Below are 57,671 nucleotides of genomic sequence, written 5' to 3'. Positions count from 1 at the left end.
CCTTTTTTGCTTCTCATTTAAAACGTCGGGTAACTTATCTAACAATAATTTATCAAAATCTTTTTTTGTTCCTACAGAAAATTTATCTAAATAGTCCAAAATCATCTTCTGACAATATTCATCATCAATTCCCCTTTGTTTCATATAATCAGCCTTTTCACCAGTAATTGCTGCTACCTTTGATGAGATATGATAACTAGGCTTACGACCCTCTATTAATTTTTTATTCTTTAATGTTTTTGCTTCTTCATCTGAAATGTTTTTTTGCTTTGCGACTTTATCTAAAATAATTATATCTTCCAATGATAAACTAGGCATTTCTGCAACTTTTCGAGCATAATTCAAATCAACAACTTTTCCATAAATTGTTACTTTTACCTTATCCTCTCTTAAATCATATTCAGGCAAAGGGAAGAACTTTCTTCTTTGAATATTATACATTCTCTTAATCCCGCTTCCAATAGTATCAATCATATTCAAATTAACCATTGCCCCTACTAAAAAAGTATTTCTATATCGTGGTTCAGGTGATTCAGAGGTTACGACCTCTTCAACACTATTGGGTATAAACTTTCCTGAATTTATAAATGATAGCAGTCCATCCTCATTCTCTACAACTATAATTTTCCCCCCCAAGGTATAATCTTGATGTGCTATACAATTGTTCAATGCCTCTCTTATTATATATGGGTCATATTGATCTACCTCCTCAGGAAATAGGGAATCAGATTTAATATAACGATACTTTAGATTTCTAATCTTAGCACTGACATCTATAACTGTCAGAATAAAAGGACTATAGAAATGTTCATAGTCCTTTTCAATATTATCTTTATCCTTTAATATCCAAGTAATCCTAGAAGTCGCAGGATTTATAAAATGTTCTGACTCAGGGTTACCCAACAATAAAATAGTTGTATTGGTTATTTTTCCCTTAATTGTTATTTTTGCTTTATCTAAGAAAACTTGATCTGTCCAAGTATCTACTTCATCTCTAAGCCTAGAATTTTTCTCTTTAAATTGAATACGAGCAAAAGCTATTGCTTCTGGAGATAAATCATCAATTGTTGCGCTTTCAATTATTGACGCGCTCCAGTCTACTTGTTTTGATTGTGAACGAATTGTATCTAGCTCTATTTGGTTAAGAGCTCCTAAACTCTCACCATCTCTTCCATACCAATGACCCTTCCAAGCAATTGGCTGTCCTTTTGGTGATGCTGGTATCTCAAATAATAAGACATTTTTCCCATCCTTTATTATCCTATGAACCTCTACAAAACTACATTTAGGGGAAGTAGAGTTACTCATCTCCAATTTGTATTCATTGATCTCCCTGTCATTAATTGAGGTCCCCGTAATTGATTTATCGTCCTTTACCCCCATCACAAACCAAGCTCTACTTTTGCCTTGGAGATTAGCTTCATTTGCTAAGGCGGAAAAGTATTTCCCTAACTTATCTTTATCATAACGATTATTAGCTTCTTTAAACTCTACAATCTCATTTTCTGTAGACAAAGTAAGTAAACTATCTAAAATTTCTTCCATCATTTTACTATGATACTCCCGTTTAGTTAAACAAATATTTTCAAACTTAATATATAATATCCAATTTTTGATTGCACTTCTTGATATTTTTCCTTTTCAAATCCCATCCCCAAAGGGATCGAGGGTGTTCGAAAAAGAGGGAAATATTTCATTCAGCACCGGCTAAATTTATTGCACCAGCCTTTTACAAAGCTTTCTTTGCCACACATATACTATCTGGAGTTTCATCATTAAGTGAATCGTGGTGTCATACCGTGTTAAAGAATTGAACATAGTCGTTCACTTTCTGGTAAAGATCCATTCCTCCATTTGGCAGGTTTAGATAGATTTTATCTCTTTTGAATGCCCCCCAGAACTTTTCGGTATAGACATTGTCCAGTGCACAGCCTTTGTCATCCATCGAGATCTGAACTTTAGGTTCCTGGAGAGCTTAACAAAAAAGCTGGAAGTAAATTAGGATCCCTGTTAAGGATTTTCTGGTTTTCCATGCTTTTCAATGGTATCCGACATGGAACTTTCTGAGAGGTAGAGATCGACTAATTTCTTACCTTTGCCTTGTTAAAACAGGCACCCATGATCTATTTCCACATTCCTTTTTGCAAACAGGCATGTCATTACTGTGACTTCCACTTCTCCACTTCCTTAAAGTACAAAGCGGAGATGTTAGACGCTTTGCAACAAGAAATCACGCTTCGAGCCGCCTACCTAGAAGAGAAGACTATCCATTCCATTTACTTTGGCGGAGGCACCCCTTCTATCCTAGAGGCATCGGAAATAGAACAACTCATCGGAACCGTTGCTAAGCACTTTGATATCGCGCACGATGCGGAAATCACATTGGAGGCGAACCCCGACGACCTTACCGTCACAAAAGTGCGAGACCTACGATCAACTCCTGTAAACCGTTTCTCGATAGGTATCCAGTCATTTTTCGAGGAAGACCTTCGCTGGATGAACCGCGCGCATAATGCATCGGAAGCCGAAGCTTCCATTAAGCGCGTACAAGATGCCGGATTTGAAAACATCACCTGTGATTTAATCTATGGCTATCCACTTCTTACCGATGAAAAGTGGACCTCAAATATCGCACAGCTAACAGATAATCAGATTCCACATATCTCTTCCTATGCCATGACCGTGGAACAGCGAACTGCCTTGAACCATATGATCAGCAAAGGGAAGACACCTGCGATGAACGAAGAACAGAGTGCAGCACAGTTTGAGATACTCATGCAGGAACTACGTGCACATGGTTACGAGCATTACGAAATCTCTAATTTCGCGAAGTCTAATCATTATGCAAAGCACAACACAAACTACTGGAAAGGACAACCCTATTTAGGGATAGGCCCATCGGCTCACTCATTCAATGCCACCTCTAGAAGTTGGAACATCGCAAATAATGCGCTTTATATGGCGGGCATACAAAAAAAGGAATTACCGCTTGAAACGGAAATCCTCTCTTTTGCCGATCGCTTTAACGAATATGTAATGACCTCCCTACGCACGATGTGGGGCATCAATCTAAAGAAAGTCGAAAGCGATTTTGGACCGGATCTTTTAAAACACCTATTGCATGAGTCCGGAGATTATCTTGAGCAAGGTGCTATCGAAAGAACGCCAGAAAATTTCCTCCGATTAACTCTACAAGGCAAACTATTAGCCGACCGCATTGCTTCTGATATCTTCTGGGTAGAAGAATAAAAAAAGCGTCGGTTTAAAACCGACGCTTTTTTATCATTAAAATCAAGTTATCGTCCGCCCCTACGCTTCATCGCACGATTTGCTCTCTTTTTCGCGGTCTCAATCTTATAATTAAACCACTTCTCATTAAATATTTTACGCATGGTATCGTCAAAATGTCGCGTGATAAAGAGATTTCTTGCTCCTTTAAGCTTTTCTGTTACCGAATTTGCTAAAGCACGCACTGAAATAGAGTAACCTTCCGTTTCATATTGAATATAATGCCACCATCCGGCCGGCATATACAATGTCTCTCCCGGATTAATCACAGCTTCGTAACCATCCAAAAACTCCAATCCTGGATAATCCCCGACATCGCTGGTCTTCAAATTCGCAATGCTATGAAAATTGTAAGGTAGTTTATACATTAAATCAGACTGATTGTTCGGAAACAACCAGATACGCTTAGCGCCCTGAAACTGCGAGATAAAGACATGAGACATATCAATATCAAAGTGATTTCGGGTCGCGGATCCTTCCCCGCCAAAAAACATATAAGGAAGCCACTGCAAAACCTTTCCTCCTGTGACATCATTGAAAATAACGTCTTTCTTTAACTCTGGACGCAACTTCATGAGATTGAACAAAAACAACCTTAGTTCAGTTGGCTCTGCACTGATCTTATCCAAATACTCTCCAAAAGTCATCTGTCCTACAGGCGGGCTTGCCGCGTGGTTCTGCGACTCTTCTTCACGTCCATAGACATCCACTTTCTCGTCGCCGGCTATTTCCTTGAAATAGTCATAACTCCATTTACTCCAACAAGGGCTATCTTTGCTGATAAAGTCCTTGATTATTACCGGATGACCATTATCAAGATACTGCTTGATAAAGTCTTTAGGAGACACCCCTGATATACTATCTACTGGTTTTAATTTCACAAGTTCTTCGCTTTACAACTACGTACAAACTTAAAAAAAAATATTTCTATTAATCCCACTTCTGTCTTATTAAATGCAAATAAAGACAAGCACAAATTAATAGAAATATTCGAATTTCAATATGACAAACGTCATATTTTTACCTTAGTAAGACCACAAATCTTGTTCGTAATCCATCAATGATTTCTTGATCCGTTCAGATTCGTATAAACGCTCTTTACCATCGGCAATATAATCTTTGATCCGTAAATCTTCTGGATTCGACTCTTTAACAATATAACTTGCGAACATGCGCTTCACAAAAATATCATCGTAGCTTAAGCCTGTTGCATCGTTACTGCGATTTACAACCTCCTTATTCACCAGAATATGACGTGCCTCTGGAAAATAAATCCAAAAAGCAGGTGTCGGATCCACCTGTGGATTAAACAGCCCTGTATTCACCGTAGGAACCGGAACATTACTTGGCGCATTAGCCGCCTGATTTTGTTCTGGCTGAACCGCAAAAGGATCAAAAGGATCAAAGTTAGCAGCCCCTCCGCCTGTTTCAGCCGGCACCATACCCACATTACTATCCATTCCTGGAATCTGAGGTGTGATCAAGGGCGCAATACCTACAATCCTTGGCTCAAAGACCGATCGCTGTTTATCAAAGATCCAATCTTCTTTAATTCGAAACTTAATCACATTCTCACCACTAAAAGCCCGTGCTTCATAGTGCGAAGCGATAACTTCATTATTTTCGTTGAATTCTTCCACCAAAACACTATCACCTCCAAAACGAGCCATGACCTGATCCGGTGGTAGAACATTTTTAAAACTATCGCCGTTTGGATCATTTTCAGTAGGTGTCGGATCATATGCACGCAACTCGCCTTTCATCACCGCATCAATGATAATATCGATTAAACGAGATTTAGGTGAAGCAAATGCTTTATTCATTTTCTCTCTTAAATCAATCTCCCGCCACACTCTTTTTTTGTAAGCCACATCTGTTTGTCGAATAGTCGCATAAGGGATAACCTTACGGTTTTCGATATCAGATTGTACAAAATAACCGTCGACAGGCGGTTCCTCCGCATGAATAGGTTTTGTACTATTAGACAAGTTTTCCTGCTGTGCAAAGGCAGCAGCTGAACATGCTATCGCTAATGCAGAAAATAAATACTTTTTCATTTCACCTAATTCTATCAATTTCTACTAATTCGTGACCTGGAACGTTATTGGATCCAAGTTTTGTGCCACTCCATCCGGCCCTACCCCTACAATATCGTAAATCATAACCACCGAACCTGGTGTTATTGCCCCCAGCCCTGTTTTCATCTGTGCCGAAAAAGATGCACCTGATGTTTGGTACGGACCGATAGGATCAACACGTGGTTTTGCAATGTAAATATTGAACTTACTGATATTGAAGCGCGCATCAAATTCGAAATTCTCTAGGGATGCAGACACCACATTCTGTCCACGTAACTGCGCTGACGATATCCGTCCACCTGTTTTTCCAGCAACACGTGCCGTCGGTTTAGGAATACGTTTCACACGAAACTTCGAACTGCCAATATTTTGAGTCTTGCCATCTACTTTCGCAGCAACATTCACCGTTGCTTCGCCTGTATTGCTTACACGTGCCACATAGCGATTTCCCGATTTACTGATCGAAACGCCCGAACCTGTAACCACCAAATTTTCTGCGGGGATACCTGGCGCCGAAACCGATATCGGATTATCAACACCGATATACAATACATTCATTGCATCCGGAGATACCACGGCCGAAGGTTTAGATACTTGATAGGTCATCGGCTCCGTTTGGTATGTTTTTACACTACCATCTGTTTGTTGCACACGTACTGTACCTTGCCATGTAAAAACACCAGGACTGCTTGTATTTACCTGATACAGACCTTGACCTTCGGTCACCGGCAAACTACTACCACCAACCGAGATCTGCGGGCTCGATTTAGAATCATAAGCCGTTAAAAAAACCTTCGCTGTATAGGGTTGGCCTTGGATCAGATATGATGTAGGAGCAACAGCAACAGCCGCAAACTTATCCAAGTTTACCACAGCTTGGTCCATTTTACCAAAAATATGCTTAACAGCAGCTGATTCCGCATTCTTCGCATCGGCACTTATTTTTTCTAATGCCGTAATAGCCGCCGTCAATGGAATACCATCTCCGAAGCTTGCTTCTTCCCATGTCTTACGGATACCTGCCCTTGGAGCTGGGTCTTCGGCATCCAGACTTATACTAATTTCATTATTCGTTAACTTCAACAACTCCGCTTTCGTAGATACAATCATATCCCGAAGCTCTTTAGCACGCTTTTCATTAATCATAAGTCGTGCGGAGATATCCGTTGAACTACGATATTTCACATCACCTGTCTCCTCATCTAAGCCACCTCCTTCACTGGTCAGTAAAGTATTCAGCTCTTTCAATTTATTTGTCAATTTCAAAACAGTAGCTTGCGCTTGTTCCGCTTTATTTAAAATCGGCTGTGCACGATCTGGATTCTCTTTCAACTTGGTTTCTCGGAAAGCCAAGAACATGTTGTCGATACCAGCCTGCGTATTTTGCGTAGAAGTACTTAAACTATTGCCTAAATTTTTAAAAGCATCGAGAATAGAATCACTAACATTCAATGCCACTAAACCAAGTAGCACTAAATAAAGGATTCCAATCATCCGCTGCCTAGGGGTTTCTCTCTTACCTGCCATCGTGTAGTTTTTCTATTTAAGAACGGTTGGTACTCATTGCAGACAACATATTACCATAAATCGCATTTAGAGAAGTTAAGTTCTTATTAAATGTACTTACCTGTTCTTTAAATTGATGCATATCAGCAGAAGATTCATTAAATGTTTGTAAATCTGCTGCGGCACGCTCAAACGCACTACTTAACTGCGAAGCTCCTGAAGAAGCCGCATTCAATTTATCTGCAAATTGATTCGTTGCAGCGGCAGTATCTGCTACCTTAGAAATAGAGGCAACCTTATCACCAAAAGAACGTAGCCCGTCTCCTAGATTACCAATCAAGTTCTCATCAATCTTTGCATCCTGCAATAACTTATCTAAAGCCGCAGTATTGCCTATCGCAACAGGCTGAGCCACCTGCGCTACATGTGCGCTACGGGTCGGCAACTCTCCATTATAATTTTCATCTAACTCCGGATAAACACGCGTCCAGTCCGGTTCTGGTTCCGATTGCAAAAAGCCCATCACGAAGAACAGCACCGCCTCTACTGCTAAACCAATCCCGATCATCCACTCACCACCTTTGAAATGCAAAATTTTGAACATCAATCCAACGATAACAACTGAAGCCCCCCAGTTGATTAAGGTGTTAATCCCTAATTTGAATTTTCTTTTCTTAGCCATTTTTAAATTATAAATAAATACTGTGAATGATTATCGTACTGAAACTCCTGTATAACGTGTCACCGATCTAAACCCAATATAAGATTTAGCACTATCTTGATATTCATATTGACGTGCGCCATTTTGAAGAAAAGCTCCCACATCTTTCCAAGAACCACCCCGTACTACTTTACGCTTCATCGTTTCGTGATCTGACGCTTTAGCATGGTACGTATAGGTAGGATTCATATCGTGAACAAACGTATTTGCCGACTCATTAAAGCTCGATTGTGTCCATTCAGCCACGTTTCCAGCCATATTATATAAACCAAAATCATTCGGCCAATACGAGTACACTGGAGCCGTATAAGCGGCACCATCATCAATATAGTTACCGCGACCCGGTTTAAAGTTGGCCATTAAACAACCTTTCGCATTACGAGCCGTAGGCCCACCCCATGGGAACTGCATGCCAACTTTACCTCCGCGTGCAGCATACTCCCATTCTGCTTCAGAAGGTAATTGATAAGGCATCCGATCAACCTGCTTATTTCCTGCAGCGGCGTTATTGAATAAGCGTGTACGCCATGTATTGAAGGCTTGAGCTTGGCGCCAAGTGACCCCTACTACCGGGTAATCGTCAAAAGACGGATGCGAGAAATAGCCCTCTACCATCGGTTCGTTTTGCGCATAACTAAAATCGCTCAACCAAACCGTCGTGTCCGGATAAATCAACATTGTATCCCGCATGATAAAGTCAGAACGAGATTTCGATTTATCATTCTTGGCAGCAATAGCAGAGCGTAAATCAAACCATTCGTAGTGATACTTCAGCAAACGAACATCTAATTCATTTTTTCCAAAAATACGATCCTCACCTTGATAGAACATACTGTTCAACCGCTCCCGTGCATTTTCATCTTTCCCTTTCCATGGTGAATTGCTATTCACTTTCTTCCAATCAATGTGACGCTCCCCATTTCCCATATCGACAAAATAACTGTCGTCACCCAAGAAATTATAGATTAAGATAGAATCACGTACCCAATGTACAAACTGACGATACTCGCTATTAGAGATCTCCGTATCATCCATATAAAAGGGTGCAATAGTGACCTGTCGATTCTGCGCCGTCTGTGCGTAAGTAATGTCCTCATCAGACTGCCCCATGATGAATGTTCCGCCGGGAATCAATACCATCCCGTAAGGTGTTTTGTTGGCTTTCAGCTTGTTCAAGCGAACCCCAACCAATTCACCCGAGTTCGTTGGTCCTTTACAGCCTGTAAAAGCAGCAAAAAACAAAAACAATAGAACAAAAAACTGGTATTGATTAAATTTCATATATAAGTGTAATGTCTTTTATAAGTTACAAAAATCTCCTAAAGATAAAAAGAAACTCTTGAATGCAATAATTCTTCGCGGCCTAAACTTAGTAAATTTTAAGAGCATTAACATATTCACAAGCAATACCCGTGCAAAAAACTCTGAAAATGTAAATTGTAATTTACATTTTAACAAGTTTTAACAAACGTAAAACAATAAAAAGGCCACTAGGTTTTTGTTATGCAAGAAAAAAAGAGCTTATAGGCGCAAAAATTCTGGCAAAAAATTTTCTTAGTTAGTAAAAAAACAACTCGAATTCCCTCTTCACAAAATGGAACAAATAAAAAAAGCAGCGAAACGCTGCTTTATATTTTTATTTATTGACCTGTTTAATGTATTGTTCAACAGCCATCGTCATACTTGGGGCCTCCGGCGTTGGCGCAGGAATATCTAAAATGAGGTCATGCTTTAACAACTCTTGTTGCGTACTTGCGCCAAAAGCAGCCACCCGTGTGTTATTTTGTTTAAAATCAGGAAAGTTTTCATACAAAGATTGTACACTAGACGGACTAAAAAATACGATAACGTCATAGAACACCTTTTCCAGATCTTTTATATCACTAATTACTGTACGGAACAGTACTGCTGGCGTAAAATTATAACCATTATCTTGCAGCCACTTTTGTGTTTCCTCATTTGCAACATCCGAACATGGGAAAAGAAACTTCTCTTTGCTGTGTTTTTTCAGCACCTCTTCCAAATCCTTAGCCGTTTGTTTCCCGAAGAAAATCTTACGTTTACGGTACTGAATATATTTTTGAAGATAAAGGGCGATAGTTTCCGAAATACAGAAGTACTTCATTTCAGAAGAAACTTCGTAACGCATCTCTTCGCATACGCGAAAGAAATGATCTACTGCATTTTTGCTCGTAAAAATTACTGCCGAATAATCTGCGAAATTAATTTTTTCTTTGCGCACATCTTTTGCAGATACACCTTCAACATGAATAAACCCCCTAAAGTCTAACTTGAGGTTGTACTTTTCTGCCAAGGCGAAATATGGAGACTTATCATTTTCAGGTTTTGGCAAGGTAACTAAAATACTTTTTACCTTATTGGCTCTTGCTACATCTACTTGCATATTCAACTTTTTATCTGCTCAATAACTTCACCAATATTAGAATCGGCGCCACTTCGAGTGCACAAAGATAAAGAATTAAATAAAAAACTGAAAACCTAAGATTACCAAAGAGTCTGAAAAAAGTCCTTAAAAACCTATAAACGAATAGAATAGAAGCTATGACCGCAAATAAAATTAACGCAATCTTAAAATAGGCGACCGGCACAAAGACCAGCACCAACAAAAACGGCATCAGAAAAAGCATACTATTAAAGTATACTAGATATAAAACTGTAACATATTCACGGGCCAATTTATCCACCTCAAAAACAAGAGAAACAAATCTTACCAACAAGATTTTTACCACAAAAAGCACCCCCACGACCAAAGAGACACGCAAATAGTTTTCAAAATTAAGTATCCCCGTATTGGTAAAAGTAGACTCAAGGAGCAGAATGAACAAACCAAGCGCTAAACTAAAAATGAGATATAAAAAAATGTATGGCCAAGATGTCAACACATTATCTTCTTTACTCATTTGCTGCAGCACCCGTTCATTGTAATAGGCATCCACAATAAGCATAAAATCGGTCATAAAAACCAATCGCACAATGCCGATAGCTAAAAAAAGCAAAAATGCCGTTACCAGTATCCAAGTAGGGCGATAATTCTTTAGAATACCCTGCGCCAACACTTCACGTGGTTTTACCTCTCCCATACGGGTCAGCGTCTTTTCCAACGATAAGCTATTGGTTTTAATATCGTCAAGAAACATTTCCAACAATTGATTAGGTCTATCTTTTGGAGGAAAAACATAATTAAATGTATCTATTTGAGCAACCGATACGGTATCTATGGGTACCTCTTGAGGGCTAACAGAATCCCGCACAAGCGTATCCTGTTGAGCTATAGAGCACAGCGCTAATGCACTAAAAAAAAGTGTTAAAAGAAAATATCGAAACCAATACATTAAGCCAAAAAATCCTTACTTTGCCGTAAACTTAGATAAAATTGCTCTCTTGTGCAATATTAAATTTAGACGTCCAAGACAGCGATTTATCGCCAACTGCTGGCTACTATTAATTAAGATAGTAAGAAGTAAAAAATCTAGTTTTAACACATAAAAACATGGCAGAATCCAATTTAACCCGATGCTCGTGGTGCGGAACCGACGAGTTGTATGTACGATATCACGATGAGGAATGGGGCAAGGTCGTGACGGATGAACAAACGCTCTTCGAGTTCTTGGTTCTGGAATCAGCGCAAGCAGGATTAAGTTGGATAACCATCCTCAAACGACGCGAAGGATATCGAAAAGCATTCGCAAATTTTGACTACCGAAAGGTTGCTGAATTCACCCCTCAAGCTATTGAAAAGCTTGTTATAGACGAAAGTATCATTCGTCATCGCGGAAAAATCCAAGCTACCGTAGGAAATGCACAGATATTCATGAAAATCCAAGCAGAATTTGGAAGCTTTTACAACTACCTGTATAGTTTTATGCCCAATCAAAAACCGATGGTAAACAGTATCGTTGATTTAGCATTGGCTCCAACCCACCCCCCAGAATCAGACGCCATTGCCAAAGATCTAAAAAAAAGAGGGGTTAAATTTTTCGGAACGACTATTTGCTATGCTTATATGCAGGCTGTTGGCATGGTAAATGACCACCTGGATAGCTGCTCTTTCAAATAATAAATGTCTAGAGGAGTTTCGTACAAGTAAGCATATTAATAAAAACGCAAAATAAGATTAGCAATTTTAACATATCATCAATAGCAAACCGATTTACCAACTCATATTTGTAAATCTCACAAAAATTAAGAGAAGTCGATGTATTAATTTATAAGTTTGTGCCATAATCTCTTATAATAACGTTATGGTACAGCCGTCTTCTTTTGAGGAAGAAATCAAAAGCTACAAAAACAAACAAAACGCTTGTGTGAAGCTGATAGAAATTGTCAGCAACCTATGGTTTAATGACTCTATCGAACTTGTTTTATTTCGTAACCAGTTGGTGGATCGTCGTGTGAGCCTTATTCTGAATTTACATAAAAAAACAAGCCATCTTTCAAATCCTGAACTCCATATTGAGGAAACCCTCAAAATTGCACAGGCAATCCAACAGCTGGAAATCGCACCGTCCCGCATTGATATTGGAACACTAGCCTTAGAAGTTCGCGATTTACAGCTCCATGATGAAGAAATCTTATCTTTTCTCGACAAAAAGATGAAGGAAGCCAATGAACAAGTGCCCTTCCAGCCTCGCGATATCGTTTTGTACGGATTCGGTCGTATTGGACGTCTTTTAGCACGAGAGTTAATTAGTAAAGTAGGTGGTGGCAAACAACTCCGCTTGCGCGCCATTGTAACACGCGACAGCATCGATGCTAAAACATTAGAGAAGAGAGCTAATCTACTTCGACACGACTCTATTCACGGTGATTTTGAAGCTAATATTGAAATCGATACAACACAGGGCGCATTGATTATAAACGGATCGACCGTGCATATCATTTCGGCTAAGAATCCAGAGGAAATAGACTATACAAAATATGGCATCCGAGATGCGCTTGTCATTGACAACACAGGGGCGTTCCGGGATGACAAAGAGCTCGCTAGACACCTACAATCTAAAGGAGCCGCTCAAGTTTTATTAACAGCTCCCGGGAAAGGTGTTCCCAACATTGTTTATGGTGTCAATGAGCACGTTATCAACACCAAAGAAGCCTCCATTTTTTCTGCAGCATCCTGTACGACAAATGCGATATCCCCGATATTAGCCGTTATCGAAGAAAAAATAGGTATTACACGCGGACATATTGAGACGATACACTCTTACACCAACGACCAAAACTTGGTGGATAACATGCACAACAAATCCCGCCGAGGACGTGCGGCGGCTTTAAATATGGTCATTACGGAAACAGGTGCCGGCTCGGCTGTAGCGAAAGTATTACCTCCACTGGCAGGAATACTCACCTCGAATGCAATCCGTGTCCCCGTACCTAACGGTTCACTGGCAATCCTGAGCCTGGAATTAAAATCGAATACAACAACTGAAGCAATCAACGGTTTATTACGCGAAGCAGCCCTACATGGGAAGCTGGTTGAACAGATTGCCTACTCGAGCAATGGCGAACTGGTATCTTCCGATATCATTGGCACAACCGCAGCTTCGGTGGTGGACGCTCCGGCAACAATTGTATCAACGGATGGTTCTCATGCTATTTTGTACATCTGGTATGATAACGAATATGGATATACCCATCAAGTTATGCGTCTAGCACGTCATATTGCAGGTGTAAGACGTTACACATATTATTAATCTTGTCCAATTTTCATTAATAAAATAGCCTGTTACAGGCAAAAGGGCCTTCTTTTAGAAGGCTCATTTTTATGCCTATATTTCAATCCCCCTACAGGTAGATTGTATACCAATGGATTTTAGTAACTTTGTTGTATGGGTAAAAATCTGCAAGTAACAATCGACAAAGATTCAGGCTTTTGTTTTGGCGTTGTATATGCTATTGATATGGCAGAAGAGATTCTTGAAGAAGAAGGTTATCTCTATTGCTTAGGCGATATTGTACATAATGACGAAGAAGTTGCCCGCCTAAAAGCCAAGGGCTTGCGTATAATAGGGCATGACGATTTAGCACACCTAAGTAATGAAAAAGTACTGATTCGTGCGCATGGAGAAGCGCCACAGACGTACCGCACAGCGCTTGAAAATAACATTACGTTGATTGATGCCTCTTGTCCTGTTGTGTTAAAACTCCAAAACCGAATAAAAACTTCACACGACAATGAGGAGAAAATTTTGATTTTCGGTAAACACGGACATGCCGAGGTAATTGGTTTGCAAGGTCAAACAAACAATGAAGCGCTTGTCTTTCAAGATATTGACGAGCTAAACAATGTAGTGCTGCCTTCATCGTTCACTTTATACAGTCAAACCACGAAAAGCGTTGATAAATTCTACGCCATAAAAGCCGAACTTTTAAAACGGGGATACGATGTAAAGGCCAACGACACCATCTGTCGTCAAGTTTCCAACCGTTACGAAGATCTGGGTGAATTCGCCCGTCAATATGACAAAATTGTCTTCGTATCCGGCAAAAAATCATCCAATGGAAAGGTCCTATACGATGTATGTAAAGACGCCAACCCGAACAGTTATTTTGTTTCTGATCCAGCAGAGCTCCAAGCAGCAAACTTTCAACAAGATAACACCGTAGGAATATGCGGCGCAACATCCACTCCTATGTGGTTAATGAAAGATGTAAAAGAAGCGCTTGAAAAGCTCTAATCCGGTCATGTTATTTTCATTTTCTATCACATAAAGGATCTTCCTATAAATTTTAATTATTTTTGCGTTAATGAGTAATAGAGCAACCAAGGGAGTGTTATTGGTTCAATTGGGTACACCTGATTCGCCAAAAACAAGTGACGTCCATAAATATTTAACAGAATTTTTAATGGACCCTCGTGTACTAGACATCCCTTACCTGGGACGCACCTTATTGGTAAAGGGTGCGATAGTTCCTAAACGCGCCGCTCAATCGGCAGCTACATACAGTACAATCTGGGACCCGCAGACAGGTTCACCGTTAATGTATTACAGCCAGCTTCAACGCGATTTGTTGCAAGCAGAGCTTGGTGATGATTATCATGTCGAACTGGCAATGCGATATCAGAACCCCTCCTTGGAACAAGCTCTCCAAAAAATGGAGGGTATGTTATTAGATTCTATCCGTGTGATTCCCCTATTCCCGCAGTATGCCTCTGCAACAACAGGATCCGTTATTGATCGCGTTATGGAACTCATGCGTTCATGGCAATATCTTCCAAGCGTAAGTTTCGTTAGCAACTACTGTGACGACGAAGAGATGGCGACCGTATTTGCGAATCATAGTCAAAAATATGACATCGCACAATTTGATCATGTATTATTCAGTTATCATGGTTTACCCGTACGTCAGCTAGGTAAAGTTGACCCCTCGGGAAAGCTAAGTTGTCCGGAATCGGGATGTGATTCCTGCAAGAGTGAAAAAAAATCACACTGCTACCTATCACAATGTTATGCAACAACGCGCGCGATTGTCAGCAAGCTCAACATCCCCAACGAAAAATATAGTGTTTGTTTCCAATCACGCCTTGGGAAAACCCCTTGGATCCAACCCTATACCTCCGATGCATTGCACCATCTCGCAGAAAAAGGGGTAAAGAAAATACTCGTATTCAGTCCCGCTTTTGTCGCCGACTGTATTGAGACAATCGATGAAATTCAAGTCGAATATGCAAATGAATTCAAAGAGCTAGGAGGAGAAGAGGTTGCCATGGTGGAAAGTTTAAACGACGACCCACAATGGATAAATGTATTAAAAAGACTCGCAACAGGAACAAACTAATGAGGAAGCCCGTTGTGACATAAAACTTGATTTTGATGAAGTCTATGAAAGCACTTCTCAACAATAAAAATAAAATGACATGTTACTAATTAACGCATTTTTACTGCTTGTTTTTGATTTCTACATCTTTTTTGCTCTTCGTGCAACGAAAATAAAAGTAGTCAAGAAAAAGTGGTTCACTATACTTTGGTGGGGATATTCTATCGGCTTATTAATTGGATTACTGATTGCCGCAAAGCTAAATATCCCATTAATGTACCGTTCCGTGATTCTTGTCGCATTTTTTATGACTGCGACAAGCAAATTTATTTTTATCCTTATCCTTTTGGCGGACGATATCCGTCGCGGAGGAGTCTGGATATCACGTCTTTTTTCACCACGTAAAAGTGAAAATTTAGCGGATCGTATTGAGGATCTATCGGAACCCTTACCTGAAAAACCAACACACGGTATTACGCGTTCTGAGTTCCTAACCAAATCAGGTATCTTGGTCGCCTCCCTGCCCGTTTTTCCTTTGGCCTGGGGTGTTATTTCAGGTGGTTATGATTATCAAATCAGACGGCAGAAGCTCTACCTTCCAAACCTTCCAGCTTCTTTTCACGGCATGCGCATAGCACAAATATCGGATGTACACTCTGGTTCTTTCTACAATAAGAAAGCTGTTCTAGGTGGTGTAGAAATGCTTCTGAATGAAAAACCAGATGTCACCTTCTTTACAGGAGACCTTGTTAATAATGTTGCCTCCGAAATGCGTGACTATCAAGATATCTTTACTAAAGTAAAATCAGATTTAGGAGTTTACTCTGTTTTAGGAAACCACGATTATGGGGACTATTACTTTGGACAAGAAGATTCAGCACAGAAACGCAAGAACCTACAAGATGTAATCCAAACCCACAAAGTAATGGGATGGGATTTATTGATGGATGAGAATAGATCTTTGAAGCTTAACAATGAAGAGATATCTATCGTTGGCGTGCAAAACTGGGGAACAGGGCGCTTCCCTAAAAAAGGAGATTTGAATAAAGCCCTGAACGGAACAGACGAATCAGCCGTAAAATTATTGTTATCACACGATCCCTCACATTGGCGAGCACAGGTGCTAGACACAGATGTCGATGTGATGTTTGCAGGCCATACACACGGCATGCAGTTTGGTGTACGAGGAGAACATTTTCAATGGAGCCCGGCTAAATATATATATAAAGAGTGGGCCGGTCTATACGAAGAAAAGGACCAACGTTTATACGTCAACGTAGGCTATGGTTTTCTAGGCTATCCAGGCCGTGTTGGTATACTTCCTGAAATCACAGTTTTCGAACTGATCAAGGGAGAAAAACCACTCGTTTAATGGATATGTGCCCCCTCGTATTAAAGTAAATTAACGATCAAGGGTTTCATTTTTACTATATAGTTTTCATACCTTTGCAAAAAATTTGATTAAAATGGCAACTAACAGAACTTTTACAATGATTAAGCCTGATGCAGTAGCGAACGGCCATATCGGAGCAATCTTAAATGACATTATTGCTGGTGGATTTAAAATCGTAGCGATGAAATACATCCAACTAAGCAACGAAACAGCAGGAAACTTTTACGCGGTACACAAAGAACGTCCTTTTTACGGAGAGTTGGTATCTTTCATGACTTCTGGTCCTATCGTAGCTGCTATCTTAGAAAAAGATAACGCAGTAGAAGATTTCCGTACTTTGATCGGTGCAACTAACCCAGCTGATGCTGCAGAAGGTACTATCCGTAATAAATACGCTAAATCAATCGATGCAAACGCGATCCATGGTTCAGACTCCGACGAGAACGCAGCAATCGAAGGAAACTTTTTCTTCTCGCAATTCGAAAGATTCTAAGAAACAAACAAACTATACATAAGATAAAAGGAGAAATAATTATTTCTCCTTTTTCTTTTAATAACGCAGTTGATGATGAAACGATAATAATACATGATTCGTTCCCTTATTTTTTCCCACATGCTGCATCATATATCCCAATTGTACGCCCAAATTATCACTCACTTTGTACCCGACACCACCATACAGTCTATTACGATCGAAAGTAGAGAGGTTTTTGTGAAATGGCTGAATGAAAATCTCTTCGTATAACGCACCATAAAAAGCCCCCTTCATCATTGTTTTATCATGAATGGGTATATCTAAAAACAGACAGTAGCGAGCCCGGGTTCGAAAATCTTGTCCCTGAACAAAGCGTTCTTCAAAACGAAATCGATGTCTTAATCGAACATTAGCTATATGCTGTCTTATTATGGCTTCTTGATAAATACGGTTTTCCCAATAGGGCTTATTTGGAGCCCCCTCTAATTCTGTATATACACCGGCATACCCCATCGTTACATTGGCGGCAGAGGAAAGCTTATACTGAAGTCCCGTACGAAACAATGACTGCTGATGATCGCCTATAACCTCATAATCTCTCAATTGAACTTCATGATGAATGCTGAAACGGCTACTTCCTAACTGTGTGTTGCCAAAATAAATCAGCCACCCCTGCAAGCTTTGGCCGTAGAGAGCACTAAACATCAATAAAAAGAAAACAAGTAAAAGTATCTGACGAATCAACATAGAAAAAGGTTAAGTATTTTCTCAAAAATATTTAACCTTTCTCTATGTTGTATGTAACAATCCTTTGATTATAAATCATCTGACATTACATCTACAAAACAATATTTACATCACAATTTTTCTACCCTTACTCACCGATGGCATAATAGGTAAAGCCAAGTGACTCCAACTTTTGGCGATCCAATAATTTCCGACCGTCGAATACAAAAGATGGACGTTTCATATTTTCTTTGATCCGTTCCCAATCATAATCCTTAAATTCATCCCACTCCGTTAAAATGGCTATAGCATGTGCATCTTTACAAGCTTCATATGGATCTTTCCACACCTCCAATTGCGCTCGGTTTTCATCTACAGAACGTGTATTAAGGTAATCGAGATCTGCATAAATACGCTCTGTCACGACCTTCGGGTCGTAAACCGCAATTTGCGCCTGCTCATTCATTAAATAGTCAGAGACATAAATCGAAGCGGATTCACGCGTATCATTAGTATCCTTCTTAAAAGCCCATCCCAGAACAGCGATTTTCTTACCTGAAACGGTATTATATAACGTCTGAATAATATTGTCCGCAAAACGCCTCTTTTGGTGCTCATTCATGATAATCACCTGATCCCAATAATCAGCCACTTCGTGTAGATTATAGGATCGTGCGATATAGACAAGATTCAAGATATCTTTCTGGAAACACGAACCACCAAAACCAACAGATGCTTTTAGAAATTTAGGGCCTATCCGTGAATCCATTCCTATTGCTTTCGCTACTTCATCCACATTTGCGCCCGTTTTCTCACAAAGTTCCGAAATGGCGTTGATCGAGGAAACACGTTGCGCCAAGAACGCATTAGCGGTCAACTTAGAAAGCTCTGATGACCATAAATTGGTGGTTAAGATTTTCGCGCGATCAACCCATCGTGCATAAATGTTTACTAACGCTTCTATCGCATCTGCATTTTCGCCCCCAATCAGCACTCTATCCGGGGACAATAGATCTGTAATTGCTGTTCCCTCTGCAAGAAACTCTGGGTTCGATAAAATATGAAAATTAACCCCATTGCCCGTGTTGTCTAAAATACTTTTTAATGCTGCAGCTGTACGAACAGGTAATGTAGATTTCTCCACTACAATTTTATCTGAAGTAGCAACTTCAGCAATCTGTCTCGCACAGAGTTCAATAAACTTAAGATCAGCAGCCATTCCCTTTCCCTTTCCATAGTTTTTCGTAGGGGTATTCACAGAAATGAAAATCATATCCGCCTCAGCTATTGCTCTGGAAACATCCGTAGAGAAAAACAGGTTACGTCCTCGAGCCTCCTCGACAATAATGTCAAGCCCCGGTTCATAAACCGGCAACTGGCTTAAATCAGGATTATTCCACGCTGCGATCCGGTCTGAATTCACATCAACAATAGTAACCTCAATATCGGGACATTGATGCGCCACAACAGACATCGTTGGACCTCCGACATAGCCGGCACCAATACAACAGATTTTTTTTACTTCGAATGACATAGTACTTTAGTTGCAACAAAGATAATCAATTTTAAGAATGGTAAATAACTACAGCGTGTCGTAAAAACACTACAGAAAACTAAAACGTTTTTGCTATTGACAAAAACAATCCCGATATTTGTATCATCATAATTTAGGTTTATAATTGGTTATTAAGGTTTTCATTCTCCCCGTTTGAAAACCTTTTTTTTGTCATAAATATATCTCAATTAGCAACAAGCGCTGAAAAATGCGCATAAAAGAAATAGAGCTGCAGCGAAGCTGCATAAAAACTTAATTATCCTTTTTCCGTAGTTGTTGTATATAAGTCGAAGGAAGTATGCCTGTCTCGGCCTTAAAGGCAATAGAAAATTTACTGTGAGAGGCGAAGCCGCACAAACTGGCCACATAACTAATCTTACAATCTAGTAAAGACGAATCTTCCTTGAGTTGTTTACAGATATAGTTAATGCGAGAAGACTGCAAATAACCGTTAAAGTCTTTCTTTCGATATGTCTTTAACATATAGGAGACATAACGTTGATTGGTTTCTAAGCGCATGGCAGCTTTGGAGAGAGACATATTGGGATCCAAATAGAATCGTTCCGCCTCTGCTGCTTCTAAGGCCGCCAAAAGCCTCTTTTCTGTTTCTTCAGCAATATGTGGCCCACTCTCTTCAGTAATTGAAACTGACGAATGATTTATAGTCGACATTAACGGCTTAATACCTTTCATACCAGACTCTTTCTGGTTCGCCCTCCCTATCAACATCCGCAAAAAAAGCACAACACAAACAAGAGCAAGAAAAAAGATAGCCCCCCATAGAACATAATTGCGCTGTTGGTCTTTACGCCTTTGATTATGTGCATTATCCAATAATTCGTTCGCAATCTTACGTGTTAAAGTAGCTTGTTGCGCTGTTATTTTCTGCCCAAGATCACGATAATAGCTAGATTTCGTGTCGTCGGAACCTGCATACGCCTTTGCATAACTCTCATAGAGCAATACTTTGAGCTCCTCGCGATCAGAAGATTTGATGTAAGGAGCAGCTAAATCCAATAATTCCAGCGCATGGATCCGATCACCGCGCCGTAAGGCAATTTCAGCCTGCGCTCTGTAAATATAAGGTATCAGATTACTTTCTTGCCCCTGTAATGCTTGATATGACAAAGCCAATAAGGAATCAGCTTCATCAAGGTTGCCTATTTCCATCTCACAAACAGCAAGTAACTGATCATTCGTTGCTTTCACCAGAATGGCTCTGGAGGATAGTGTAGTATCCGTTGCAATAAACTCTTTTGCCGATTCTAAGACGGCAACCGCTCGTGGAAATTTACCGGCTTCCATTTCGTGAAAAGCACGTTCCTGAAGAATATTAATTCGTGTCAAAGCATACCGCGGACTTCCTTTCTGACGTTCATTCGCGACCTCTGCTTTGAAAAGATTTTTTTTGGACTCCGAGAGTAATCCAACATTACGAAATGTGGTCGCTAAAAAACCTGCTGTTCGAGCTTCCCACTCAATAAAACCATCCAGTTCTGCAATAACCTGGGCTTTCATAACATGTCTCAAAGCAACGCTAATATCGCCCACACTATGCTTAATGTTGGCCAACAACATCAATGCTTTTATTCGTTGTTCATCATTCTGCGCATGTGCCAACAAGGAGTCGGTAATACGTGTAGCCTCTCCAACATTTGAAGCTATAATCTCACTATAAACATCGTTATATCGACGCTCAAAATCATTCCGCTCTTGTCCATACGATACTTTGGTACATATAAAAAACACAAGTAACAAATATCGTAGCCCCATCCCTATACCTTTACAGATAAATATTGTTCCCTATATTCCAGCGGCGTACATGCCTTTTCCTGGTTAAAATTTCGATAAAAAGAAGCCCGAGAACTAAACCCACACTTGAATGCTAAATCCTCAATATTAAACTCTACATCTTCTTTTAGAAGCAACTGACAAGCATATGCAATACGCCATGAGTTCACGGTACGAACAAAACCATCTTTATATACTTGATTAAAATACTGCGAGATAATATTTTTGGGGATTCCCAAATCTTTCGACATATTATCCAATTTAAAATCAGGATTTAAATATCGTTCTTTAGAGAGGTAGTTTTTTATTTTCTCAAAATACGGTGTAGGAATTTCACGTAAGGTGCTGGCTTGCAATTTTTCTTCCACTAGTCTCTCTTCTATCACTTGCGGCATTTCCTTTGTTACGGGAACGATTCGCATCTGTTCTAGCAAGTAAAAATAAACAATTACCACCGCTGCCAGCATACCGATAAACACAACGGTATTAGAGATTGGTGCACTTGGCGGTGCATTCGTATTCAAGCGTCCAATAAGCAAAGGCAAGAGGAAAGAAGCTAAAGTCACGAGAATAATCATGGCATATCGATAGATTCCTGTCGCAGCACTAACACTAGCAGGTCGTTTAAACGCCAGAAAAATAGGATACAAAACCCAAGAAATTCCAATAACACTAAACAGGGTAATGTAATATATGTGTGCATATTCTTCTCGAAACGCTCTGGAGATCAAAAAAAACACATATACACCGGTAGCAATAATTAGCGGTAATAAATGAACTAAGATTTCTTTTCGTTGCAGGCTTTTACCAAAAGAAGCGCGATAACCAAAAAATAATAAAGGACCGTAGACTAAACCAAAAGGCGCTCCACGATCGACGTATTTGTAGCCTTCCAGTAAATCTCGAAAGATTGCCGCATGAATAACTTGTACCAAGACTATCGACAAAAAAGCCATCAAAACACTATCCATTATAGATTTTTTAGGCTGTACAGTGATTAAATGAATCCCTAAGGCTGCAAATATGAAAATAGATATATATAGAAAAAAGGAAATCAACATTAGCCATTCACTAACTTAGACCGATACTCGGACGGTGAGACACCAACATACTGCTTGAAATAGCGGTAAAAAACAGTTTTAGAATTAAAACCGCTTTCAGTAGCTACGGCTTCCATCTTCAATTGATCAACCGTACTCTCCAGTAAATTTAAAGCATATTGTATCCTGTATTTTGCCAACCACTCATAATATGTACTATTTTCGCAGATATTTATAAACTCCGATAAATCACTCTTTGAAATTGTTGTCTCTTTGGACAATTCACCTAAGGTTAGATTGGGATTTAGATATAGTTGATCGTGGTCCATAACCCGACCTATGATCGTCGTAAATCTGGCCTTTTGCTCTGCCGCAAATCCTGTAGAAGTATCTCTTATATTCTCTTGCGCTCCCATATCCCTTCGTATCTTCCTTTGCTGATAAATAAAATGCACCAAAAGCAATATGCAGAAAAGCATCGCAAAGGTAACAGCAACCATCGGTTTAGTATCAAACTCCATGCTGGCCAATTGTTGCCAATAAATAAAGGAAACAAAAGACGAAATACCGATACCCAAACCTGCTAATTGTTTAACCAATAAAATCTGGTCATCATTAACCCTTCGAAAACGGTTTTTCATCTTAACAAATACCAGTATGGAATACCCAAAGCTAGATATTAAGGCTACTGGGAAGCACCATTGATAAAAGAGTGGTCCGGGTAAAAGTGAGGACAAAGTGTACCACGACTGAAAAAACAAGAAAGGCACCAAATGAAGGGCAAATATTTTAATAGAGAAGTATTTTCCCTTCTGCAGGGTCATGGCCATCGCATACAAAATCGGGCCATACAAAAACGAAAATGGAAAAGTAAATCCAAAGACCAGTGACACCAAGTGTACAAACTGAATAACAACAAAGAAAAATGCAAAAAACTCAAAAGAGCGTAGCACTTCCTCACTATATGATGCCTTTTTTCCGTTCAAGTTGATTTTCATATCTGCTAATCCACAATCAAAATATTAACTGCGAAATATTTAAAACCTATTTTGATTTCCTTAACACAAGTTCAAACCCTCCATAACACTACAAAAGTAGCAAATGGCCAACCTGAAGAAGCTCTGTTTCGAAAGATAAATAGTTAGTTAACAGTACTTATTGGTGTCCACCGTTGTACCTATAAGAGTGGACAGTCAAAAATAACACTTTACATTGATTTTCAGCACTGTTAGCAAAAACATTACATTAATTGTAGATTTATAGCTACAGAAAAACAAAGGTACGTAAGGTGCGATGTAGAGAACGAGGCCTTTATACAAATCGCTACAGAAAAAAACCTAAGATGGAGAATCTTAGGTTTTTTCCTCAATCAACTTGATCGTACTCTTTGAAAAATTACTCTTATACTATAATAACGACAAATTCGATTAAATAGTATAAATCAATATTTCAATCTATTTATTATTAAATATTTCGGCTTTTAGCGTCTGATAATCCTGCAACAAAGATGCGGCTTTTTTCAAGTCTCTACTATCTAGATAAACTTGCCCCAATCGATCCACAATAGCAAGCTGTAACACCTTATTCTTCTCTAATTTCGCCAGCTTATCCGCATTTACAAGCTCCTGCTGTGCAACGCCGTAATTCTTTTGCGCCAATTTAGAATAAGCTAACAAATATTCTATCTCGGCTAAATCATCGGAAATATCCTTACTTTTCGCTAAGTCACGCGCTTGGATGAGAAACCATTGTGCCTCCGTATGTTTATTCTGCCATTGATAGATCCGCGCCAAAGACACCCATGCGCCGACCTTTTGATCATAAGCCTTAGCTTTATTTAAAAGTGGAATTGCCTTCCGGATTATATTGTCCTCCGCTGAACGATAGTCTTTATCGTAAGCTTGGATAAGTGCAATCTTTATTAAGGATGCCGCTTGCTCAATACCACTCTTTTGTTGCACAGCATTTTTGTAACGCTCCTCTTGAAAGCGCCCAGCATTAAGAACGTCTTTGTTATAAAAATAGACATTCGATAGATTGTACTGTATCGTAGAAATATCAAGTGCATTATTCCCCTTTTGCGCTTGTTCCAATGCTTTATTTAGGAGTCCTAGCGTTTCTTTAATATCCTTGCCTCGAAGTGCCTGATCGGCATAAGCATGAAGTAAACCGTAGGCAACGGCATAATTTCCCTCATCTGTCTCCTTTTCGATTAGATGGAACCAATCAGCCTTTGTTACAGGCATTGTCACGAACAACGATTGAATGCTTGTTGCATTACTTGTTGGCTTAAACTCTTCCACCAAGCGCTGAAAATCCAATGCTCGTGCAATACTATCTTGAAAAGGAACCTTCTCCCGATACGAGTTCACTAAATCCTCTTCGGGTGAGCGCGTAGGAGGCAAAAAATAAACCTGAGGCCCAATTCCTGCAAAACTCTTATCATATTTTTTGATCGCTCCCGATGGATCTTCTTGTCCCTTCACCTCGCCTTGTCCAGCCAACACTAAACAAACCAAGAACATAGTAAACGTTTTTTGGAGAAATATAACGCGCTCCCCAAAAAGATATTTATATACATCAGTATTTTTAAATTGCATAAATTTTATGTTCTGATTTTCTCAAACTTACCCAAAATTGATTTTAAATACAACTAATCCGCCGCAAAGCTCTTTGCAGAAGAATCGATACTATGGGACATACATTCCCCGTAAAGGTTTAAAAATGAACTTCCAGCCCTAACAATTAAATGCAAGAAATATCTAATTTTTTTAGTATTTTCGTGTTACTATGGCAACACCCATCCCTTTAGCAGAACGTATGCGCCCCAAAAACATCGGGGACTACATTGGTCAACAACATATTATTGGAGAAGGATCTGTTCTATGGAACGCCCTTCAGCAACAGAATATACCATCTATGATTTTTTGGGGGCCACCGGGAGTTGGTAAAACTAGCCTTGCCTTTTTAATTGCTGGAGAACTAAAACGTCCGTTCTTTTCATTAAGTGCCATACAGTCCGGTGTTAAAGATATTCGTGAAGTAATCGAAAAAGCCGAAAAACTACGTAACTTCAATCAAGAACAACCTATACTATTTATTGATGAGATCCATCGCTTCTCGAAATCACAGCAGGACTCATTGTTAGGCGCCGTCGAACGTGGTCTTGTGACCTTGATCGGGGCAACAACAGAAAATCCTTCTTTTGAGGTAATATCGGCCCTTTTATCGCGCTGTCAGGTTTATGTCTTAGAACACTTAACAGAAGACGAGCTCAAGACAATTTTGAGCCAAGCGATCACAAAAGATCCTTATTTACAAGAACATCCGGTCATCATTGAAGAATACGAGGCCCTCTTTCGTTTATCAGGAGGCGATGCCCGGAAACTACTCAACGTGTTTGAGTTAGTCCACCATGCTGCACATGCGCAGAAAGAAGCAATAACAAATGCTTTTGTTTTGAAGCAAGTGCAACAAAATATGGCTTTATATGATAAAACTGGAGAGCAGCACTACGATATTATCTCTGCTTTTATCAAATCTATTCGAGGAAGCGACCCTAACGCAGCTGTATATTGGTTAGCTCGCATGATTGAAGGCGGTGAAGACCCTTCTTTCATCGCACGTCGACTTTTGATCCTGGCATCCGAAGATATTGGCAATGCAAATCCAAATGCTTTACTTCTCGCCAATAATTGTTTTCAGGCCGTCAATGTTATTGGGTGGCCAGAGTCTCGAATTATCCTATCCCAAACAGTAACGTACTTAGCCAGTTCCGCAAAAAGTAATGCCTCCTATGAAGCCATCAATAAGGCGCAACAACTCGTTAAGCAAACCGGCAATGTACCAGTGCCATTGCATTTGCGTAATGCCCCAACAAAGCTGATGAAAGACCTAGACTACGGGGCCAAATACAAGTATGCACATGCCTATCCAGGGAATTTTGTAACACAAGAGTTTTTTCCTGAAAAGCTCAGTGGTACAACCTTATATGATCCGGGGAACAATAGTGCCGAAAATAAATTACGTGAATCCTTAAAAGGAAAGTGGAAAGAAAAATATAACTATTGATTGATAAAAACCTATCAATCAATAGTATCAAACATATCTTATAACAACCCGATAACGCAGTCCGGATAAACACCAATTAAAATGGTCAAAGCAACCGCAAGGGTTAAAACCACTTTATAACTAGTTGGTATTTGTATCTGCATCTCACCATCTGCATCTTTAAAATACATATTCACCACAACGTGTAAGTAATAATAAACACCTATCGCAGCATTCACTACCGCAAGCAAAAGAAGCACAATATTATAGCCTCCCATCACTTGGTTGAACATCATAAATTTACCAATAAATCCGGCAGTCAATGGAATCCCCGCCAAGGATAGCATAGCAACTGTCATGGCTAATGCCAATCCCGGCTTGCGCTTACCCAAACCATTGAACGACTCAAACTGATCCGACCCCGTTTCTCTTTTCACTAAGATCAATATAGCAAAAGCAATGACCGATGCCAGTGAATAAGCAAAAGCATATGTAAACATACTCGCAGCCGAAGTCACACTAATAGAAACGAGCGCAAACAACATATAACCTGCATGAGATATACTAGAATAGGCCATCATACGCTTGAAGCTAGATTGCATAAGAGCCGTAATATTTCCAATAAACAAAGTTATGATAACCACGGTCAACAACACGGGAGTCCATAAATCACTGACCGGTACAAAAACCATACTGAACAAACGTAAAAAGCCAACAAAAGAGGCAACCTTAACCACCGTGCTCATAAAGGCAGTAATCAGTATTGGAGCACCGTCGTAAACATCTGGTGTCCAAAAGTGGAACGGTGCTGCACCAATTTTAAAACATAAGCCACACAACATCAACAATACACCAGCATAAAAAAGAGGCGAAATCTCTCCGGCTGTTAACACATAATTGCGTAAACCTTCCAAATCGAATGTTCCGGAGGCACCGTATAACAATGCAATCCCAAACAACAGAAAACCTGTCGAAAAAGCCCCCATTAGAAAATATTTAAGGGCAGCCTCATTCGATGCCTTATCATACTTCCGAATACCCACTAAGATGTATAAAGCGACCGACATGATCTCGATCCCGATAAACAACATTGCAAAATTATGATATGCCGTCACAATTAAAGCTCCTGTTAATGAAAACACCAACAAGCAGTAATACTCTGCAACATGTTCACTGATATTTCGGAAATATTCCTTAGAAAGCAATAAGATAAGCGCTGTTATGAAAATACAAAGCATAGAAAATGCTAAAGCGAACTTATCGAAATAGACCATACCGTTAAATAAGGGCGTGGCATCTTTATTCCAATCTGCCACTGTAAATCCAAATGCAACGAGTAGCCCCAATAGTGTTACCGGAAGCAATGCATTTTTGGCTTTATAGAGCCCCAAATACAACACTAAAATTCCCAAGACACTCAATGTAATAATCGCTCCCATAATATATTAATATCGCTACTTTTAAAATTTAATTTGATTCAATAAGCTCACTACTGATGCTTCCGAAAGGTCCAAAATAGCGTTCGGAATAACACCTAAAAAGAGGGTAACTGTTACCACAGCAACCAACACGATCAACTCGTGATTCTCCAATCCCCATACCTGCTGAAACCGGTCTGACAATGGACCTAACATCGTCTTTTGATAAAGGCGTAACATATAAACAGCACCAAAAATCAAGGTAAGCCCAGCAATTGCCGCGTACCACACACCAAAACCGTAAACACCCTTTAAGAGCAAAAATTCACCGATGAAACCATTCGTTAGTGGCAGACCTATTGCCCCCATAACAATAATGAGAAAGAATGTGGCTAACTGAGGCATCTCTGAGGCCAAGCCGCCTAACTCATTTAACTTACGAGTACCCGCTCTCTTTTCGATCATATCCACGATAAAGAACAAGGCTACCACGCTAAAACCGTGATTAACCATCTGTATAATCGCTCCCTGAAGACCATCGGCCTCCCACGATATCACACCGGCAGTAATCAAACCAACGTGTGCAATAGAAGAATATGCGATTAAACGCTTGGCATCGTTTTGTTTGAAAGCAATAATTGATGCATACACAACCCCGATCACGCATAAAATCATTACTACATTACTGTAACTAAGCACCGCGAATGGAACAACGGGCAGCAACCAACGTATAATACCATAAACGCCCATCTTCAACATAATTCCAGCCAACAACATGGTACCTGCTGTCGGTGCATTCGTATAGGTATCTGGTTGCCATGTATGAAATGGGAAAATCGGAATCTTGATCGCAAAGGCAATAAAGAAGGCCCAAAAAATCCAACGCTGTGTCGACTCACTCAAATCAAGCGCAACAAACGAAGCCCATTCAAAATTTTTGGTCGGTACCTGATTATAAAGGTAGATGATAGCGACCAACATCAACAAACTACCAAAGAATGTGTAAATAAAAAATTTAAGATTGACCCGTATACGATCTCCCTCACCCCATAACGCACAAATAAAATAAATCGGAATTAACGCAACCTCCCACCCCACGTAAAACGTAAATGCATCTAATGCCAGGAACACTAATAATAAACCAGTTTGCATAAAAGAAACCAAACCGTAAAAGTTTCCCCTAAACTGCTTGTCAAAAGTGGATAAGATAATTAACGGTATCAGACCGTTAGTAAGCATGACCATAGGTAGGCTAATTCCATCTAGACCCAAATGGAAATTTATGCCTAATGCTGAAATCCAGCTAAAACTTTGTTCAAACTGCATTCCTCCTGCTGCGTTGAAGCTCATAAGGAACGGTATAGTCAAACCTAACTGAATAAGAGAGAGCACCAAGGCCGCGCCTTTAGCGGTCTTATTATCTTGTATAAAAAACAAGATCAGAGCTGACACCAGTGGTACGAATAAAAGTATAAAAAGGTTATCCATTAAAAATCAATATTAAAAGTCAAAAACAGGAAGTTATTACCCTAAATTCTTACCATACCGTAAATAAGGATGGCAATAACGCCAAACACCATCATCAAAATATAGAAACCCACATAGCCACTCTGCAGTTGTCTAATTCCTTTGCCTGATCCTACGAAGAAAGAAGCAATACCATTGACGAAACCATCAATACCTAATTTCTCCACATACGTATGTAAGAATGTAGATAACGATTGCAATGGTCTTACAATAATAGCATCATAAAGTTCGTCGACATACAGTTTATTGTATGATAGTCTGTACAAGAAACCTTCATTTTTCTCCGTCATTGGTTTTCCATCCATCTTGCCGTACATGGTATAGGCGACAATAGCCATAACAATCGCAACGATAGCCGAAACTCCCATCAGGAGATATTCCGTTTGATGACTCAATGCCAAATCGAAATCAGCTAAACGGCTCCCTTTATATATTGGTGCCAAGAAATTGGCTAAGGCATGGCTGCCGCCAACAGCTTCAGGAAGGTTAATCCAGCCACCTACAACCGATAAGAACGCAAGAATAATGAGTGGAAATGTCATTTGCCATGGAGATTCATGCAGATGTGCTTTTTGATCCGCAGTTCCCCGGAAGGAACCAAAGAATGTCATAAATAACAACCTAAACATATAGAAAGCCGTACAAATAGCGGTCAACAGTCCAACTCCCCAAAGCACCACATTATGCTGAAAAGCATGCGCTAGTATCTCATCTTTAGAGAAAAAACCTGCGAAGGGCGGAATTCCACTAATGGCAATTGTACCGAGACACATCGTAAAAAAGGTAATAGGTAAGGCTTTTCGCAGTCCTCCCATTTTACGCATGTCCTGTTCATTACCCATCGCATGAATAACTGACCCAGCGCCTAAGAATAAAAGAGCTTTAAAGAAGGCGTGAGTCAATACATGAAAGAATGCCCCCGTGAAAGCACCAACACCCAGTGCCAAAAACATATAGCCCAGCTGTGATACTGTGGAATAGGCCAATACCTTTTTAATATCATTTTGTGTAAGCGCTATAAAGGCTGCAATCAACGCTGTTGCAAGCCCAATGATGGCCATAATCTCCATCGTCAACGGAGACAACATAAATAATACATTCGAACGCACCACCATATAAATACCTGCCGTTACCATCGTTGCCGCATGGATCAATGCCGAAACAGGCGTTGGTCCTGCCATAGCGTCGGGCAACCATGTAAAAAGTGGAATCTGCGCAGATTTACCCGTAGCAGCTACAAACAACAATAAAGTAATAATCACAATGGTACTATCGCCAATAGAAAGACTTGCCGCTTGTGAAAATACAGCACTATATTCTAATGTCCCGAAATGTTCAAGGATAAAAAACATAGCAATCAAAAAGCCCAAATCTCCAATTCGGTTCATGACGAAAGCCTTTTTCGCTGCTGAAGCATAAGAAGAGTTCGTAAACCAAAAACCAATCAATAAGTAGGAACATAAACCAACACCTTCCCAACCAATAAACATGACCAAGTAGTTGGATCCCATTACCAATAAAAGCATGAAAAATACAAAGAGGTTCAAATAAGCAAAAAACTTACCCAGCCCTTTGTCTTCATGCATATAGCTGTAGGAGTATAAATGGATCAGGAAACCAATCCCTGTAATGATAAGCAACATAGCTGCACTCAAAGGATCAACCAAAAAGGACAAAGAAACCTTAAAGTTGCCTACTGAAAACCAATCAAATAAATGCTGGGTTATCGCCGCAGATTGTCCCGCTTTTTGGAGACTCCATATTTCCTGAAATAAAAATGCACTTAATATAAAAGCTATGAATACCGCTCCTGTACCAATAATACCATATATGGCCTTTGGAAATAGATTCCTTCCCAAGCCGTTTAAAACAAAGCCTAGAAATGGGATTAGTGGTATCAACCAAAGTAATTCTGTCATAAAAATCGTACTAATAATCTTTTAATTCCTACTAAAATCGCTACCCTACCAACGCAGCTTACTCAACGTTTCTATATCTACCGACTTGGTATTTCGATACACCATAATAATGATAGCCAACCCGACCGCTACCTCAGCGGCTGCCAACGCCATGACAAAAAACACAAAAACTTGCCCACTGGCATCTCCTCGGTAAGCCGAAAAAGCGGCAAGCAGTAAATTCACCGCATTGAGCATAAGCTCAATGGACATCATAATAATAATAACATTACGACGAATCAGGACACCAATAACGCCAATGGCGAAAATAATACTACAAAAGATAATGTAGTGGTTCAGTGGAACGCCCTGTATGTTTTGAACGATATTTTCCATTATACTTTCTTAACGTCTTTTTTAGCTAATAATACGGCCCCCACCATCGCTGTAAGCAACAGAATAGATGAAATTTCAAAAGGCAACAAAAACTCCTTAAACAATACTTTCCCTAAATTCTTCACTAAACCAACTTCTTCATTTCCAACAACCATCTGATTATTCGGTTCTATTACACGAAATGCTCCCAGAAGAGTTGCAATAAGACACATGCCAGCGATCGCACCCATAATCTTTACGAAATTCGACTTCATTGGCTCGCTTTCCTTGTTGAGATTCAACAACATTAACACAAATAGGAAAAGAACCATAATGGCCCCCATGTATACAATAAAGTTTACAACGGCCAAAAACTGGGCATTTAATAAAATATAATGAATAGTAAGGGTAAAGAAGGTTATTACCAGGTATAGTACACTATGTACCGGATTCTTGGTAAAAATGGTCATCAAAGCGAAAAAAATAGCCAGAAAAGCAACTAAATAAAATACGGTCATGCTAAACAGATTTTTCTTGGTTTAATTTCTTAATATCAAAAGTAGCTTCTACCAACTTATCTTTTCCGTAGATAAAGTCTTTGCGCAAATATTCCGCTGTAACGTGTGGACCGTCCAAATAAATCGCTTCTTTGGGACATGCCTCCTCGCATAGGCCGCAGAAAATGCAACGCAACATGTTTATCTCATATACCGATGCATATTTTTCCTCCCGGTATAAGTGTTCTTCGCCTTTTTTGCGCTCCGCCGAGGTCATCGTTATCGCTTCAGCGGGGCAAGATAAAGCACAAAGTCCGCATGCTGTACAACGCTCTCTACCTTCCTCATCGCGTTTTAGAGAATGTTGCCCTCTAAAATTCTTCGAATAAGGACGTGTCTCCTCCGGATACTTCACCGTAGGAATCTTTTTAAAGAAGTGCTTTAATGTAATTCCAAGCCCCTTTGCAATCGCCGGAAGATAGATCCTCTCCCAGAAATTCATCGGTTTCTGCTCAATAACTTTTTTTCTATTCGATAATGCTTGCATATCTGTTTCTTTTGGAGATACAGTATATTATATCTCTATATTTTTTTAAAAGACAACATCCTGTGTCCCTATATTTACCTTCCTTGTAACCTACCTGCTATTGTCGAAGAAACAATCTCTGCCTTTATGCAAAGTACATATCCTTTACAACAGTAATAATCCCGGTAAGGACAATATTAGCAATGGCTAAAGGAATCAACATTTTCCACCCCAGATTCATCAATTGGTCGTAGCGGAAGCGTGGCAATGTCCACCGCACCCACATAAAGAAAAAGATAAACCCAAATATCTTAAGGAAAAACACCAGTACACCTATAATAGTAATCCAATTGTGCGACAAGCCCAACTCGTTCATAAATGGGAAATTGTAGCCTCCAAAATACAATGCTGCCATCAGGGCCGACGAGACAAACATATTAATGTATTCCGAAAACATGTACAGTCCCAATTTCATCGATGAATATTCGGTATGGTATCCACCAATAAGTTCAGTTTCACATTCAGGTAAATCAAATGGTACACGGTTACATTCAGCAAATGCACAGGTCATAAAAATCAAAAAACCGAGTGGTTGCACCCAAATATTCCAGTTTACAAACCCAGATTGTTGCGCCACAATCTCGCTCATAGAAAGGGTTCCGGTTACCATCAATAAAGCAATAATCGATAACCCCATTCCTATTTCGTAACTGATACTTTGTGAGGCAGCACGGATAGCCCCCATTAAAGAGAATTTATTATTCGAAGCCCAACCGCCAAGCATAATACCATACACACCTAATGCTACAACGCCAAAAATATACAAGACCCCAACATTTATATCGGCAACCTGAAGAGAAACTTCGCGCCCTCCAATAATAAGAGTGCCGCCCCATGGAATGACAGCAGAGCTGATACACGCTGTAATAATAGCAAGCGTTGGCCCGAGAATAAACAATGTTTTATGGGCTCCCGCAGGAATAATTTCTTCCTTAAAGAAAAATTTCCCTCCATCACACAACGGCTGAAGAATCCCCCATAGCCCTGCACGATCTGGTCCATATCGGTCCTGCATAAAGCCGGCAATTTTACGCTCGGCAAGCGTTGAGTACATCGCAATCACAAGGGATATGGTAAAAACCACAACAACAAGGATTAATTTCTCTACGATAACAACAGTTTCCATTCTTTATGCTTTTATTTATTTCAATCGTTCTGTTCGCTCCAATTGCTCTTCATTTGCTGCTTGCAGCACAAGATCCTGTTCAATAACTGCAGGAGGATTAAAAGAGTTATAATGGTTTGCGGTAATCACCGAATCTTTATCAATTTTCGTCGGTTCTTCCAAAATCCAATCCTGCGTTTGCTTCGTGTCAAAACGACAGGTATTACAGATAAAATCTTCGACCTCGTTGTACGCATCCTTACGGCCGGTCACACGCAATACATCTGCTCCTTTGTACCAGAGCGTCACTTTGCCCGAACAGGTCGGACAGTCGCGATGTGCATCTACAGGCTTCGTAAACCAAACACGATTCTTAAACCGGAATGTTTTATCAGTCAGTGCTCCAACCGGGCAAACGTCAATCACATTTCCTATAAAATCGTTATCCAAAGCCTTTTCAATGAAGGTCGATATTTCTGCGTGGTCGCCCCGGCTGATGATACCGTGTTCACGTTGATCTGTAAGCTGATTAGCAACATACACACAGCGGTAGCAAAGGATACACCGGTTCATGTGCAGTTGTATTTTATCCCCGATATCGATCCGTTCAAATGTCCGCCTCGGAAACTTATACCGCGTTTGCTCCGCGCCGTGCTCATAGCTTAAATCTTGTAGCTTACACTCTCCAGCCTGATCACAGATAGGACAATCCAATGGGTGGTTTATCAATAACATCTCAACAACACCCTTGCGCGCTTCGACAACTTCGGGGGACGTAATGTTTTGTACTTCCATACCATCCATCACCGTGGTACGACAAGAAGCAACCAACTTAGGCATAGGGCGAGGATCCTTTTCTGACCCCTTCGATACTTTTACCAAGCAGGTGCGGCATTTTCCTCCACTCCCCTCTAATTTGGAATAGTAGCACATAGCTGGTGGCACAATATCTCCTCCAATCTCTCGTGCTGCATTAAGTATTGTTGTTCCCGGCGTTACATCCACCGGAATTCCATCTATCGTTACCCTAAATTTTTCTTCTGCCATTTTCTATTTCTTTAAAAAAAGCCATTCATTTTACTGGTCACCTTCTTGTCTTCTCTAAGATGATCATCACACCGTCAACGGTTACCGCTTATACCACAGGTTGGCGAGGCTCCGCATAATGTGCTAAGCCAAAATTCCGCTTTTGTGCCTCCTCAGGATGTGTGATATGCCACTCAAATTCATCTCTGAAATGGCGAATTGCAGCAGCCACAGGCCATGCTGCAGCATCCCCCAGCGGACAGATTGTATTTCCTTCGATCTTACGCTGAATATCCCACAACAAATCAATCTCTTCCATGGATCCTTTTCCACTCTCTATATTATGTAGCACTTTTTCCATCCATCCCGTGCCTTCACGACATGGAGAACACTGTCCACAGCTCTCATGGTGATAAAAACGCGTAAAATTCCACGTATTACGGACAATACATTGATCTTCATCATAGGCAATAAAACCACCCGAACCCATCATGGTTCCCGTTTGAAAACCGCCATCCGCCAATGACTCATACGTCATCAAACGATTTTCACCATTCGCTGTCTTAAACACCAAATTAGCGGGTAAAATCGGCACTGAAGAACCGCCGGCCACCACTGCTTTCAAACGTTTACCATTGGCTATACCACCACAGTACTCATCGGAGTATATAAACTCTTCGACGGGAAGTCCCAATTCTATTTCATAAACCCCAGGTTTAACTAAATTGCCCGAAGCCGAAATAAGTTTAGTTCCTGTACTTCGCTCTATTCCAATCTTAGCATACTCCTCTCCGCCATCATTAATGATGGGAACGGTAGCAGCAATAGACTCCACATTGTTTACAACCGTAGGGCAGCCATACAAACCCGCCACAGCAGGAAAAGGAGGTTTAATCCGCGGATTACCACGCTTCCCTTCCAAGGATTCCAATAAAGCGGTCTCTTCTCCACAGATATAAGCACCACCACCAGGTTGCACATAAATCTCCAGATCGTAGCCTTTACCTAAAATATTTTTACCTAAAAAACCCGCAGCTTTTGCTTCAGCGATAGCCTTTTCGAGAATACGTATCTGTGGCATCATCTCTCCACGTACATAGATATATGATGTATTTGCCCCTAAAGCATAACTCGACACAATCATTCCTTCAATGAGCGCATGCGGAATCTTAGTCATCAGATACCTATCTTTAAATGTGCCCGGTTCAGACTCATCGGCATTACAAACCAAATAACGTGCAACACCTTCCGGTTTAGCCAAAAAGCTCCATTTCATTCCCGTCGGGAAACCTGCTCCACCACGTCCACGTAAACCAGATTTTTTCACTTCCTCGACCACATCATCAGGCGTCATAGTCTTGACGGCTTTCTCCACCGCACGATATCCCCCCTGCTGGCGATAAACCTCAAAGCCCTCAATTCCGGGAACATCAATATGTGTCAACAATAGTTTACGTGCCATATTAAATCTGTTGTGCTTTCTCTTTTAATTGCTCAAGAAGCTGGTCGACGCCATCCTCCGTTAAATTTTCATAAAATGTGTAATCTGGGCCAATTTGAAGTACGGGGCCAAAACCACAAGCCGCCATGCACTCAACCCCGCGCCATGAAAACAGACCATCCTCCGTAACCTCCCCTTCTTTAACACCAAGTCTATTTTCAACATGCTTGATGATGCGTTCTGCACCCACCAAGCAACAAGGCCCTGTGCGACAGATTTCGAGTACATACTTCCCTTTAGGCTCCAAAAAGTACATCGTGTAAAACGTTGCAACCTCATACACCTCAATGGGCTGTATCGCTAAATATGCCGCAACTTTATCCATCGCGTCGACACTTAACCAACCGTATTCCGCCTGTACAATATGTAAAATCGGCAGTAAGGCCGATTTCTGTCTCTTCTCCGGATAGCGCGCGACAATTTCAGCAAACTGCGCCAGCATGTCCGCAGAAAATGTCACAATCATATTTTCTTTTACACTAAGCATCTAATTCTCCTGCAATAACGTTTAAACTACTCATGTTGATAATCGCATCAGAAAGCAACATCCCACTACTCATCGGGGCAAACATCTGATAATTGACGAACGATGGTCTACGGAAATGTAAGCGGTAAGGCGATCGACCTCCATCGTGGATCAGGTAAAAACCTAATTCACCATTCGCTCCCTCCACGGAATGGTATACTTCCGACTGTGGAGTCTCCCACTCCCCCATCACAATCTTAAAGTGATAGATCAATGCTTCCATATTCGTATACACCTGCTCCTTCGGAGGAAGATAAAAAGCAGGAACATCGGCGTGAAATACACCGACTGGTTCTTTCTCTATTTTTCGGAGCGCCTGCTCGATAATACGTAACGATTGCCACATTTCAGCATTTCGTACCATAAACCGATCATACACATCTCCTGTTGTGCCAACAGGAACATCAAAGTCAAATTCTTCGTACGAACAATACGGTGAAACCACGCGAACATCGTAATCAACTCCTGTTGCTCGCAAAATTGGTCCAGACCAACTATAGCTCAGTGCCTCTTCCGGTGTTACCGCTGCTACGCCTGACGTACGCTCAATGAAAATTCTGTTCCGAACGAAAAGCTCTTCAAACTCTTTCAATACTGGAGGGAATCGCTCTAGGAAGGCTTCAATTTTTTGAAAAGCTATCGCGTTGAAATCACGCTCAAACCCACCTATCCTACCAATATTAGTCGTTAAGCGCGCACCACAAATCTCTTCGAAGATTTCATAGATAAACTCCCGCTCTTGCATCACATAGAGAAAGCCCGAAAAGGCTCCTGTATCGACGCCCAGGATCCCATTACAGATAATATGATCTGCTATACGAGCGAGTTCCATGACGATTACACGCATATACTGAACACGCTTTGGAATCTCTATTTCTAATAACTTCTCGACGGTCATGTGCCACCCCATATTATTAATTGGAGACGAACAGTAGTTTAAGCGGTCAGTTAAGGGGGTAATCTGATAAAACGGACGATGTTCTGCAATCTTTTCGAAAGCCCTGTGAATATAACCGATAGTAGAAACTCCACTAACAATACGCTCACCATCAATCTGCACCACATTTTGGAATACACCATGGGTCGCAGGGTGAGTTGGTCCGATATTTAAAGTTACCAGCGCATCTTGCGGATCATTATCTATGAAAACAGGTTTATTGGGTGTTATTTTGGTTATAGTCTTACTCATTACATTTCGGTTTTTAGCGTCCAAAATAAAAATCCTTTTTATCTACTCGGTTTGGATCTTCTAAAGGATATTCTTTTCGCATTGGAAAAACATCAAGGTCATCCATATTTAAGATACGACGAAGGTCAGGATGGCCATCGAATACAACACCGTAAAAATCGTATGTCTCGCGTTCCATCCAATTGGCTCCGTTCCAAAGGACCGTGGCCGTCGGAATATGGATATGATCTTTATCTAGAAATACCTTAACACGAATTCGAAGGTTCTCATACATATTGTGCAGATGATAAACCACACAGTACTCCCGCCCTATTTGCAATGGATAATGTACAGCAGTAATATCGGTTAGATAATTAAAACCTAGCGTACTATCCTCCTTCAAATGACTCAACAAAGCAATAAGGGACGCCGCACTAGTTTCCACCGTCAATAATCCATGTGGCTCACCAATCAAAGAGATGGACTCACCAAATGCAACACGTAAGTTGTCTAATACACTATTATTATCCATTGTTTGTTGCTATACCGTACTTTTCCAATAGAGCCTTGTACTCCGGCGTATTCCTCCGGTTCAACGACTCATTCTTAACAATCTCCTGTAATTTCAGGACGCCATCTAAAATAGCTTCAGGTCGAGGCGGACAGCCGGGAACGTATACGTCCACCGGTATAATTTCATCAATCCCTTGCAAAACTGAATATGTGTCGAAAATCCCCCCACTTGAAGCGCACGCACCTACGGCAATTACCCATCGAGGCTCAGCCATTTGAATATATACCTGCTTCAGTACAGGAGCCATCTTTTTCGCAATAGTCCCCATCACCAACAACATATCAGCCTGTCGAGGGGAAAAACTTGGTCGCTCCGCACCAAAACGAGCTAAATCATATGTGGAGCCCATGGTCGCCATGAACTCAATCCCACAACACGAAGTCGCAAAAGGCAAAGGCCACAAAGAGTTCGCCCGCGCCAAACCAATGGCTTTATCCAAACTCGTTGCGAAGAAACCTGCGCCTTCCACTCCTGGAGGTGCTTCTGCTAATGTCACTACTTTACTCATGACTATTTTTTTGGTTTATTATTTAAAGTTTATATTGATGCTTCCTTTATAAGGAACAGGCAGGCAAAACAGGAACTAATCCCAGTCCAACGCCTTCTTCTTGATCACATAAATGAACCCCAATAGAAGCAGTCCCATGAAAACGAACATCTCTATCAATCCATTTACACCAAACTCGCGGAAATTAACAGCCCACGGATACATGAATATCACCTCCACATCAAAAATGACGAACAAGATAGCAACCAAGAAATATTTAACGGAAAACGGCTGTCTGGCATTACCAATGACTTCAACACCCGACTCGAAAGCACCAAGCTTGTTTGCTGTTCGAACTTTAGGGCCGATCATATGCGTCCCAATGATTGTTAAAACACCAAACGCTACCGCGACACCCAATTGTATCAAAATTGGAATATAATCAACTGGTGTGCTTGTTAGGTCTACACTTTCCATAATGTTAGTTTATTATCTTTTCTCAGTAACAAACTTAATTAAATTTTCTTTCAATACCAATACAAAAGGGCTGTAAATCAAAGAAATTTAACGCATTTTGTTAGAATTTATACCGTCAACACACCAGCTGGTGGCGCATCATCTACAAGATGGATTTACCCAGGTTACCCCACCAAAAACTACTTATATACGGTCTAAATAACAACAAAAAAAGGGCTGAAAAATCAGCCCTTTTTATAGAATAAGAAAAATCTTATAATTGCCCTGCGAATTGTCCTGCGAACTCATCATCTGGACTAACCTTCAACGTCTCTTCGAAGTACGTCTTAGCTTTAGCATTATTACCTTTCAAGTAGCTGAAATATCCAAGGTAGTTGTTTGCATCAACTAAGTAAGGGATCTTTTCAGCATCAGTGATAGTGGAAGCTTTAACAGCAGCCAAAAGTTTTGTAAATGTATCAACAAACAAACCTTGTGCTTTCTCTGGATCATACATTACATTATCTAGAGCAAGTTCAGCTAATCCTTTATAGTACAATGCATTTACACTATACTTTTTCACGATATCTTCTTTATTAGCAGCTGCAACAATACCTAATGCTTTTACAGCTTCTTCTAAGATTGGTCTAGCTTTCTCTAGTTTTTCTTTACCTAGTTCTGGCGTAACCTCTTCACCTTCGCCTGGAGAAACAAGTTTTGAACCGTTACCATAAAGTGCTGAACCTAAATAGAAGTTCGCATCATAGTAGTAATCAGAAGTTGGCATCGATGCCGGAATTCTGAAGATTTTAACGGCCGCATCAACTTCACCGTCTTGGTATTTGGCAAATGCTGTTTCTGCAATTTCTGCTTCTAAGTTATCGTCTTCTGTCTGTTTAGCCATTGCTTCTTTCAACAAAGACAAGCCTTTTGCTTCATCTCCTGCTGTAAGGTTTGCTAAACCAGCCATCAAGTAATCACGAGGGATCAAACGTTCAGGTTTTACGCGAGAGAACAACGTATTCATATATTCCGCTGCTTTCGCATAATCCTTATCTTGCAAGTATGCAGTATAACCTAGGTAACGGAATACTTTTGAATCCACCCCCGGCGCATTAGCTAACTCTTGGGATACTTTCTTCAACTCATCGTAGTTACCAGAGTATACCAAGAAATCGGCATAACGTGTTTTTGCTTCCACAGACTGGTCACCTGTTAACGATAAATATTTTTTGTAGTTTTCTACCGCTTGGGTGTTGATTTCACGATATTTCTCTTCCGGTGCTTTCAAAGAAGAAAGATAGTACGTCTCTGCCAACTCACGGAAGATCGGTGCGTAGTTTGGATTCTCACTTGCTAAAGCAGTTAATTGCTCCAATACAACATCATAAGCCTGCGCTCTTCTCGAAATAATAGCTTGTCCAATTTTTGGAGTAAGCAAGCTCGGATCCATATACTCTGCATCGCGGTAGTTCACGAAAGCTTGACTACTTTCACCTAAGCCCGCATAAGCGTCACCTAAAGCGATAAAGACCTGTGGATCTTTTTCGTTCTTACTTTTCGCTTGTGTTAAATATTCAATCGCTTTTGTGTAATCAGGCTTTGGCGCATCGATATATGCTTCACCGATATACAATAAAGGAAGGTAATCCTTTTTACCTAGTCCAGAAACTGCAGAAGCAAACTTACTTTCAGCTGCACTTTGATTGCCCCCCATTAGATCAACAATACCTAAACCAACATTATTCAATTGCTCCTTAGGTGCATTTGTAAGACCTTGATTAAATACAATTGCAGCAGAATCAACTTTATCATTGATTAAGTGGATCTTCCCTAAATAAAAGTAGTTCTCTCCATCCTTAGCCTTTTTCTCAACTAAGTTTTGCAACATACCTTTTGCCTTATCATACTGCTCAGCAGTCATGGCCGCTTTTGCATCTTTTAAGCTTTGCGCACTTACAGAACCAACTGTTCCAGCTAATAATAAACTTAAAACTAATTTGCTGTTTGTCATAATTTATCTGTGTTCTTTTTTATTTTCAAACTTAGATAAAGATACTTTAAAAAAGTAAAATTATCGATATCACTCACTCTGCAATATATAGGCAGAATCCTAATTAAATATTGTCCCTAATAATGATTTCTCTACCCGGCATGGATGCAGGTACTAGCCCCGACTTCAGCACGATTCGCTGTCCACGATCACCCGTTAAAAAAGCAGAAAATCCAATCCCCAATCCCATGTTAGGTTGATAGTTCAAGACATAAAAAGTACGTCTTAATGGGTATTGTTCTGCTGCAATAGTGGATTGGTTAGGCTTATAATACATATTATCTGCCTTTTCACCAATCGTATTCTTCACGCTCAAGATACGAATATTATTTGAAAACGATGATTCCAAATCTAAATATTCATTATAACTAATGACACCGATACGATCGCTATTGTTCATAACAGTGTTAAGCACCCCGCGCGCATCGCCCACACCTTCGACAAAATTGGAAGCAACTTTTTCTATCTTCCCTAATTCCTGTAATTGCCTAAAACTACTGGAATTCAAATTATCAAAGATCAATTTCTTATTGTTCGCATTCTGTCCCTTCATCATATCGAGTACAACTGGAATAGTAACGCTTGTATCAGCCGATTTAGTATTACCAACAAACACAACGGCATCAGACCATACTGGAAAAACGCGTGGTTTAATCGAACGATTAGCAAAATACTCATTTTCCTTTTCATTCAACTCACGGGCCAATACAGCGACCGTTGCCTTATCAGCTAACAACTCTTTAACAGCAAGAACTTCTGGTTTAACTATGATGTTCAATTTTGCATTGGGATAAGCTGCAAGAAAAACCTCCTCTTGCTCTCTCATCAATGGGAATATAGAAGCATCTACCACGACATTTAATGTCCCTACTAAAATATCCTCTTTTGAACCACCTTTAGGAGCTGCCGTACTGTCGACATTGGATTGCCCTTCATTTTTTGTATTAAAGCATCCCACTGTCGTCATTAACAACAAAGCAGCCATTCCTCCGTAGATATATCTTTTCATATAAACCATCGTTAAAAATTCAATACTGAACTAGCGAAAAAAATTATTCTGCCACAAGCGCGCAAAACGCATAAAAGAATAAACGATAAGCAAAACGCCAAAAATATTCTTGTATGCCGGATCAATCGCAATGGGAAAATTATTCCAAAAAATCACCAGTACACCTAGGATGAAATAAAAGGCAAACATCGCTAGGCCTAAAATAGACAGAAATCGCTGTGATGGCGATTTCTGACTAAATTTTTTTGTGTTTCTGTTAAAACCACTCATCTTATTGTTGAAGATCTAAGGTCATCGGTAACTGATACTGTACACGAACCGGACGACCATTTTGAATACCTGGTTTCCATTTCTTCGCTTTTTTCAGCACGTTAATCAATGCTTGTCCTGTTCCATAAGAAAGGTCTTTTACAACTTTCATGTCAGTCAAACTACCATCTCTTTCAACAACGAAAGAAACAACGATTTGACCTTTCACCCCAGCATCAATTGCACCTTGCGGATACGAATAACTTTCTTGAACCCACTTACGGAATGCATTAATACCTCCTTGTGGATCTGGGTTAACCTCTACGGCTGTAAACACTTTATCAATATCTGGGTTACCATCAGGCTTACCTTCGGCAGAACCTGTGATTGCACCTTCTACTTTTTTAGGACCAAACTCCCCAGTTGGTACACCTGAAGCACCTTTCGTACCTTTTAATGTAATACGTGCTGGAGTTTTGTTTTCCTTTTTGATTTCTTCCTGCGTCACAACCTCTTCTTTTACTTGCTGCTGCGGCACAACCTTCGGTTCTGGGAATCTTACTAGATCTTCAGCAGGTGGCTCCTGAGCAATACGTTGTGGTTGTTCTTCTTCTGGTGGAAGAGGCTCTTCTTCTTCTTTTTCAGGCTCCGGAATTTCCAAATCCTCTAAAGTAACTTCCGTAATCATAGGAGCTTCTTCAACAGGCTTGTCTGGAAAAATCTTAATATTAAAGACTTTTGGAGCACTCAAAACAAGAACCGAAGCCGTGATAGCGAACAAACCGATATTAGTAGCCTTCGGCGCAAATTTGCGTAGGTCGTAGGCACCATATTCTTTGTTTCTATTCGCAAAAACGACATCAAGCCATTCTTTTTTGAATATATCTAATTTAGAACCAAACATATAATTTCTTTATAGTGCGATTAGTCGTTGAAAAGACCTTCGCGTTTTAACACTTCAATTTCGTCATTATTGATTTTTGAAATCATATAGCGTTTTACATCTACAATTTTCATCTCGTCTAAGATATCAACAAGATTTCTTTGTACTGATTTTTCGCTTGGTCTGATTACAACGATCAAATCTTTGCCGCCACTGCGAGCTGGAACTTCTTTTTGCATTTTAAGAAGCACTTGACGAATACCATCTTTACCATATTCTACCGTTGCAGGTTGATAAATAGGTTTTGCCAACTGTCCGTAATACCAAGAAATTTTATTGTCCGAACCTAATAGAAGCGTAATTGAGCGCGTATCGGCAATTTCTAAATTGTCGTTCGCATCAATTTTGTTCTTGTCAGGCATCGCCACATCCATCGCTTGAGGCTTATTTAATGACGTAGTAAGCATGAAGAAGGTAATCAATAAGAATGCTAAGTCTACCATGGCGGTCAAATCGACCTTACCACCGTTTTTCTTGGCTCTTACTTTCCCGCCTTTTCCACCTTTCCCACTATCTTGATTTAATTCTGCCATTTTTTAAATTTTTAATCTACTTACTTTCGTTTCTCAAGCCTGTTACAAAACTAAACTTGTTTTGCTTCTGGTTACGAAGAGTTTCGATAATTAAATTAATCGTTGGATATTTTTCGTTTGCATCCGCTTTAATAGCGACCTTCATCGGTCCTGGATCCACGAAATCCTTCTCTCCTTCACGGTCTCTGTTGTACTTGATCGTAGCCAAACGAGCCTGCTGTACCCACTGATACAACTCATTTGAATTCGTCTCCGTACTATCCACTGGAATTCCAGGTTGGATATTTTCTTTACGTTGATCGTTACCAAGAGAAAGCAACTGGCGCATATTTTTCAACGGAACGCCAAATTCGTCCATTTTCTTAAACTCTTCGTAGTCTTTGTCCGAGAACGCAATATCATACTTTGCAGACATGCTTTTCAAAGTCTCCTCACGTACTGTAGGATTTTTAATACTGAAAAACACTTTGCCGCCTTTACCTACAGAGATAATAGAAACATTATCGTCTGGTAGTTTATCTGGCGTTGAAGATGCTGGAACGTCTACTGGCAAAACCTCAGGTTGACGCGCTGTAGCGGTCAAAACGAAGAAAGTAAGAAGCAAGAACGATACGTCACACATCGCCGTCATGTCGATGGATGTACTGGCTCTTTTTACTTTTGCTTTACCCATTTTCTTTACTTCTTTTAATTAACAATTCCTATTCTTTGATACATGATGATTGAAAAGATCAAATTCCATAAAAGAAATTCGATTTTTTTCAAATCGTCTTATTTGTGGTTTGCAGCGTACGTTTGTACGATTGAGAAACCAGCCTCATCGATAGAATAAGTTAAGTTGTCAATTTTAGCAGTCAAGATATTATACAATACGATAGCGAATGTAGATGTCGCGATACCTGTAGCCGTGTTGATCAAGGCCTCAGAGATACCGTTTGCTAATTTCGCTGAATCCGGCGCACCACCAGTTGCCAATGCCGAGAAGGCCTTGATCATACCTGTTACTGTACCTAATAGACCTGTCAATGTACCGATAGAAACTAATGTTGCTAGAACGTTCATGTTTTTCTCTAACATTGGCATTTCTAATGCTGTTGTTTCTTCAATTTCTTTCTGGATAGCCAAAACAGATTTTTCTGAATCTAAACCTGTGTTACCAGAAACGTCTTTGTATTTTAAAAGACCAGCTTTAACTACGTTAGCTACTGAACCTTTTTGTTTGTCACACTCAGCGATAGCTGAATCGATGTTTCCACCATTGATTAATGTTTGGATTTTTCTTACGAAGTTACCCACGTTACCTGTTCCTGATGCTCTGTTGATAACGATAAAACGCTCGATAGCGAATACCCATACCATAAGGAATAAACCGATCAAGATAGGTACAACTACACCAGCGTGGTAAACCATACCTAGGTAGTTACCTGGAAGCGGTTGGTTAACAGGGTTGTTATCGATAAAGTTAGATGGAGCTCCCATTACAAATTTCCATACAAGGTAACCGATGATGAAACAAATGATAATTGCTAAACTCGCAAATAAATTACCTGAATTTCCGCTTTCATTTTTAGCAGGAGTAGTAGTTTTTGGTGCGTTTGCCATTTTACTAATTTTTAGATTTTTACTGTTGTTTAATATTAATGTTTAATTCAATTAATGCAATTTAAAGGCACTTGCCTTGCTTTCGCGCAAAACAAATATACTGTTTTGTATTAAAAATAAAATTTTCTTTACATTTATTTATGTCTTTCCCAAACATCCAAATACCAGCGAACCCATCAGCGGTTTCCGTTCCGTTCCGGTAGTTGTCACCTTTCGATATATTGCGGTTTAGTGCGATATATTTTACAATGAAAACTATTTTTTTTGGTTTATGCAAATTAAAAAATTGTTACTTGCAAAAATTAAGTAAGTATTCACTCACTAAAACAAAGTGCAAACAGTCTGTTTAAACATAAATTCGCTTCAGCAAGCTTAAGAGGTAGAAAAGGGTGAAAGATAAAACCAAAAAAAATAAAAAGTTCCTTAAACAACTATCCGCCAGCCATTTTTACTGAAAATCCTTCTGCGATAAGAATATCATAAACCTTTTGCTTAAAATCTCCCTGTATCAAAATTTCACCATCTTTCGCAGCTCCCCCGACACCACATCGCTGTTTTAATACCTTTGCAAGCGCTTGCAAATCTTCATCGGCGCCAATAAAGCCATCCACTATTGTAACAACTTTACCCTTCCTTGCCTTACGATCCAAAAAGACCTTCAGCTTCTGCTTTCCATTCGGTAAAGTCTCTAATTCCTCGGCGCTTTCGGCCTCTGTGTAGGAGAAATCATCCGCTGTTGAATAGACAATTCCCTCGAAGCGTTGTTTTTTCTGCTTTGCCATCTTAACTTAACAAATTATTTTTAGTGATTTATGCTGAATTGAAATATCGAGCGTATCGCCCATGTCGACCGGCTCGCCATCCACATGCACAGGTCCCCGATCATCACGGATGATTCGAATATTTTTCCCTGGAATGATTTCCACATAATCCGATTGATCGGCACTTTTCGTAAACAAATGAAAGACCATCTTAGGTAATAAATACAAAGGAAACTTATGAACGATACAAACATCCAAAATACCGTCATTTATAGAAGCCTGCGGTGCGATATATGCATTGTTACCATATTGCGGTGAATTTGCAACACTGATCATAAAGGCCTCCCGTTCATATGCTTTGCCATCGATTTCCAATCGGTACACGCTGGGTTTGAATTTACTAAACACGTTTAAGGAAGAACGAAGGTAGCCGATAGGCCCTCGAATATTCTCCGTCGCAAAATGATCACTCACAAAGGCATCAAAACCTATACCGGCTATATTGAAGAAGTTTCTCCCGTTAATCTCTCCCGTGTCCACCTCTACCGTTTCAAATCTATTGATTCGCCGCAAGGCAGCGGACTCGTTCAGCGGAATACCCAGATATAAGGCCAATCCATTGCCCGATCCTTCAGGGATAATACCGAGCGGCATATCTGTCCCTAGAATAGCAGAACCCAATTCATTGATCGTACCATCTCCCCCGACAGCGACTACAGCATCATAACCTTCCTTTATCGCTTGTTTACCCAGTTCATACGCATGATTTGGGTGATTCGTGATCTTGAACGTAGGGTCGAATTTTTTTAAATCGAGCACCTCCAACACCTGTTTATTAAATGCTGTTTTCTTCTTTCCGCCAGAAATTGGGTTAATAACAAATAGGATTCGCTTACGCATATATATATATCAGCTCTTACGGAGATAAAGATAGACAAATCCTTTTACTACTCCACTTTATCGTTAAATACTTTTAAAAATGAGGAAAGAGTAGTATTTTTGCTCGACAAAAAAGTGGACTGATTTGCGCACGGCATATTTACCTATGCCTCAAGGAGATTGCAACCACGGTAAAAAAGTGCTAAAACCGAAAATTAAATGTTTTTCCACTTCTACTTGGCCCCTCTCCGACTGGCGTAATATCGATAATAAAAACGCAAAATGGCATATTTATTTACTTCAGAATCTGTGTCCGAAGGACACCCCGATAAAGTTGCAGATCAAATCTCTGACGCTTTAATTGATAATTTTCTCGCATGGGATGAGGATGCACGCGTTGCTGTCGAGACTTTGGTTACCACAGGACAAGTGGTCCTTGCTGGCGAGGTAAAATCTAAGATTTACCTGGATGTTCAAAAAATCGCTCGCTCGGTGATCGAAAAAATTGGTTATACCAAATCCGAGTATATGTTTGAAGCAAACTCTTGTGGCGTATTGTCGGCTATCCATGAGCAATCTGCGGATATCAACCAAGGGGTAGATCGTAAAACGAAACAAGAACAAGGTGCCGGCGACCAAGGAATCATGTTTGGTTACGCAAGTAATGAAACGGAGAACTATATGCCACTCGCCTTAGATCTTGCTCACCGTTTATTGTATGAACTAGCGGCTCTTCGTCGTGAAAACAAGGAAATTCCTTATTTAAGACCCGATGCGAAATCGCAAGTAACGTTGGAATATAGTGACGATCACAAACCGCAGCGAATCGACACAATTGTAATCTCTACCCAACACGATGATTTTGCTGAAGAAGCAACCATGCTGGCAAAGATTACAGACGATATTAAACATATCCTAATTCCCCGCGTAAAAGCACAACTGTCTCCAGAGTTGCAAGCACTCTTTAACGATGATATCACGTTTCACGTGAACCCGACGGGAAAATTCGTTATCGGTGGCCCGCATGGCGACACAGGCCTAACGGGACGTAAGATCATCGTTGATACCTACGGTGGAAAAGGAGCACATGGTGGTGGTGCATTCTCTGGCAAGGATCCTTCGAAAGTAGATCGTTCAGCGGCTTATGCAACACGTCATATCGCAAAAAATTTAGTGGCGGCCGGTGTAGCTGATGAAATTTTAGTACAGATATCTTATGCTATAGGTGTTAAAGATCCAATGGGTATCTATGTTAATACCTACGGCACGAGCAAAGTAAATCTAAACGACGGAGAAATTGCAACCAAGATCACCGAACTATTTGACATGACGCCTTACGGGATTGAAACACGCTTAGGTTTACGTAACCCAATCTATTCTGAAACTGCGGCTTATGGTCATATGGGACGTACTCCAAAAACCGTAACAAAGACCTTTGAAAGTACAACAGGCGAAATCAAGGAAGTCGAAGTAAACCTATTTACTTGGGAGAAACTTGACTTTGTAGACAAGGTTAAAGAAGCTTTCGGCCTTTAGTCGTGCATACGTAACCGTATAAATAAGGCTGTATCCAAATCGGGTACAGCCTTATTTTATTTAACTGTACAGCGCAGGACAGCTATTCCCTGAAAAGTATGTATCTTTCTACACTAAATAATTAACATAAACCACATGAGTACCAAACTTACCTTTCCGTACAATTCGGCATACCCATCTGTTGCTGATTTACGTAAGAAAGCCAAAACACGTATTCCAAAATTCGCTTTTGACTACCTTGAAGGCGGAGCCAACGAAGAATTCAATCTACAACGCAATGAGAGCGATTTTGACCATATATACCTCAAACCACGCTACCTTGCGGAAAATGGTAACATAGACCTCTCAACAGAATTGTTCGGCAAAAAATACAGCGCTCCTTTTGGCATATCACCTATTGGCCTTCAAGGATTAATGTGGCCTAATGCGCCGGAAATCTTAGCTAAAGCAGCCGCTAAGGAAAAAATCCCATATATCTTAAGCACCGTATCCACATCCAGTATTGAACGGATTGCCGAGGTCTCCGAAGGATCTGCTTGGTTTCAGCTTTATCATCCAACCGAGGATCACCTTCGCGACGATATCTTAAACCGCCTACAGGCCGTAGAATGTCCTGTATTAGTTGTGTTGGTCGACGTTCCCGCTTTTGGACTGCGTTATAGAGAAATTAAAAGTGGATTATCTATGCCTCCAAAAATGAATATCGCTAACATTTTTCAAGCCATGATCCGCCCGACATGGGGAATAAAAACTTTACAACAAGGTATCCCCTCCTTCGCTACATTAAAACCATATATGGAGGCTGGCCTCGACCTCAGCCAGTTGGGCCAATTTATGAACAAGACCTTTACGGGTAAAGTTACATTTGAAAAAATTAAAGCCATTCGTGAACGCTGGAAAGGACCGCTCGTATTAAAGGGCATTGCGACCGATGAAGATATGCAAGAGGCCATACAATTAGGTGCGGATGGTGTAATTGTTTCCAATCACGGTGGCCGGCAACTCGATGCGGCCGAATCGTCGATCAATTCATTGATCCGCCTCGCAAATAATCCAGCATATAAAGATAAGATCAAGATTATGATGGACGGAGGAATTCGTTCGGGGGTAGATTTAGCCCGTGCGCATGCTGTTGGGTCGGCCTTTAACTTTATGGGTAGACCTTTTATGTATGGGGTGGGTGCACTCGGTGACCATGGAGGTGAGCACACGATCAACATGTTCAAAACCCATTTGTATCAAATTATGCAGCAGCTATCCATTGATAAAATAGATAGATTTTCGGAAAGGCTTCTCTAAAAGCCTTTCTATTCCTACCTTTGTGCTATGATAATTGCAGAGAGATACCACGATATTTCGTGTGGACATCGTGTTGTTGGACACGAAGGGAAATGTCGTTTTTTACACGGGCATAATTACCGCATACACTTCACCATAGCCTCAACGGCATTGGATGAGATAGGTCGCGTTATAGACTTCTCTGTTATCAAATCTCAACTTTGTATGTGGTTAGAGGATAATTTTGATCACAAATTCCTAATTTGGGAGAAGGATGAACTATTGGAGCAGCTAAAATTGGTTGCAAGTGAAAGTCTTGTCATTGTTCCTTTCAACCCTACAGCAGAAAACATTGCTCAATATATGGTCGAGAAAATAGGACCACAACAATTAGAAGGCCTTGGCGTGGAGCTCGTTTCTTGTAAAGTCGAAGAAACCGCGAAGTGTTCAGCTAGTTTTTCACGCTAGCAAAACCTGTCTTAAACAAGCGCTATAGCCTCGCATCTACTTGCGTCCGATCAAGCACAGCCTTACAGTCAAATAAAACAGACTGAGGCTTACGAAGTTCGCTCATGTTTATATCCAGAAAATCTTGGTGTGCCACAGCTAAGATAACAGCGTCATAAGCGGAAACAGCTCGGTCATCAAGTTTCTTTAAAATAGAAACACCGAAATCTTGCTGTACTTCCACTACATTTACCCAAGGGTCGAATATATGTGGGACCGCACCATATTGCTTTAACTCATCGTAAATATCCATTACCTTGGTATTTCGGATATCTGGACAATTCTCTTTAAAGGTCATCCCTAGTATCAAAACATCTGCTCCTTTAACAGCGATTTCCTTATTGAGCATCAATTTAACCACCTTGGAAGCTACAAATTCCGCCATCCGATCGTTCACGCGCCTACCCGACAAAATTACTTCGGGATGATAACCCAACTGTGAAGCTTTATGTGCCAAATAATACGGATCGACCGAGATACAGTGTCCTCCGACTAAACCAGGTTTATACTTTAAGAAATTATATTTTGTGCCCGCGGCTTCCAGAACTTCATGCGTATCTATCCCCACCCGATCAAAAATCAACGCTAACTCATTGACAAACGAGATGTTAACATCGCGCTGCGCATTTTCAATCGCTTTTGCCGCTTCGGCAACCTTAATCGAGGAAGCTTTAAAGGTACCTGCCGTAATAATTCTGCGATATAATGCATCAATCTCCTCGGCAACCGCAGACGTACTTCCAGAAGTAACCTTAACAACATTTTGCAAGGTCCTCGTCTTATCTCCCGGATTAATACGCTCAGGCGAGTAACCCACAAAGAAATCTTCATTATACACCAATCCCGACACACGCTCCAACACCGGCACACAATCCTCTTCTGTGCATCCAGGATACACGGTCGATTCATAAATCACGATATCTCCGGATTTCAACACACGACCTATAATCTCAGACGCAGTCAATAAGAACCGTAAATCGGGCGCATTAAACTCATCAATAGGCGTAGGAACTGTGACAATATACACCGAAGCATCTTCAATATCTTCGGTCAGTGTGCTCGCACGGTATCCCCCCTCTCCTCGCTCACTCTTGTCAAGCATCTGTTGAATCAAAGACGTCTCCGCTTCCAACGTACGATCATATCCTTGATTCAACTCCGCGACGCGCACGGCATCAATATCAAATCCCACCACAGGGTGGTGAGCAGCAAAAGCCAATGCTAAAGGAAGCCCAACATACCCTTGACCAATTACGGCAATTTTCTTATCCATGCTTCCCTACCTTGCTTACTAAACTAATGTCGATCCTTCTTTCTCTAATGTCTCGTACACATGCTTTACATCTTGCGCATGCGCTTTATCCATAATTAAGACAGCATCATCCGTATTGACCACAATACAATTTTTAAGACCAAGGAAAACGGTATGCTTCGAACCACCAATCACCACATTTCCTGCTTCATCCTTTGGATGTCCTTTAGTGATTAGGTAGTCATATAGCGAGTCGAAAGACCCCATGTCGGACCACTGGAAAAACGAAGGAACTACCTTAATACTATCACTCCGTTCCATAATAGCATAATCAACACTTTTAGACGGAATACGCATGGAAAGCTCTTCATCCAACACCCCATCCTTAGCCCCGTCGAAAGCTGCTTTCGCGGCCGTATACAACTTTGGATCAAAGCGTTCTAGTTCTTGCAGGTAAGTACTTGCTTTGAAGCAAAAAATACCCGAGTTCCAAAAGAAATTACCTTGCTTGATAAAGTCTTTTGCTGTCTCATAGTTTGGTTTCTCACGAAACGACAATACATCGGTTCCAGCTGCCTCAATATATCCATAACCTGTCTCTGGACGAGTTGGGTTTATTCCAAATGTCACTAAGAATCCTTCCTTTGCGAACTCAATACCACGCTTAAGTGCTTGTAGATACTGTTCCTCTCCCTCAATCAAGTGATCTGAAGGTGTAACCACAAGAATATCATCCGGATCCGTGGATAAAGCAGCAAACGCAATAGCCGCGGCTGTATTCCGTGGCACCGCCTCTACAATAATATCATGTGAAACCTTACTAAGCTCTTCTTTAGCCAAATCTATGTTCTGAACAGAACCAACGAGCAATACATGGTTACATACCTTCTCGTTTCGTTCTATCGTTAATCCAAACAAAGACTTATTTTGAAAAAATGGGAGATATTGTTTCGGCTTAGACTTTCGGGACAATGGCCACAATCGAGATCCAACTCCACCGGATAGGATCACATTAATAACATTACTCATATTGCTTTATGCTCTTTTATTTCTATTTCCGTATTTGGAAAATGTTTCATTATCAATTCGCTGGTAACTTGATCACGCCTGATGTACAACTGTGCACACGCTCGTGCATCCGATAGCGCATCATGGTGATGTAACTCAATCCCCATAATCGCACAGCAAATACTTAATTTCGTCTTTTTAAACCCTTTCGCACTATAAATTTTACTCGTACACTCCCACATTTTAGGCAATTGCAGGGATTTATAAGGCAGCTCAAATCGCGTCATTGTCTTCATCAAAACCTCGCGATCAAATTTCTCATTGTGCGCCACCATTTTTTGTTGTTTTAGATAGGGCTCTATCTTCGGAAAAATTTCCGCAAAAGTGGGTGCATCCTTCGTATCCTTAGATTTTATACCATGAACACGTGTGGTCTGCCACATATATTTATTCCCAGGAGGTTGGACCAGACCGTAGAATTCATCCACAATCTGACTATTCTCTACCTTCACTATACCTACGGCACATACACTTGTATAATCTGCTGTTGCCAATTCAAAATCTATCGCTGTAAAGGTCATACTCATCAACATCAAAGGTAACGATTTTAATTACTTCTCGTCATCGCGCTCAGCGCTCATATCAGATTACGGCAACAAACTTGCCAAATATCCAACTATTTCATTTAACGCCAGGCCTTGTACTGATTGATCAATCCGTTGGTCGAACTATCATGACTTTCCACTTCTCCTTCAGCTTTCAGCTCAGGAAGAATCTTATTGGCCAACTGCTTACCCAATTCTACTCCCCATTGATCAAAACTAAAGACATTCCAAATAATGCCTTGCACAAAAATCTTGTGTTCATAGAAAGCAATCAATGTGCCTAATGTCTCTGGTGTCACCTTTTTCACCAAAAAAGAATTTGTCGGTCTATTTCCTTCAAACACTTTAAAATTCTTTAACCGCTCAATTTCAGGTTCCGACTTTCCTTGCTCCGTGAGCTCAGCAATCACTTCACCTTCGGATTTACCGTTCATTAAGGCTTCCGTTTGCGCAAAGAAATTAGAAAGCAAAAGTTGATGATGGTTTCCAATCGGATTATGTGAAACTGCAGGTGCAATAAAATCGCAAGGGATTAGCTTCGTCCCTTGATGGATCAATTGATAAAAAGCATGTTGACCATTCGTGCCAGGTTCACCCCAAATTATGGGACCTGTTTCATAATCAACACGATTACCATTCCGATCTACATATTTACCATTGCTCTCCATATCTCCCTGTTGGAAATACGCCGCAAAACGATGTAAATACTGGTCATATGGTAGGATAGCGTGACTTTCCGCATCAAAGAAATTGTTATACCAAACCCCCAACATAGCTAAGATCACAGGGATATTATCTTCAAAGCTCGCCGTCTTAAAGTGATTATCCGCGGCGTGGGCGCCAGCTAATAATTTTTCAAAATTATCAAATCCAATGGCCAAAGCAATAGAAAGACCGATGGCCGACCATAACGAATAACGTCCGCCAACCCAATCCCAAAACTCAAACATATTAGCGGTATCGATCCCGAAAGCTGCTACACCTTTTTCATTCGTGCTTAAAGCCGCAAAGTGTTTAGCAACATCCCCCGCCGCAGCTCCTGCTTTCAAAAACCAGGCCTTTGCCGACTCTGCGTTCGCCATTGTCTCCTGTGTAGTGAATGTTTTGGAAGCCACCAAGAAAAGTGTTGTTTCTGGATTTAAAGGCTTAAGTGTTTCGGCAATATGTGTGCCATCCACATTCGACACAAAGTGGACATTCAATCGCGTGCGGTATGCTTTTAAAGCCTCTGTCACCATGACTGGCCCTAAATCGGAACCTCCAATGCCAATATTTACAACATCGGTAATTTCTTTTCCTGTAAAGCCTTTCCAGTCACCACCAATTACACGGGCACTAAAATTTTTCATACGTGCCAAAACCGCCCGTACTTGCGGCATTACATCAGTCCCATCAACTTCCACAGGTGTAGACGAAAGATTACGTAATGCGGTATGTAGCACCTCACGTCCTTCCGTCTCATTAATCTTTTCTCCCTTAAACATCGCATCAATTGCTTGTTCCAATTCGCACTCCCGTGCTAACTGCATCAACAGTGCGAGTGTCTCATCGGTTATTCTATTCTTTGAATAATCCAATAAAATATCATTAAAAAGGACGGAAAACTTATTGTAACGTTCTGGATCTTGTGCAAAAAAATCCTTGATACTATACACATTAACGTTGATAAAATGGTCCGTTAAATATCGGTAGGCTTGGGTCGTTGTAAAATCTATTCTGGGCAACATCTCTATTTCTTTTATTAAACCAAACTTAATTAATTTTACCGAGAAAAACGGTGTAAAAATCGAGTTTTTAGGTGCAGGAGAAAGGTTTGTTTTTTCGCCTATTTACCGCTACTTTTGAATCATGACCAAAGAACACATTCAAGACTTGAGGGATCGTGTAACATCCCTGAGGAGGCATCTTTGACATCGATGCCAAAAAAGAAGAAATAGCCAAAGAAACAGCCATCACACTGGAACCGACTTTTTGGGACGCTCCAAAAGAAGCCGAAAAAGTCTTACATGCGATCAAGAATAAAAAAGTATGGACGGACCAGTTCGATGAGGTAAACAGTACGATTGAAGACACCATTGTACTGTACGAGTTTTTCCAAAGTGGAGATGCGACAGAAAAAGAACTCGAAGAGCAACACAATTTAGCGTTAAGTCAGATTGAAGAACTCGAGTTTAAAAATATGCTCAGTGCGGAGGAAGATCAATTAGATGCCATCCTGCAGATTACAGCTGGTGCTGGCGGCACCGAATCCTGTGATTGGGCAGCTATGTTGATGCGGATGTACATTATGTGGGGAGAGAAACATGGATGTAAGGTCACTGAACAAGATTACCAAGAGGGTGATGTTGCTGGAATAAAAACAGTAACGCTACAGTTTTCAGGAAATTTTGCCTACGGTTATTTAAAAGGAGAAAATGGCGTGCACCGTTTAGTACGGATCTCCCCTTTCGACTCTAATGCCAAGCGACATACTTCCTTTGCCTCGGTGTATGTGTACCCTTTAGTAGATGATAATATTGAGATTGATGTTAAAGACTCAGAGATAGAGTGGGACACTTTCCGCTCGGGCGGTGCAGGTGGACAAAATGTTAATAAGGTGGAAACTGCCGTGCGCTTACACCACAAACCAACAGGTATTATTATTAAAAACCAGGAAACACGATCACAGCTCCAAAACAAAGAAAATGCACTTCGATTACTGAAGTCACAACTTTATGAAATAGAGATGCGTAAAAGACAAGAAGCTACTGCTGCTATTGAAGGGTCTAAGAAAAAGATTGAATGGGGTTCACAGATTCGCAACTATGTATTGCACCCATACAAACTAATAAAGGATTTACGTACCAATGTAGAGACCTCTAATACGCAAGCGGTTTTAGATGGCGATTTAGATGACTTCCTTAAAGCCTACCTTATGGAATTTGGAGGCTAACCAAAGCACTCTATAAAACAAAAGGGAGAACAATTGTTCTCCCTTTTGTTTTAAAAAGCATTCTTCCACATCATGCTTTCGACCGGTCTAATGGTCTTATTGTTATATTTTGCATTTCCTTTACTATTGTACAGCGTTTCAATTTCACCTTCCACTACGAAATAAATTAGCTGTCCGATAGGCATACCGGTATAAACTCGTACAGGCTGCGCCACAGAAATTTCTAAGGTCCATGTATTACAAAAACCAACATCTCCTTTTCCTGCTGTAGCGTGGATATCAATCCCTAAACGCCCTGTACTCGACTTCCCCTCTAAGAAAGGAACATGCCCATGTGTCTCTGTATACTCTAACGTAACACCCAGGTACAATTTTCCAGGCTCCAACACAAAACCATCGGCTGGAATCTCAAAATGCTCAATCTCATTATGCTTTTTGGCATCTAATACAGCATCTTTATAGGTCGCCAAATATTTACCTAAGTGCACGTCATAGGAATTTGTACCCAAACACTTCCGATCAAATGGTTCAATGACAATTGAACCATTGTCTATCTCTTCTAAAATTCGCTTATCTGATAATATCATTTTTTTACTATTAGACCTAAAGTCCTTTACTGCTATCTTTAGACACAGCCCCCAAGGCTTACCGCAGATAATTCTTGTGTCTCTACTTACCCAACCGAATAAAATCAGCCATTACATTTAAGCTTTCATCTAACACAAAGTCAAAATCTACTTTTGGTTGTGGCTGCCCTTCCTTCCACAAAGGCAATCCTCTCAACTCCAACCCTTTGTTGATACGTGCTCTATTTTTCGCACGAACACGATCTCTCTCTTTCTGTAGTTCGACTTGATTCAGACTAATCTCCTCCACATTGTCCAGTTTCTTGAATTCTTCAATATCTTCTAACAAGTATTTGTACTCTGGGGATTTCTTCATTCGGGTTTCGTGTACCGCATTAAGCTTTTGTGTTACCGC

Annotated in this window: 55 protein-coding genes (2 of these 55 cut by a window edge); 12 read left to right on the top strand and 43 right to left on the bottom strand. The window is 40.4% G+C overall.

Annotated elements, in window-relative coordinates:
* Together B9Y69_RS17080 and B9Y69_RS19250 are read right to left on the bottom strand one after the other, a co-directional pair.
* Positions 1–1,548, bottom strand: the 5' portion of a protein-coding gene (locus B9Y69_RS17080; RefSeq protein WP_200811823.1) for an RNA-binding domain-containing protein. Its footprint begins 84 nt before the window's first position; 1,548 of the gene's 1,632 nt are visible here — the first part of the coding sequence; the start codon lies at positions 1,546–1,548; the stop codon falls past the left edge of the window.
* A gap of 244 nt (positions 1,549–1,792) precedes the next feature.
* On the bottom strand, positions 1,793–1,945 hold the full coding sequence (locus B9Y69_RS19250) for a hypothetical protein (RefSeq protein WP_159451880.1): 153 nt from the start codon (positions 1,943–1,945) through the stop codon (positions 1,793–1,795).
* 173 nt (positions 1,946–2,118) lie between these two features.
* Here B9Y69_RS19250 and hemW point away from each other — a divergent pair, with 173 nt between their 5' ends.
* Positions 2,119–3,249, top strand: coding sequence for a radical SAM family heme chaperone HemW (gene hemW / locus B9Y69_RS17075; protein ID WP_085474189.1), 1,131 nt, complete (start codon positions 2,119–2,121; stop codon positions 3,247–3,249).
* Positions 3,250–3,296: 47 nt separating this feature from the next.
* Here the strand turns inward: hemW and B9Y69_RS17070 are convergent, their stop codons facing one another.
* The 7 genes from B9Y69_RS17070 to B9Y69_RS17040 all read right to left on the bottom strand — a co-directional run bounded on the left by B9Y69_RS17070 (position 3,297) and on the right by B9Y69_RS17040 (position 10,865).
* Positions 3,297–4,169, bottom strand: coding sequence for a cupin-like domain-containing protein (locus B9Y69_RS17070; RefSeq protein WP_085474188.1), 873 nt, complete (start codon positions 4,167–4,169; stop codon positions 3,297–3,299).
* Between the two features lie 144 nt (positions 4,170–4,313).
* Positions 4,314–5,345 carry a type IX secretion system ring subunit PorN/GldN gene (gene porN / locus B9Y69_RS17065; RefSeq protein ID WP_085474187.1) on the bottom strand — a complete coding sequence of 344 codons (1,032 nt, stop codon included), beginning with the start codon at positions 5,343–5,345 and terminating at the stop codon, positions 4,314–4,316.
* A gap of 24 nt (positions 5,346–5,369) precedes the next feature.
* A complete protein-coding gene (porM, locus tag B9Y69_RS17060; RefSeq protein WP_085474186.1) occupies positions 5,370–6,893 on the bottom strand; it encodes a type IX secretion system motor protein PorM/GldM in 1,524 nt (507 codons plus the stop codon).
* Positions 6,894–6,909: 16 nt separating this feature from the next.
* Positions 6,910–7,554, bottom strand: a complete 645-nt coding sequence (gene porL, locus B9Y69_RS17055; RefSeq protein ID WP_085474185.1) for a type IX secretion system motor protein PorL/GldL — start codon at positions 7,552–7,554, stop codon at positions 6,910–6,912.
* 30 nt (positions 7,555–7,584) lie between these two features.
* Positions 7,585–8,874: a T9SS ring complex lipoprotein PorK/GldK gene (gene porK / locus B9Y69_RS17050; RefSeq protein ID WP_085474184.1), complete on the bottom strand. Its 1,290-nt coding sequence runs from the start codon at positions 8,872–8,874 to the stop codon at positions 7,585–7,587.
* 355 nt (positions 8,875–9,229) lie between these two features.
* Complete coding sequence (locus B9Y69_RS17045) at positions 9,230–9,997, bottom strand: uroporphyrinogen-III synthase (protein WP_085474183.1); 768 nt, start codon at positions 9,995–9,997, stop codon at positions 9,230–9,232.
* 10 nt (positions 9,998–10,007) lie between these two features.
* The gene (locus B9Y69_RS17040) at positions 10,008–10,865 is read right to left on the bottom strand and encodes a DUF4271 domain-containing protein (RefSeq protein WP_159451879.1); all 858 of its coding nucleotides are present in this window, start codon (positions 10,863–10,865) and stop codon (positions 10,008–10,010) included.
* 239 nt (positions 10,866–11,104) lie between these two features.
* Here B9Y69_RS17040 and B9Y69_RS17035 point away from each other — a divergent pair, with 239 nt between their 5' ends.
* From B9Y69_RS17035 to B9Y69_RS17010, 6 genes are all read left to right on the top strand, one after another.
* Positions 11,105–11,671, top strand: coding sequence for a DNA-3-methyladenine glycosylase I (locus B9Y69_RS17035; protein WP_085474181.1), 567 nt, complete (start codon positions 11,105–11,107; stop codon positions 11,669–11,671).
* Between the two features lie 184 nt (positions 11,672–11,855).
* On the top strand, positions 11,856–13,304 hold the full coding sequence (locus tag B9Y69_RS17030) for a glyceraldehyde-3-phosphate dehydrogenase (protein WP_085474180.1): 1,449 nt from the start codon (positions 11,856–11,858) through the stop codon (positions 13,302–13,304).
* Positions 13,305–13,439: 135 nt separating this feature from the next.
* A complete protein-coding gene (locus tag B9Y69_RS17025) occupies positions 13,440–14,288 on the top strand; it encodes a 4-hydroxy-3-methylbut-2-enyl diphosphate reductase (protein ID WP_085474179.1) in 849 nt (282 codons plus the stop codon).
* A gap of 70 nt (positions 14,289–14,358) precedes the next feature.
* A complete protein-coding gene (gene hemH, locus B9Y69_RS17020; RefSeq protein WP_085474178.1) occupies positions 14,359–15,390 on the top strand; it encodes a ferrochelatase in 1,032 nt (343 codons plus the stop codon).
* A 79-nt stretch (positions 15,391–15,469) separates the two neighbouring features.
* Positions 15,470–16,741 carry a metallophosphoesterase gene (locus tag B9Y69_RS17015; protein WP_085474177.1) on the top strand — a complete coding sequence of 424 codons (1,272 nt, stop codon included), beginning with the start codon at positions 15,470–15,472 and terminating at the stop codon, positions 16,739–16,741.
* A gap of 94 nt (positions 16,742–16,835) precedes the next feature.
* Positions 16,836–17,255: a nucleoside-diphosphate kinase gene (locus tag B9Y69_RS17010; RefSeq protein ID WP_085474176.1), complete on the top strand. Its 420-nt coding sequence runs from the start codon at positions 16,836–16,838 to the stop codon at positions 17,253–17,255.
* Positions 17,256–17,312: 57 nt separating this feature from the next.
* Here B9Y69_RS17010 and B9Y69_RS17005 read toward each other — a convergent pair whose 3' ends face one another.
* From B9Y69_RS17005 to B9Y69_RS16980, 6 genes are all read right to left on the bottom strand, one after another.
* On the bottom strand, positions 17,313–17,984 hold the full coding sequence (locus B9Y69_RS17005; protein WP_085474175.1) for a DUF2490 domain-containing protein: 672 nt from the start codon (positions 17,982–17,984) through the stop codon (positions 17,313–17,315).
* A gap of 127 nt (positions 17,985–18,111) precedes the next feature.
* Positions 18,112–19,497, bottom strand: coding sequence for a nucleotide sugar dehydrogenase (locus tag B9Y69_RS17000; protein WP_085474174.1), 1,386 nt, complete (start codon positions 19,495–19,497; stop codon positions 18,112–18,114).
* Positions 19,498–19,770: 273 nt separating this feature from the next.
* Complete coding sequence (locus tag B9Y69_RS16995; RefSeq protein ID WP_085474173.1) at positions 19,771–21,291, bottom strand: helix-turn-helix domain-containing protein; 1,521 nt, start codon at positions 21,289–21,291, stop codon at positions 19,771–19,773.
* A 2-nt stretch (positions 21,292–21,293) separates the two neighbouring features.
* Complete coding sequence (locus B9Y69_RS16990) at positions 21,294–22,280, bottom strand: helix-turn-helix domain-containing protein (protein ID WP_159451878.1); 987 nt, start codon at positions 22,278–22,280, stop codon at positions 21,294–21,296.
* Positions 22,281–22,369: 89 nt separating this feature from the next.
* Positions 22,370–23,347 (bottom strand): helix-turn-helix domain-containing protein, encoded by a 978-nt coding sequence (locus tag B9Y69_RS16985; RefSeq protein ID WP_085474171.1) that lies wholly within the window; start codon positions 23,345–23,347, stop codon positions 22,370–22,372.
* 456 nt (positions 23,348–23,803) lie between these two features.
* Positions 23,804–24,949, bottom strand: a complete 1,146-nt coding sequence (locus tag B9Y69_RS16980; protein ID WP_085474170.1) for a tetratricopeptide repeat protein — start codon at positions 24,947–24,949, stop codon at positions 23,804–23,806.
* A 190-nt stretch (positions 24,950–25,139) separates the two neighbouring features.
* Between B9Y69_RS16980 and B9Y69_RS16975 the strand changes: the two genes are divergently transcribed.
* Entirely contained in the window at positions 25,140–26,420 is a 1,281-nt protein-coding gene (locus B9Y69_RS16975) for a replication-associated recombination protein A (RefSeq protein ID WP_085474169.1), read from the top strand.
* Positions 26,421–26,458: 38 nt separating this feature from the next.
* On the opposite strand, the gene B9Y69_RS16970 is transcribed toward B9Y69_RS16975, so the two are convergent.
* The 22 genes from B9Y69_RS16970 to B9Y69_RS16855 all read right to left on the bottom strand — a co-directional run bounded on the left by B9Y69_RS16970 (position 26,459) and on the right by B9Y69_RS16855 (position 47,593).
* A complete protein-coding gene (locus B9Y69_RS16970) occupies positions 26,459–27,838 on the bottom strand; it encodes an NADH-quinone oxidoreductase subunit N (RefSeq protein ID WP_085474168.1) in 1,380 nt (459 codons plus the stop codon).
* Between the two features lie 21 nt (positions 27,839–27,859).
* On the bottom strand, positions 27,860–29,305 hold the full coding sequence (locus tag B9Y69_RS16965; RefSeq protein ID WP_085474167.1) for a complex I subunit 4 family protein: 1,446 nt from the start codon (positions 29,303–29,305) through the stop codon (positions 27,860–27,862).
* Positions 29,306–29,346: 41 nt separating this feature from the next.
* Positions 29,347–31,263 carry an NADH-quinone oxidoreductase subunit L gene (gene nuoL, locus B9Y69_RS16960; RefSeq protein WP_085474166.1) on the bottom strand — a complete coding sequence of 639 codons (1,917 nt, stop codon included), beginning with the start codon at positions 31,261–31,263 and terminating at the stop codon, positions 29,347–29,349.
* A gap of 45 nt (positions 31,264–31,308) precedes the next feature.
* Positions 31,309–31,638 carry an NADH-quinone oxidoreductase subunit NuoK gene (nuoK, locus tag B9Y69_RS16955; RefSeq protein WP_085474165.1) on the bottom strand — a complete coding sequence of 110 codons (330 nt, stop codon included), beginning with the start codon at positions 31,636–31,638 and terminating at the stop codon, positions 31,309–31,311.
* On the bottom strand, positions 31,638–32,135 hold the full coding sequence (locus B9Y69_RS16950) for an NADH-quinone oxidoreductase subunit J family protein (protein ID WP_085474164.1): 498 nt from the start codon (positions 32,133–32,135) through the stop codon (positions 31,638–31,640). The genes nuoK and B9Y69_RS16950 overlap by 1 nt, the downstream gene beginning before the upstream one ends.
* A gap of 1 nt (position 32,136) precedes the next feature.
* Positions 32,137–32,661, bottom strand: a complete 525-nt coding sequence (locus tag B9Y69_RS16945; protein ID WP_085474163.1) for a NuoI/complex I 23 kDa subunit family protein — start codon at positions 32,659–32,661, stop codon at positions 32,137–32,139.
* Between the two features lie 124 nt (positions 32,662–32,785).
* Entirely contained in the window at positions 32,786–33,826 is a 1,041-nt protein-coding gene (gene nuoH / locus B9Y69_RS16940; RefSeq protein ID WP_085474162.1) for an NADH-quinone oxidoreductase subunit NuoH, read from the bottom strand.
* Between the two features lie 15 nt (positions 33,827–33,841).
* The gene (locus tag B9Y69_RS16935) at positions 33,842–34,852 is read right to left on the bottom strand and encodes an NADH-quinone oxidoreductase subunit G (RefSeq protein ID WP_085474161.1); all 1,011 of its coding nucleotides are present in this window, start codon (positions 34,850–34,852) and stop codon (positions 33,842–33,844) included.
* Between the two features lie 88 nt (positions 34,853–34,940).
* A complete protein-coding gene (gene nuoF / locus B9Y69_RS16930; RefSeq protein WP_085474160.1) occupies positions 34,941–36,293 on the bottom strand; it encodes an NADH-quinone oxidoreductase subunit NuoF in 1,353 nt (450 codons plus the stop codon).
* Position 36,294: 1 nt separating this feature from the next.
* Positions 36,295–36,819, bottom strand: coding sequence for an NADH-quinone oxidoreductase subunit NuoE family protein (locus B9Y69_RS16925; protein WP_085474159.1), 525 nt, complete (start codon positions 36,817–36,819; stop codon positions 36,295–36,297).
* A complete protein-coding gene (locus tag B9Y69_RS16920) occupies positions 36,812–38,047 on the bottom strand; it encodes an NADH-quinone oxidoreductase subunit D (RefSeq protein WP_085474158.1) in 1,236 nt (411 codons plus the stop codon). Before B9Y69_RS16920 ends, B9Y69_RS16925 begins: the two co-directional genes overlap by 8 nt.
* A gap of 13 nt (positions 38,048–38,060) precedes the next feature.
* Positions 38,061–38,558, bottom strand: a complete 498-nt coding sequence (locus B9Y69_RS16915; protein ID WP_085474157.1) for an NADH-quinone oxidoreductase subunit C — start codon at positions 38,556–38,558, stop codon at positions 38,061–38,063.
* Positions 38,551–39,108 (bottom strand): NADH-quinone oxidoreductase subunit B, encoded by a 558-nt coding sequence (locus tag B9Y69_RS16910; protein ID WP_085474156.1) that lies wholly within the window; start codon positions 39,106–39,108, stop codon positions 38,551–38,553. Before B9Y69_RS16910 ends, B9Y69_RS16915 begins: the two co-directional genes overlap by 8 nt.
* A 75-nt stretch (positions 39,109–39,183) precedes the next feature.
* Positions 39,184–39,564 carry an NADH-quinone oxidoreductase subunit A gene (locus tag B9Y69_RS16905; RefSeq protein WP_085474155.1) on the bottom strand — a complete coding sequence of 127 codons (381 nt, stop codon included), beginning with the start codon at positions 39,562–39,564 and terminating at the stop codon, positions 39,184–39,186.
* A gap of 253 nt (positions 39,565–39,817) precedes the next feature.
* Positions 39,818–41,557, bottom strand: coding sequence for a tetratricopeptide repeat protein (locus tag B9Y69_RS16900; protein ID WP_085474154.1), 1,740 nt, complete (start codon positions 41,555–41,557; stop codon positions 39,818–39,820).
* 103 nt (positions 41,558–41,660) lie between these two features.
* Positions 41,661–42,605 carry a PstS family phosphate ABC transporter substrate-binding protein gene (locus B9Y69_RS16895; RefSeq protein WP_159451877.1) on the bottom strand — a complete coding sequence of 315 codons (945 nt, stop codon included), beginning with the start codon at positions 42,603–42,605 and terminating at the stop codon, positions 41,661–41,663.
* Between the two features lie 271 nt (positions 42,606–42,876).
* Positions 42,877–43,758: an energy transducer TonB gene (locus B9Y69_RS16885; protein ID WP_085474151.1), complete on the bottom strand. Its 882-nt coding sequence runs from the start codon at positions 43,756–43,758 to the stop codon at positions 42,877–42,879.
* 20 nt (positions 43,759–43,778) lie between these two features.
* On the bottom strand, positions 43,779–44,330 hold the full coding sequence (locus tag B9Y69_RS16880; RefSeq protein WP_085474150.1) for an ExbD/TolR family protein: 552 nt from the start codon (positions 44,328–44,330) through the stop codon (positions 43,779–43,781).
* 16 nt (positions 44,331–44,346) lie between these two features.
* Positions 44,347–45,003, bottom strand: coding sequence for an ExbD/TolR family protein (locus B9Y69_RS16875; RefSeq protein WP_085474149.1), 657 nt, complete (start codon positions 45,001–45,003; stop codon positions 44,347–44,349).
* 98 nt (positions 45,004–45,101) lie between these two features.
* Positions 45,102–45,932, bottom strand: a complete 831-nt coding sequence (locus tag B9Y69_RS16870) for a MotA/TolQ/ExbB proton channel family protein (protein ID WP_085474148.1) — start codon at positions 45,930–45,932, stop codon at positions 45,102–45,104.
* Positions 45,933–46,363: 431 nt separating this feature from the next.
* Positions 46,364–46,714, bottom strand: a complete 351-nt coding sequence (locus B9Y69_RS16860; protein ID WP_085474146.1) for a translation initiation factor — start codon at positions 46,712–46,714, stop codon at positions 46,364–46,366.
* 6 nt (positions 46,715–46,720) lie between these two features.
* Positions 46,721–47,593, bottom strand: coding sequence for a diacylglycerol/lipid kinase family protein (locus B9Y69_RS16855; RefSeq protein WP_085474145.1), 873 nt, complete (start codon positions 47,591–47,593; stop codon positions 46,721–46,723).
* A 261-nt stretch (positions 47,594–47,854) separates the two neighbouring features.
* Here B9Y69_RS16855 and metK point away from each other — a divergent pair, with 261 nt between their 5' ends.
* The 3 genes from metK to B9Y69_RS16840 all read left to right on the top strand — a co-directional run bounded on the left by metK (position 47,855) and on the right by B9Y69_RS16840 (position 50,854).
* Entirely contained in the window at positions 47,855–49,108 is a 1,254-nt protein-coding gene (metK, locus tag B9Y69_RS16850) for a methionine adenosyltransferase (protein WP_085474144.1), read from the top strand.
* A 135-nt stretch (positions 49,109–49,243) separates the two neighbouring features.
* Positions 49,244–50,407: an alpha-hydroxy acid oxidase gene (locus tag B9Y69_RS16845; RefSeq protein WP_085474143.1), complete on the top strand. Its 1,164-nt coding sequence runs from the start codon at positions 49,244–49,246 to the stop codon at positions 50,405–50,407.
* 27 nt (positions 50,408–50,434) lie between these two features.
* Positions 50,435–50,854: a 6-pyruvoyl trahydropterin synthase family protein gene (locus B9Y69_RS16840; protein ID WP_085474142.1), complete on the top strand. Its 420-nt coding sequence runs from the start codon at positions 50,435–50,437 to the stop codon at positions 50,852–50,854.
* A gap of 22 nt (positions 50,855–50,876) precedes the next feature.
* Here the strand turns inward: B9Y69_RS16840 and B9Y69_RS16835 are convergent, their stop codons facing one another.
* The 4 genes from B9Y69_RS16835 to pgi form a co-directional block, all read right to left on the bottom strand.
* Positions 50,877–52,166 (bottom strand): nucleotide sugar dehydrogenase, encoded by a 1,290-nt coding sequence (locus tag B9Y69_RS16835; RefSeq protein ID WP_085474141.1) that lies wholly within the window; start codon positions 52,164–52,166, stop codon positions 50,877–50,879.
* An 18-nt stretch (positions 52,167–52,184) separates the two neighbouring features.
* Complete coding sequence (locus tag B9Y69_RS16830; protein ID WP_085474140.1) at positions 52,185–53,174, bottom strand: mannose-1-phosphate guanylyltransferase; 990 nt, start codon at positions 53,172–53,174, stop codon at positions 52,185–52,187.
* Positions 53,171–53,740 (bottom strand): 3'-5' exonuclease, encoded by a 570-nt coding sequence (locus B9Y69_RS16825; protein WP_234991293.1) that lies wholly within the window; start codon positions 53,738–53,740, stop codon positions 53,171–53,173. Before B9Y69_RS16825 ends, B9Y69_RS16830 begins: the two co-directional genes overlap by 4 nt.
* A gap of 98 nt (positions 53,741–53,838) precedes the next feature.
* Positions 53,839–55,485 carry a glucose-6-phosphate isomerase gene (pgi, locus tag B9Y69_RS16820; RefSeq protein ID WP_085474139.1) on the bottom strand — a complete coding sequence of 549 codons (1,647 nt, stop codon included), beginning with the start codon at positions 55,483–55,485 and terminating at the stop codon, positions 53,839–53,841.
* Positions 55,486–55,606: 121 nt separating this feature from the next.
* On the opposite strand from pgi, the gene prfB reads away from it, so the two are divergent.
* Positions 55,607–56,690, top strand: a protein-coding gene (gene prfB / locus B9Y69_RS16815; RefSeq protein WP_134430222.1) for a peptide chain release factor 2 whose coding sequence is annotated in 2 segments (ribosomal slippage) — positions 55,607–55,666 and positions 55,668–56,690 — 1,083 coding nt in all. Because the reading frame shifts where the segments join, the coding sequence is not laid out codon by codon here.
* A 50-nt stretch (positions 56,691–56,740) separates the two neighbouring features.
* Here prfB and dcd read toward each other — a convergent pair.
* Positions 56,741–57,277, bottom strand: a complete 537-nt coding sequence (dcd, locus tag B9Y69_RS16810; RefSeq protein ID WP_085474138.1) for a dCTP deaminase — start codon at positions 57,275–57,277, stop codon at positions 56,741–56,743.
* Positions 57,278–57,359: 82 nt separating this feature from the next.
* Positions 57,360–57,671: the end of a carboxy terminal-processing peptidase gene (locus B9Y69_RS16805; RefSeq protein WP_234991292.1), read on the bottom strand. It continues 1,806 nt past the right edge of the window; 312 of the gene's 2,118 nt are visible here — the last part of the coding sequence; its start codon lies beyond the right edge, outside the window — the gene reads right to left on this strand; its stop codon occupies positions 57,360–57,362.

The organism is Sphingobacterium psychroaquaticum, assembly GCF_900177625.1.
Lineage (GTDB): Bacteria > Bacteroidota > Bacteroidia > Sphingobacteriales > Sphingobacteriaceae > Sphingobacterium > Sphingobacterium psychroaquaticum.
Note: the sequence above shows the minus strand (reverse complement) of the source record. Positions and strands in the feature narration are given on the sequence as shown.

Excerpts from the sequence above, each read along its gene's own strand:
- B9Y69_RS16985 (WP_085474171.1), bottom strand. The coding sequence starts at position 23,347 with ATGAAAATCAACTTGAACGGAAAAAAGGCATCATATAGTGAGGAAGTG.
- B9Y69_RS16895 (WP_159451877.1), bottom strand. The coding sequence starts at position 42,605 with ATGAAAAGATATATCTACGGAGGAATGGCTGCTTTGTTGTTAATGACG.
- B9Y69_RS16825 (WP_234991293.1), bottom strand. The coding sequence starts at position 53,740 with ATGAGTATGACCTTTACAGCGATAGATTTTGAATTGGCAACAGCAGAT.
- B9Y69_RS16910 (WP_085474156.1), bottom strand. The coding sequence starts at position 39,108 with ATGAGTAAAGTAGTGACATTAGCAGAAGCACCTCCAGGAGTGGAAGGC.
- B9Y69_RS17045 (WP_085474183.1), bottom strand. The coding sequence starts at position 9,997 with ATGCAAGTAGATGTAGCAAGAGCCAATAAGGTAAAAAGTATTTTAGTT.
- B9Y69_RS16855 (WP_085474145.1), bottom strand. The coding sequence starts at position 47,593 with ATGCGTAAGCGAATCCTATTTGTTATTAACCCAATTTCTGGCGGAAAG.
- porN (WP_085474187.1), bottom strand. The coding sequence starts at position 5,345 with ATGAAAAAGTATTTATTTTCTGCATTAGCGATAGCATGTTCAGCTGCT.
- porL (WP_085474185.1), bottom strand. The coding sequence starts at position 7,554 with ATGGCTAAGAAAAGAAAATTCAAATTAGGGATTAACACCTTAATCAAC.
- hemH (WP_085474178.1), top strand. The coding sequence starts at position 14,359 with ATGAGTAATAGAGCAACCAAGGGAGTGTTATTGGTTCAATTGGGTACA.
- B9Y69_RS16875 (WP_085474149.1), bottom strand. The coding sequence starts at position 45,003 with ATGGGTAAAGCAAAAGTAAAAAGAGCCAGTACATCCATCGACATGACG.
- B9Y69_RS17015 (WP_085474177.1), top strand. The coding sequence starts at position 15,470 with ATGTTACTAATTAACGCATTTTTACTGCTTGTTTTTGATTTCTACATC.
- B9Y69_RS19250 (WP_159451880.1), bottom strand. The coding sequence starts at position 1,945 with ATGGATGACAAAGGCTGTGCACTGGACAATGTCTATACCGAAAAGTTC.
- B9Y69_RS16880 (WP_085474150.1), bottom strand. The coding sequence starts at position 44,330 with ATGGCAGAATTAAATCAAGATAGTGGGAAAGGTGGAAAAGGCGGGAAA.
- B9Y69_RS16870 (WP_085474148.1), bottom strand. The coding sequence starts at position 45,932 with ATGGCAAACGCACCAAAAACTACTACTCCTGCTAAAAATGAAAGCGGA.
- dcd (WP_085474138.1), bottom strand. The coding sequence starts at position 57,277 with ATGATATTATCAGATAAGCGAATTTTAGAAGAGATAGACAATGGTTCA.
- nuoL (WP_085474166.1), bottom strand. The coding sequence starts at position 31,263 with ATGACAGAATTACTTTGGTTGATACCACTAATCCCATTTCTAGGCTTT.
- porM (WP_085474186.1), bottom strand. The coding sequence starts at position 6,893 with ATGGCAGGTAAGAGAGAAACCCCTAGGCAGCGGATGATTGGAATCCTT.
- B9Y69_RS16920 (WP_085474158.1), bottom strand. The coding sequence starts at position 38,047 with ATGAGTAAGACTATAACCAAAATAACACCCAATAAACCTGTTTTCATA.
- B9Y69_RS16845 (WP_085474143.1), top strand. The coding sequence starts at position 49,244 with ATGAGTACCAAACTTACCTTTCCGTACAATTCGGCATACCCATCTGTT.
- pgi (WP_085474139.1), bottom strand. The coding sequence starts at position 55,485 with ATGTTGCCCAGAATAGATTTTACAACGACCCAAGCCTACCGATATTTA.
- B9Y69_RS16840 (WP_085474142.1), top strand. The coding sequence starts at position 50,435 with ATGATAATTGCAGAGAGATACCACGATATTTCGTGTGGACATCGTGTT.
- B9Y69_RS17000 (WP_085474174.1), bottom strand. The coding sequence starts at position 19,497 with ATGTCATTCGAAGTAAAAAAAATCTGTTGTATTGGTGCCGGCTATGTC.
- B9Y69_RS16905 (WP_085474155.1), bottom strand. The coding sequence starts at position 39,564 with ATGGAAAGTGTAGACCTAACAAGCACACCAGTTGATTATATTCCAATT.
- B9Y69_RS16950 (WP_085474164.1), bottom strand. The coding sequence starts at position 32,135 with ATGACCGTATTTTATTTAGTTGCTTTTCTGGCTATTTTTTTCGCTTTG.
- B9Y69_RS16900 (WP_085474154.1), bottom strand. The coding sequence starts at position 41,557 with ATGACAAACAGCAAATTAGTTTTAAGTTTATTATTAGCTGGAACAGTT.
- B9Y69_RS16990 (WP_159451878.1), bottom strand. The coding sequence starts at position 22,280 with ATGGATAGTGTTTTGATGGCTTTTTTGTCGATAGTCTTGGTACAAGTT.
- porK (WP_085474184.1), bottom strand. The coding sequence starts at position 8,874 with ATGAAATTTAATCAATACCAGTTTTTTGTTCTATTGTTTTTGTTTTTT.
- nuoK (WP_085474165.1), bottom strand. The coding sequence starts at position 31,638 with ATGGAAAATATCGTTCAAAACATACAGGGCGTTCCACTGAACCACTAC.
- nuoH (WP_085474162.1), bottom strand. The coding sequence starts at position 33,826 with ATGGAAACTGTTGTTATCGTAGAGAAATTAATCCTTGTTGTTGTGGTT.
- B9Y69_RS16835 (WP_085474141.1), bottom strand. The coding sequence starts at position 52,166 with ATGGATAAGAAAATTGCCGTAATTGGTCAAGGGTATGTTGGGCTTCCT.
- B9Y69_RS16885 (WP_085474151.1), bottom strand. The coding sequence starts at position 43,758 with ATGTTTGGTTCTAAATTAGATATATTCAAAAAAGAATGGCTTGATGTC.
- metK (WP_085474144.1), top strand. The coding sequence starts at position 47,855 with ATGGCATATTTATTTACTTCAGAATCTGTGTCCGAAGGACACCCCGAT.
- B9Y69_RS17010 (WP_085474176.1), top strand. The coding sequence starts at position 16,836 with ATGGCAACTAACAGAACTTTTACAATGATTAAGCCTGATGCAGTAGCG.
- B9Y69_RS16830 (WP_085474140.1), bottom strand. The coding sequence starts at position 53,174 with ATGAGTAATGTTATTAATGTGATCCTATCCGGTGGAGTTGGATCTCGA.
- B9Y69_RS16945 (WP_085474163.1), bottom strand. The coding sequence starts at position 32,661 with ATGCAAGCATTATCGAATAGAAAAAAAGTTATTGAGCAGAAACCGATG.
- B9Y69_RS16965 (WP_085474167.1), bottom strand. The coding sequence starts at position 29,305 with ATGGATAACCTTTTTATACTTTTATTCGTACCACTGGTGTCAGCTCTG.
- B9Y69_RS17025 (WP_085474179.1), top strand. The coding sequence starts at position 13,440 with ATGGGTAAAAATCTGCAAGTAACAATCGACAAAGATTCAGGCTTTTGT.
- hemW (WP_085474189.1), top strand. The coding sequence starts at position 2,119 with ATGATCTATTTCCACATTCCTTTTTGCAAACAGGCATGTCATTACTGT.
- B9Y69_RS16970 (WP_085474168.1), bottom strand. The coding sequence starts at position 27,838 with ATGGGAGCGATTATTACATTGAGTGTCTTGGGAATTTTAGTGTTGTAT.
- B9Y69_RS16935 (WP_085474161.1), bottom strand. The coding sequence starts at position 34,852 with ATGGCAGAAGAAAAATTTAGGGTAACGATAGATGGAATTCCGGTGGAT.
- B9Y69_RS16925 (WP_085474159.1), bottom strand. The coding sequence starts at position 36,819 with ATGCTTAGTGTAAAAGAAAATATGATTGTGACATTTTCTGCGGACATG.
- B9Y69_RS17005 (WP_085474175.1), bottom strand. The coding sequence starts at position 17,984 with ATGTTGATTCGTCAGATACTTTTACTTGTTTTCTTTTTATTGATGTTT.
- B9Y69_RS16980 (WP_085474170.1), bottom strand. The coding sequence starts at position 24,949 with ATGCAATTTAAAAATACTGATGTATATAAATATCTTTTTGGGGAGCGC.
- B9Y69_RS16915 (WP_085474157.1), bottom strand. The coding sequence starts at position 38,558 with ATGGATAATAATAGTGTATTAGACAACTTACGTGTTGCATTTGGTGAG.
- B9Y69_RS17035 (WP_085474181.1), top strand. The coding sequence starts at position 11,105 with ATGGCAGAATCCAATTTAACCCGATGCTCGTGGTGCGGAACCGACGAG.
- B9Y69_RS16995 (WP_085474173.1), bottom strand. The coding sequence starts at position 21,291 with ATGGGGCTACGATATTTGTTACTTGTGTTTTTTATATGTACCAAAGTA.
- B9Y69_RS16975 (WP_085474169.1), top strand. The coding sequence starts at position 25,140 with ATGGCAACACCCATCCCTTTAGCAGAACGTATGCGCCCCAAAAACATC.
- B9Y69_RS16860 (WP_085474146.1), bottom strand. The coding sequence starts at position 46,714 with ATGGCAAAGCAGAAAAAACAACGCTTCGAGGGAATTGTCTATTCAACA.
- B9Y69_RS17030 (WP_085474180.1), top strand. The coding sequence starts at position 11,856 with ATGGTACAGCCGTCTTCTTTTGAGGAAGAAATCAAAAGCTACAAAAAC.
- nuoF (WP_085474160.1), bottom strand. The coding sequence starts at position 36,293 with ATGGCACGTAAACTATTGTTGACACATATTGATGTTCCCGGAATTGAG.